This window comes from Acuticoccus sp. I52.16.1, assembly GCF_022865125.1.
Lineage (GTDB): Bacteria > Pseudomonadota > Alphaproteobacteria > Rhizobiales > Amorphaceae > Acuticoccus.
In genome coordinates this window covers 3,701,492-3,759,162 of the sequence record NZ_CP094828.1, presented here as the reverse complement: position 1 = coordinate 3,759,162, position 57,671 = coordinate 3,701,492, and the positions used below count along the sequence as shown (strand labels likewise).

Annotated in this window: 49 protein-coding genes (1 of these 49 cut by a window edge); 22 read left to right on the top strand and 27 right to left on the bottom strand. The window is 69.8% G+C overall.

What is annotated here, in order from left to right; genetic code table 11:
• Both MRB58_RS16955 and MRB58_RS16950 read right to left on the bottom strand, forming a co-directional pair.
• Nucleotides 1-222 carry the 5' portion of a LamG-like jellyroll fold domain-containing protein gene (locus tag MRB58_RS16955; protein WP_244778287.1) on the bottom strand. 6,837 nt of this gene lie to the left of the window's left edge, so the window shows 222 of its 7,059 coding nt (coding positions 1-222); its start codon is at nt 220-222; its stop codon lies off the left edge, out of view.
• A 165-nt stretch (nt 223-387) separates the two neighbouring features.
• Nucleotides 388-1,329, bottom strand: coding sequence for a LysR substrate-binding domain-containing protein (locus MRB58_RS16950; protein ID WP_244778286.1), 942 nt, complete (start codon nt 1,327-1,329; stop codon nt 388-390).
• Between the two features lie 116 nt (nt 1,330-1,445).
• Between MRB58_RS16950 and MRB58_RS16945 the strand changes: the two genes are divergently transcribed.
• The 3 genes from MRB58_RS16945 (at nt 1,446) to MRB58_RS16935 (ending at nt 4,906) form a co-directional block, all read left to right on the top strand.
• Complete coding sequence (locus tag MRB58_RS16945) at nt 1,446-2,315, top strand: pirin family protein (protein WP_244778285.1); 870 nt, start codon at nt 1,446-1,448, stop codon at nt 2,313-2,315.
• Between the two features lie 259 nt (nt 2,316-2,574).
• Nucleotides 2,575-3,510 (top strand): pirin family protein, encoded by a 936-nt coding sequence (locus MRB58_RS16940; protein ID WP_244778284.1) that lies wholly within the window; start codon nt 2,575-2,577, stop codon nt 3,508-3,510.
• A 139-nt stretch (nt 3,511-3,649) separates the two neighbouring features.
• Nucleotides 3,650-4,906, top strand: a complete 1,257-nt coding sequence (locus MRB58_RS16935; protein WP_244778283.1) for a DUF5996 family protein — start codon at nt 3,650-3,652, stop codon at nt 4,904-4,906.
• A gap of 70 nt (nt 4,907-4,976) precedes the next feature.
• Here the strand turns inward: MRB58_RS16935 and MRB58_RS16930 are convergent, their stop codons facing one another.
• On the bottom strand, nt 4,977-5,981 hold the full coding sequence (locus MRB58_RS16930; RefSeq protein WP_244778282.1) for a helix-turn-helix transcriptional regulator: 1,005 nt from the start codon (nt 5,979-5,981) through the stop codon (nt 4,977-4,979).
• Nucleotides 5,982-6,283: 302 nt separating this feature from the next.
• On the opposite strand from MRB58_RS16930, the gene MRB58_RS16925 reads away from it, so the two are divergent.
• Entirely contained in the window at nt 6,284-7,891 is a 1,608-nt protein-coding gene (locus MRB58_RS16925) for a DUF1254 domain-containing protein (protein WP_244778281.1), read from the top strand.
• A 135-nt stretch (nt 7,892-8,026) separates the two neighbouring features.
• Here the strand turns inward: MRB58_RS16925 and MRB58_RS16920 are convergent, their stop codons facing one another.
• The gene (locus MRB58_RS16920) at nt 8,027-8,236 is read right to left on the bottom strand and encodes a cold-shock protein (RefSeq protein WP_244778280.1); all 210 of its coding nucleotides are present in this window, start codon (nt 8,234-8,236) and stop codon (nt 8,027-8,029) included.
• Between the two features lie 496 nt (nt 8,237-8,732).
• Here MRB58_RS16920 and MRB58_RS16915 point away from each other — a divergent pair, with 496 nt between their 5' ends.
• From MRB58_RS16915 to MRB58_RS16905, 3 genes are all read left to right on the top strand, one after another.
• Complete coding sequence (locus MRB58_RS16915) at nt 8,733-8,891, top strand: hypothetical protein (protein WP_244778279.1); 159 nt, start codon at nt 8,733-8,735, stop codon at nt 8,889-8,891.
• Nucleotides 8,888-9,184 carry a hypothetical protein gene (locus tag MRB58_RS16910; RefSeq protein WP_244778278.1) on the top strand — a complete coding sequence of 99 codons (297 nt, stop codon included), beginning with the start codon at nt 8,888-8,890 and terminating at the stop codon, nt 9,182-9,184. Before MRB58_RS16915 ends, MRB58_RS16910 begins: the two co-directional genes overlap by 4 nt.
• A 104-nt stretch (nt 9,185-9,288) precedes the next feature.
• Nucleotides 9,289-10,350, top strand: a complete 1,062-nt coding sequence (locus MRB58_RS16905; RefSeq protein WP_244778277.1) for a fatty acid desaturase — start codon at nt 9,289-9,291, stop codon at nt 10,348-10,350.
• Between the two features lie 9 nt (nt 10,351-10,359).
• On the opposite strand, the gene MRB58_RS16900 is transcribed toward MRB58_RS16905, so the two are convergent.
• The 7 genes from MRB58_RS16900 to MRB58_RS16870 form a co-directional block, all read right to left on the bottom strand.
• A complete protein-coding gene (locus MRB58_RS16900; protein WP_244778276.1) occupies nt 10,360-11,535 on the bottom strand; it encodes a GAF domain-containing sensor histidine kinase in 1,176 nt (391 codons plus the stop codon).
• Nucleotides 11,536-11,654: 119 nt separating this feature from the next.
• Nucleotides 11,655-12,557, bottom strand: coding sequence for a 5-dehydro-4-deoxyglucarate dehydratase (kdgD, locus tag MRB58_RS16895; protein ID WP_244778275.1), 903 nt, complete (start codon nt 12,555-12,557; stop codon nt 11,655-11,657).
• Nucleotides 12,558-12,567: 10 nt separating this feature from the next.
• Complete coding sequence (locus MRB58_RS16890) at nt 12,568-14,112, bottom strand: tripartite tricarboxylate transporter permease (protein ID WP_244778274.1); 1,545 nt, start codon at nt 14,110-14,112, stop codon at nt 12,568-12,570.
• Entirely contained in the window at nt 14,112-14,588 is a 477-nt protein-coding gene (locus tag MRB58_RS16885; RefSeq protein ID WP_244778273.1) for a tripartite tricarboxylate transporter TctB family protein, read from the bottom strand. Before MRB58_RS16885 ends, MRB58_RS16890 begins: the two co-directional genes overlap by 1 nt.
• Nucleotides 14,589-14,679: 91 nt before the next feature.
• Nucleotides 14,680-15,651, bottom strand: coding sequence for a tripartite tricarboxylate transporter substrate binding protein (locus MRB58_RS16880; RefSeq protein ID WP_244778272.1), 972 nt, complete (start codon nt 15,649-15,651; stop codon nt 14,680-14,682).
• Nucleotides 15,652-15,854: 203 nt separating this feature from the next.
• On the bottom strand, nt 15,855-16,580 hold the full coding sequence (locus MRB58_RS16875; RefSeq protein ID WP_244778271.1) for a FadR/GntR family transcriptional regulator: 726 nt from the start codon (nt 16,578-16,580) through the stop codon (nt 15,855-15,857).
• Between the two features lie 138 nt (nt 16,581-16,718).
• The gene (locus MRB58_RS16870; RefSeq protein WP_244778270.1) at nt 16,719-17,618 is read right to left on the bottom strand and encodes a LysR family transcriptional regulator; all 900 of its coding nucleotides are present in this window, start codon (nt 17,616-17,618) and stop codon (nt 16,719-16,721) included.
• Nucleotides 17,619-17,721: 103 nt separating this feature from the next.
• On the opposite strand from MRB58_RS16870, the gene MRB58_RS16865 reads away from it, so the two are divergent.
• From MRB58_RS16865 to MRB58_RS16830, 8 genes are all read left to right on the top strand, one after another.
• Nucleotides 17,722-18,408, top strand: a complete 687-nt coding sequence (locus MRB58_RS16865; protein WP_244778269.1) for an RraA family protein — start codon at nt 17,722-17,724, stop codon at nt 18,406-18,408.
• 119 nt (nt 18,409-18,527) lie between these two features.
• Entirely contained in the window at nt 18,528-19,520 is a 993-nt protein-coding gene (locus tag MRB58_RS16860; protein WP_244778268.1) for a tripartite tricarboxylate transporter substrate binding protein, read from the top strand.
• Entirely contained in the window at nt 19,517-19,972 is a 456-nt protein-coding gene (locus tag MRB58_RS16855; protein ID WP_244778267.1) for a tripartite tricarboxylate transporter TctB family protein, read from the top strand. Before MRB58_RS16860 ends, MRB58_RS16855 begins: the two co-directional genes overlap by 4 nt.
• 31 nt (nt 19,973-20,003) lie before the next feature.
• Nucleotides 20,004-21,533 carry a tripartite tricarboxylate transporter permease gene (locus MRB58_RS16850; protein WP_244778266.1) on the top strand — a complete coding sequence of 510 codons (1,530 nt, stop codon included), beginning with the start codon at nt 20,004-20,006 and terminating at the stop codon, nt 21,531-21,533.
• Entirely contained in the window at nt 21,526-22,419 is an 894-nt protein-coding gene (locus tag MRB58_RS16845; protein WP_244778265.1) for an NAD(P)-dependent oxidoreductase, read from the top strand. The genes MRB58_RS16850 and MRB58_RS16845 overlap by 8 nt, the downstream gene beginning before the upstream one ends.
• A complete protein-coding gene (locus MRB58_RS16840; protein WP_244778264.1) occupies nt 22,416-23,477 on the top strand; it encodes an Ldh family oxidoreductase in 1,062 nt (353 codons plus the stop codon). The genes MRB58_RS16845 and MRB58_RS16840 overlap by 4 nt, the downstream gene beginning before the upstream one ends.
• The gene (locus tag MRB58_RS16835) at nt 23,474-24,439 is read left to right on the top strand and encodes a D-2-hydroxyacid dehydrogenase (protein ID WP_244778263.1); all 966 of its coding nucleotides are present in this window, start codon (nt 23,474-23,476) and stop codon (nt 24,437-24,439) included. Before MRB58_RS16840 ends, MRB58_RS16835 begins: the two co-directional genes overlap by 4 nt.
• A gap of 90 nt (nt 24,440-24,529) precedes the next feature.
• The gene (locus MRB58_RS16830; RefSeq protein WP_244778262.1) at nt 24,530-26,443 is read left to right on the top strand and encodes an alpha/beta hydrolase domain-containing protein; all 1,914 of its coding nucleotides are present in this window, start codon (nt 24,530-24,532) and stop codon (nt 26,441-26,443) included.
• A gap of 90 nt (nt 26,444-26,533) precedes the next feature.
• On the opposite strand, the gene MRB58_RS16825 is transcribed toward MRB58_RS16830, so the two are convergent.
• Nucleotides 26,534-29,194 (bottom strand): calcium-binding protein, encoded by a 2,661-nt coding sequence (locus MRB58_RS16825; protein WP_244778261.1) that lies wholly within the window; start codon nt 29,192-29,194, stop codon nt 26,534-26,536.
• A 274-nt stretch (nt 29,195-29,468) separates the two neighbouring features.
• Here MRB58_RS16825 and MRB58_RS16820 point away from each other — a divergent pair, with 274 nt between their 5' ends.
• Nucleotides 29,469-30,554, top strand: a complete 1,086-nt coding sequence (locus MRB58_RS16820) for a PLP-dependent cysteine synthase family protein (RefSeq protein ID WP_244778260.1) — start codon at nt 29,469-29,471, stop codon at nt 30,552-30,554.
• 21 nt (nt 30,555-30,575) lie between these two features.
• On the opposite strand, the gene MRB58_RS16815 is transcribed toward MRB58_RS16820, so the two are convergent.
• Entirely contained in the window at nt 30,576-30,938 is a 363-nt protein-coding gene (locus tag MRB58_RS16815) for a cupin domain-containing protein (RefSeq protein WP_244778259.1), read from the bottom strand.
• A 398-nt stretch (nt 30,939-31,336) separates the two neighbouring features.
• Here MRB58_RS16815 and MRB58_RS16810 point away from each other — a divergent pair, with 398 nt between their 5' ends.
• A complete protein-coding gene (locus MRB58_RS16810) occupies nt 31,337-31,828 on the top strand; it encodes a hypothetical protein (protein ID WP_244778258.1) in 492 nt (163 codons plus the stop codon).
• Between the two features lie 36 nt (nt 31,829-31,864).
• Here the strand turns inward: MRB58_RS16810 and MRB58_RS16805 are convergent, their stop codons facing one another.
• Together MRB58_RS16805 and MRB58_RS16800 are read right to left on the bottom strand one after the other, a co-directional pair.
• Nucleotides 31,865-32,164, bottom strand: coding sequence for a DUF2218 domain-containing protein (locus MRB58_RS16805; protein WP_244778257.1), 300 nt, complete (start codon nt 32,162-32,164; stop codon nt 31,865-31,867).
• A complete protein-coding gene (locus MRB58_RS16800) occupies nt 32,164-34,221 on the bottom strand; it encodes a TonB-dependent receptor domain-containing protein (protein WP_244778256.1) in 2,058 nt (685 codons plus the stop codon). The genes MRB58_RS16805 and MRB58_RS16800 overlap by 1 nt, the downstream gene beginning before the upstream one ends.
• Before the next feature lie 332 nt (nt 34,222-34,553).
• Between MRB58_RS16800 and MRB58_RS16795 the strand changes: the two genes are divergently transcribed.
• The 4 genes from MRB58_RS16795 (at nt 34,554) to MRB58_RS16780 (ending at nt 42,537) form a co-directional block, all read left to right on the top strand.
• The gene (locus MRB58_RS16795; RefSeq protein ID WP_244778255.1) at nt 34,554-36,314 is read left to right on the top strand and encodes an IucA/IucC family siderophore biosynthesis protein; all 1,761 of its coding nucleotides are present in this window, start codon (nt 34,554-34,556) and stop codon (nt 36,312-36,314) included.
• Nucleotides 36,315-36,346: 32 nt separating this feature from the next.
• A complete protein-coding gene (locus tag MRB58_RS16790) occupies nt 36,347-39,343 on the top strand; it encodes an IucA/IucC family protein (RefSeq protein ID WP_244778254.1) in 2,997 nt (998 codons plus the stop codon).
• Nucleotides 39,344-39,345: 2 nt separating this feature from the next.
• Entirely contained in the window at nt 39,346-40,683 is a 1,338-nt protein-coding gene (locus tag MRB58_RS16785) for a DUF6005 family protein (protein ID WP_244782024.1), read from the top strand.
• 198 nt (nt 40,684-40,881) lie between these two features.
• The gene (locus MRB58_RS16780) at nt 40,882-42,537 is read left to right on the top strand and encodes a BCCT family transporter (RefSeq protein WP_244778253.1); all 1,656 of its coding nucleotides are present in this window, start codon (nt 40,882-40,884) and stop codon (nt 42,535-42,537) included.
• A gap of 47 nt (nt 42,538-42,584) precedes the next feature.
• Here the strand turns inward: MRB58_RS16780 and MRB58_RS16775 are convergent, their stop codons facing one another.
• From MRB58_RS16775 to dctP, 12 genes are all read right to left on the bottom strand, one after another.
• Complete coding sequence (locus MRB58_RS16775; protein ID WP_244778252.1) at nt 42,585-44,531, bottom strand: cytochrome c3 family protein; 1,947 nt, start codon at nt 44,529-44,531, stop codon at nt 42,585-42,587.
• Nucleotides 44,531-45,832, bottom strand: a complete 1,302-nt coding sequence (locus tag MRB58_RS16770) for a hypothetical protein (protein WP_244778251.1) — start codon at nt 45,830-45,832, stop codon at nt 44,531-44,533. Before MRB58_RS16770 ends, MRB58_RS16775 begins: the two co-directional genes overlap by 1 nt.
• Nucleotides 45,829-47,433, bottom strand: a complete 1,605-nt coding sequence (locus MRB58_RS16765; protein WP_244778250.1) for a VWA domain-containing protein — start codon at nt 47,431-47,433, stop codon at nt 45,829-45,831. Before MRB58_RS16765 ends, MRB58_RS16770 begins: the two co-directional genes overlap by 4 nt.
• Nucleotides 47,430-48,413, bottom strand: coding sequence for a VWA domain-containing protein (locus MRB58_RS16760; RefSeq protein WP_244778249.1), 984 nt, complete (start codon nt 48,411-48,413; stop codon nt 47,430-47,432). The genes MRB58_RS16765 and MRB58_RS16760 overlap by 4 nt, the downstream gene beginning before the upstream one ends.
• Nucleotides 48,410-48,895 (bottom strand): DUF4381 domain-containing protein, encoded by a 486-nt coding sequence (locus tag MRB58_RS16755; protein WP_244778248.1) that lies wholly within the window; start codon nt 48,893-48,895, stop codon nt 48,410-48,412. Before MRB58_RS16755 ends, MRB58_RS16760 begins: the two co-directional genes overlap by 4 nt.
• Entirely contained in the window at nt 48,892-49,869 is a 978-nt protein-coding gene (locus MRB58_RS16750) for a DUF58 domain-containing protein (protein ID WP_244778247.1), read from the bottom strand. Before MRB58_RS16750 ends, MRB58_RS16755 begins: the two co-directional genes overlap by 4 nt.
• A 10-nt stretch (nt 49,870-49,879) precedes the next feature.
• Nucleotides 49,880-50,914: an AAA family ATPase gene (locus MRB58_RS16745; protein ID WP_371747195.1), complete on the bottom strand. Its 1,035-nt coding sequence runs from the start codon at nt 50,912-50,914 to the stop codon at nt 49,880-49,882.
• Complete coding sequence (locus tag MRB58_RS16740) at nt 50,911-51,813, bottom strand: polyphosphate kinase 2 family protein (RefSeq protein ID WP_244778246.1); 903 nt, start codon at nt 51,811-51,813, stop codon at nt 50,911-50,913. The genes MRB58_RS16745 and MRB58_RS16740 overlap by 4 nt, the downstream gene beginning before the upstream one ends.
• A 112-nt stretch (nt 51,814-51,925) precedes the next feature.
• Entirely contained in the window at nt 51,926-53,521 is a 1,596-nt protein-coding gene (locus MRB58_RS16735; protein ID WP_371747194.1) for an arylsulfatase, read from the bottom strand.
• Between the two features lie 361 nt (nt 53,522-53,882).
• On the bottom strand, nt 53,883-55,178 hold the full coding sequence (locus MRB58_RS16730) for a TRAP transporter large permease (RefSeq protein WP_244778245.1): 1,296 nt from the start codon (nt 55,176-55,178) through the stop codon (nt 53,883-53,885).
• Nucleotides 55,178-55,723, bottom strand: coding sequence for a TRAP transporter small permease (locus MRB58_RS16725; protein ID WP_244778244.1), 546 nt, complete (start codon nt 55,721-55,723; stop codon nt 55,178-55,180). The genes MRB58_RS16730 and MRB58_RS16725 overlap by 1 nt, the downstream gene beginning before the upstream one ends.
• Before the next feature lie 28 nt (nt 55,724-55,751).
• Complete coding sequence (gene dctP, locus MRB58_RS16720; protein ID WP_244778243.1) at nt 55,752-56,759, bottom strand: TRAP transporter substrate-binding protein DctP; 1,008 nt, start codon at nt 56,757-56,759, stop codon at nt 55,752-55,754.
• A gap of 189 nt (nt 56,760-56,948) precedes the next feature.
• Between dctP and MRB58_RS16715 the strand changes: the two genes are divergently transcribed.
• Entirely contained in the window at nt 56,949-57,647 is a 699-nt protein-coding gene (locus tag MRB58_RS16715; protein WP_244778242.1) for a GntR family transcriptional regulator, read from the top strand.
• The last annotated feature ends 24 nt before the right edge of the window (nt 57,648-57,671 follow it).

Below are 57,671 nucleotides of genomic sequence, written 5' to 3'. Positions count from 1 at the left end.
CTGGGCGAGGCCGATCCAGCTCTGCGTGGTCGAAGGGACGTAGAGGTCGAAGCCGATCACCCACTCGCGGATCGGATCGCCGCCGAGCGCGGGACGGATCCGCAACGACTGATCATGGTCGAGCGCGTCGACCTTCAGGATATCGGCCTCGGCCCCGCCGATGCCGGGGATGTTGAGCTCGGTCGTCGTGCCCAGTTCGACTGCGTCGTACACGCGCGCCATGGATCGCCTCCAGTTGCTCTCTCGAGCGGGTCCTTAACGGAGGCGAGAATTACGATTTGGGCTGTTAGGACAAATCGATTATCTTTTGTCATTATATAGGTCAGGGCTATGAAACGCCCCTAATCGCGGCGCTGGCGGCCGTCGCGGCTCGCCCGGCGGCGCCGGTCAATCGGCCGGCGTCTCGTGCTGAGAACGCACGTACACGTTGGCACGGGAGCGCTGAACGGCACACTCCCGGGCGAGAAAGTCGACCAGTGCGCGCACCGATGGCAGGAGCCCGCGGCGCGACGGGAAGACGGCGTGGACGATGCCGGCCCGCGGTCGCCATTCCGGCAGAACGTGGACGAGGCGGCCGGCGGCCACATCCTCCCAGATGAAGATGGTCGGCAGTTGCACGGCCCCCACGCCCGCGATCGCCGCATGACGCAGAGCCGACATGTCGTCCGTGATCAGTCGCGGCGTGTGCGGAACGCTCGCCACCTGGCCGTCGCCATGGTGCAGCTCCCAGGCGTGGTCGCGGTGGCGGGGTCCGAGGTCCAGGCTGGGCAGACGGCAAAGGTCGACCGGTGTCTTCGCCGTCCCGTCGACTAGCGCGGGCGCGGCGACGAGGCACTGGCTGCTCTCGTCGAGCCGCCGCATGACGAGGTCGCTCGGCTCCAATGGCGGCAGACGCACGCGGATCGCCAGGTCGAATCCCTCCGCGATGACGTCGACGCGGCGGTTGGTGCTCTCCAGATGCACCTCGATCAGCGGGTTCTGCATCATGAAGCGGGCGACGAGCGCGGCGAACTGAAAGGACAATAGCGCCGAGGGACAACTCATCCGCACCACGCCGCGGGGCTCGGCCTGCACCTCGGCGACCACCTGCTCCGCCGCCTCCGCCTCGACCAGCATCGCCACGCAGCGCTCGTGAAACTCGCGGCCGACCTCGGTCACCGAAAAGCGGCGCGAGGAACGATTGAGCAGGCGCACGCCGAGCCGCTCCTCCAGCGACAGGACACGGCGGCTGAGCTTCGACTTCTGCACGCCGAGCGCGCGTGCCGCCGCCGAGAAGCCGCCATGATCGACGACCGCCGCGAAATAATAGAGGTCGTTCAGGTCCTGCATCGTCCCTCTGATAGGACGCTGCGTTGCCATCGGCAATCTTTTTAGCCTATCGTTGCAGTATTAGCTCTCGGTCTCGCAAGCGTCGGCATCAAGACGCGCGGGCTCCGAGGACACACATGGCCAAGAAGATCCTGGGTCGCTACAGCAACGAGCGGCAGCATTGGGTGGGTGACGGCTTCCCCGTCCGCTCGCTCTTCTCGTACAATACGCTCGGCGCGCACATCAGCCCGTTCCTGCTGCTCGACTATGCCGGGCCCCATACCTTCGCGCCGACGGATGAGCAGCGCGGCGTCGGCCGGCATCCGCATCGCGGGTTCGAAACCGTCACGATCGTCTACGACGGCGAGGTCGAGCATCGCGATTCGGCCGGCAACGGCGGCGTGATCGGCCCGGGCGACGTCCAGTGGATGACCGCCGCGGGCGGCATCGTCCACGAAGAGCGCCACTCGCCGGGCTTCGCCAGGACGGGCGGGCCCTTCCGCATGGTGCAGCTGTGGGTGAACCTCCCGGCCAGGCACAAGATGGCCCCCGGCGGCTACCAGGCGCTCCCCAAGGCGGACATCCCGGTCGTCTCTCTCCCCCATGGCGCGGGCGAGGCCCGCATCATCGCCGGCGCCTTTCGCGGCGCGGTGGGCCCGGCGCGGACCTTCACCCCGATCAACGTGTGGGACCTCGACCTGACGGCCGGCGCCGATCTGGCGCTCGAGCTGCCGAAGGGTCACACCGCGATGCTCGTCGTCCTGAGCGGGCACGTGACGGTCGAAGACGGGCACGAGGCGGGCGCCGCCGAGGTGATCCTGCTCGGCCGCGACGGACACGATGTCGACATCCACGCCGACGGCGCTGCGACGCTCCTCGTCCTGACGGGCGAACCGATCGACGAGCCGATCGTCGGCTACGGCCCGTTCGTGATGAACACCGACGCCGAGATCCGCCAGGCCGCCGAAGACTTCGACGCCGGCCGCTTCGTCACGCCCACGGCCTGACGCGGCGCGCCCCCCCCCCCCCATCACATCGAGAAACGGAGCCGTCCATGGCCAGCGAAGACATCCGCAACCCAGCCGCGTGCAGATGTACTGCGAGCTGCAACGCGACTGGGGCCGCGAGGCGACCGTCCCCGGCTTCATGGACGTGTTCGAAAGCTTCGACGGCTTCAATCCCGAGACGGCCGCCGCCGCCTGACCGCCGCCGGCGCCACCCGCGCGCCAGCCCGTCACCAAGGACTATTCGAGAGGATCAAAGCGCATGAGCTGGAACCCAGCGATCGAACCGGGCTGTCCCGACGAGGTGGGCCTCGACGCGATCGAGACCCTCATCGTGCCGCGGGCGCGTGACCTCGGCGGATTCGAGGTGCGGCGCGCCCTGCCGGCCCCGAAGCGCCAGATGGTCGGCCCGTTCATCTTCTTCGACCAGGCCGGGCCGGCCGAACTCCTGACCGGCCAGGGTGTCGACGTGCGGCCGCACCCGCATATCGGCATCGGCACCGTCACCTACCTGTATCGCGGCGACTTCCATCACCGCGACAGCACGGGGGCGGACCAGATCATTCGGCCGGGGGCGCTGAACTGGATGGTGGCCGGGCGCGGCGTCACCCATTCGGAGCGCACCAGCGCAGCCGCCCGGACCGGCCCCAACAGCCTGTTCGGGATCCAGACCTGGCTCGCCCTTCCCGACGCGCAGGAGGACATCGCCCCCTCCTTCGAGCACCACGGCAAGGAAACGCTGCCCGTCATCGAGGACAGCGGCGTCTCGGTCCGGCTGATCCTCGGCACCGCCTACGGCGAAGCGGCGCCGGCGACGATGCACTCGCCGACCTTCTACGCCGACGTGCGGCTCGAGCCCGGTGCCCGCCTGCCGCTGCCCGACGATCACGAGGACCGCGGGCTCTACATCGTCGACGGCTCGATCTCGGTCGCGGGGCAGGACTATGCCCCCTCGCAGATGATGGTCTTTCGCCCCGGCGACCGGATCACCGTCGCCGCCGGCGAACGCGGCGCGCGGCTGATGATCCTCGGCGGCGCAACGCTCGGCGGACCGCGTTATATCTGGTGGAACTTCGTCGCCTCCTCGCAGGAGCGGATCGAAGCGGCCAAGGCCGAATGGCGGGCGCAGAACTGGGGCAAGGGCCGCTTCGACCTGCCGGCCGACGACCGGGACGAGCACATCCCCCTGCCGGACTGACCCGCCCCCAAGATTCGGCGGCCGACGAACGCGGCCCGGACGCGGCCCGGACGCGGACTGGACGCGGCATGGCGCCCGGCCCCGGTGAGGACAGCACGCACGGCGGCGACGTCCCGCCCGGCGACATGGAGGACGCAAAATGCGCGACACGTGGCCCCAACTCGACTACCTCGGCTGGCGCGAGACGTGCGCCGCCCTGCATCTCTACCTGCAGATCGCCGGCAAATACCGGATCGCGCACGCGCCCTGGCTGAACCATTCCTGGTCCGCGACCTTCCATGTGACGCCGCGTGGCCTCACCTCGTCGCTGATCCCGGACGGTCCCGGCATCGAGATCCGGTTCGACCTGCGGGAGCACACGGTCAGCGGCACCAGCGGTGACGGTCGCCGGGCGCAGTTCGCGCTGGGCGCCACCACCGTCGCCGCCTTCCACGCCGATTTCGTGCGGCTGGTGACGGACCTCGGCGGGACGCCCACCTTCGACGGGCGGCCGAACGAGCTGCCGAACCCGGTGCCCTTCCGCGAGGATCACCGCGACCGCCCCTACGACCGCGACGCCGTGCACCGGTTTCATCGGGCGCTGCTGGCGATCGATGGGGTCTTCCAGACCTTTCGGACGTCGTTTCTCGGCAAGTCGAGCCCCGTCCACCTCTTTTGGGGCAGCTTCGACCTGGCGGTCACCCGTTTCTCGGGCCGGCGCGCGCCACTCCACCCCGCCGGCATCCCGGCCCTTCCGGACGACGTCGCCCAGGAAGCCTACGACCGCGAGGTCGCGTCGGCCGGCTTCTGGCCCGGCGGCGGCGGGATCGACTACCCCGCCTTCTACGCCTACGCCTACCCCACGCCGGGGGGCTTCCGCGCCGCTCCCGTGCAGCCCGATGCCGCATTTTGGCACGACGGCATGGGCGAGTTCATCCTCCCCTACGAGGCAGTGGCGAGCGCCGCCGATCCCGGCGCGGCCCTCCTGTCCTTCCTCGTGTCGACCTACGAGGCCGCGGCCGACCTGGGGGGCTGGGACCGGGACCTGCTCGACGGACCCCAGGGGCGCCCCGGACGGGTGCGGACGCCGGACGCCGTCGCGGCCACGGCCGCACCACCCGCCACCGAGGCGCCCGTGGAACGGGTCGATGGTGCCGCCAAGGGGCGCTACCGGCTGATCGTCGACGGTTCCGAGGCCGAGATGACCTACAGCCGGGCGGGCGAGCGGCTCGTCATCATCGACCACACGCACGTGCCCGCCGCGCTGCGGGGCCGCAAGGTCGGGGAGCGGATGGTCCGGCAGGCGGTGGAGGACGCCCGCCGCGACGGGATCGCCATCATTCCGCTCTGCCCCTTCGCGAAGGCCCAGTTCGACCGCCATCCCGAGTGGCAGGACGTTCTGCGCCGCCCCTCGTAACGACGTCCCCGCCCACGGCCGCCCGCTTCGCCGGCGCCAGGGGCGTCCGGGGCCGCCTCGCCGCACGGCGCTACCGCGCGGCCGTCAGGAGGCGGTAGTCGCTGGGCGTGACGCCGGCGAGCTTGCGGAAGGCGCGCGAGAAGTGCTGCGGGTTTTCGTAGCCCGCCATCGCGGCGATCTCGCCCACTTTGAGGGAGGCGTCGCCGAGCCACTGGCGCGCGAGGTCGAAGCGGGCTTGCTGCACGATCTGCGCATAGGTCGTGCCCGAGACCTTCAGCCGCCGTTGCAGCGTTCGCGGGCTCGTGCCCACCAGCTCCGCCACCTGGGGCAGCGAGACCGGCACCTCGCCGGCGACGACATAGGGCTGGATCGCGGACCGGAGCGCGGCGGCGAACGTCCAGGGGGCGGCCTCGTCCGTCAGCGGCGCGGCGGGGCGATGGGGGAGCGTCCCGGCCGGGAGCAACGCCTCGCGCTCGACGAGGATCGAGGTGAGCGGATGGCCCGAGCGCACGCGCGTCATCCCGAACGCCTCCAGCGCGACGCCCGGCACCTCGGCGCGTGAGACCAGCGTCATTTCCTGCGGCGCCCAGGCCGGTCCGGCGACGCTGCGTACCACCGCGATCATCGCTTGCAGGTTCACCCACTCGACGAGGCAGGCATGAGGGTGGCGGGCGAGGCGCGGCATCGCGATCGACACCCGCAGGTGCTCCCCCTCCCAACGCATCGCGCCGACGAGGGCGCTGTCTTCGATGGTCGCCAGGCGCAGCGCGTGCTCCAGCCGCTGCAATCCGCTGACCGCGCTCAGGATCGACGATTGCAGCCTGACGTCGAGCGCCCCCAGCGACACGTCCCGCGACCCGAGATAGCCGAGCTCCATCGTCGTCAGATCGCGCCCGGTGTGCGCCATCCACGGCAGCGCCAGCGGCAGGCTGACGTAGGCATCGGGCTGCGTTTCGATCGACCGGGGCAGCGGCGAGCGGGCCAATGCCTGCTCCACGGGGACGCCGTTCTCGCGAAACACGCCGATGAAGAGACGGAGGTGCGCCGCCCGGAAGATGAGCGGTGGCGTCGTCACACCGAGCCCGCCGCGCGCCGGGACGGGGCGCGCGAGGGTCTGCTCCTGGCCTCCCGAACCGGCACGATCGTTCCGCCTCCGCCGCCCCATGGACCGGCGGCGCGACGCCGCCGGCCAACCTCGACGTTTCGACATATTCCAAATCGGTCGACACGTGAAAAGGAATGTTGCCGTCCATCGATCGAATGGGAGCGGAGCCGGCGAACCGGCGGCATCGCGAAGATTGGCGTGAAATGGGCAAGACACAACCGGGGGTTCCCCCTAGCGTCATACCAAACACGATTGTTTAGGAGGAACGCTCAATGCTTGTTCGATCGGTCAAGCTCGGCGCCGCGTGCGCGCTCTTCGTCGCGACCGCGGCAGCGGCCCAAGGGCCTGACGCCGGTCTCGCATCGGTCTCGACGCCTGGCAGCGTCGAGTCGCGTCTCGGCACCCTCACCTTCCAGGACGGCGCGCCGAGCGAGGCCACCGCCACCGCCGTCTACGACCATCTCGACTTCACCTACGCCTTCCGCGCCTTCACCGACGCCTTCCAGGGCGTGAGCATGCAGGCGTTGCACGAGGGCTTTGTCGCCGCCGGCATCAAGGACGGCGAGATGCTGGTGTTTTCCGAGTTGATGGACTCGGCATCTCTGTTCCTGACCGCAAACGCCGACACCATCTACTATCTCAGCTTCTTCGACCTTTCGGACGGGCCGATGGTGCTGGAGACGCCGCCGGGCGCGCTGGGCACGATCGACGACATGTGGTTCCGCTGGGTGATCGACTTCGGCCGCTCCGGGCCCGACCGCGGCGAGGGCGGCAAGTATCTCATCGTCGGTCCGGGCTACGACGGCGTCCTGCCCGAAGGCGGCTTCTACGTCGCCCACGCGCGGACGAACCGCGTCATCATGCTCGGCCGCTCGTTCCTGACGGACGGCGACCCAGCGCCCACCGTCGAAGCGATCAAGGCACACACCCGGCTCTACCCTTACGCGCCGGGGGGCGTGGGACTGTCGATCGCGCGCTACCTGGAGGGCGGGGTCGAGCTGGGGCGCGCCGCCGAGCCCGAGACGCCCGTCTGGCACGAGGGCACCGGCCGGGTGATGAACACCATCCCGCCGAGCGACGCCTCGTACTACGAGATGCTCGACGCGCTGGTGCAGAGCGAGCCGGCCACGGCGCTCGATCCGGAGCTGATGGGGCCGATCGCGGCGGTCGGCATCAAGAAGGGGCACGACTTCGCGCCGGATGCGCGGATGAAGGCGATCCTGGCGGAAGCGGTCGCGGTCGCGAATGCCACCGGCCGGACGCTGGGCTTCTCCCCGCGCGATCCGGAGTGGACCTACTACGAGAATTCGCAGTGGTGGAACCCGCTCTTCGCCGGGGGCTACAACTTCGAGACGCCGCTGCCCGAGATCACCGCCGAGGGCGCCAAGCCCTACCCCCCGACGGGGTACAAGCAGAACGACGCGCGGACCTCGTTCTTCTACATGGCGACCGGCATCACCCCGGCGATGGCGATGCGGCTGGCCGGTGTCGGCTCGCAATATCTCTTCGCCGCGAAGGACGCGGAGGGCCGCTTTTTCGACGGTGCCGAGACCTACAAGGTGACGTTGCCGAAGGGCATCCCCGCGGCCGCCTTCTGGTCGTTCACGCTGTACGACAACCAGACCCGCTCGATGCTGCAGACACCGCAGAAATATCCGCGTGCCGGCAGCCAGAACTACCCCTCGCCCGCGGCGCAGGCCGATGCGGACGGCACGACCACGGTCTATTTCTCGCCGGAGCAGCCGGCGGACGTCGGCCGGGGCAACTGGATCCAGACCGATCCGGCCAAAGGCTGGGTGCTCATCCTGCGTCTCTACAGCCCGTTGGCGGCCTTCTTCGACAAGACCTGGCAGCCGTCCGAGATCGAGGTGGTCCGTTAGGCCGGGCCCGGCGACGGGCGGACGGAACGCCACAAAAAAAGCACCAGCCGCGCGGGCGCGGCTGGTGCTCCATACCGGCCGATGGCCGGGAACGGTTGCTTCGGCGGCGCGGACGCGCCGCCGAAGCGGGATCGATTAGTTCTCGAGCTGCAGGTTCGCTGCGGACTCACGGCCGTCGCGGCCCTTCTCGATGTCGAAGCTCACCTTCTGACCTTCGTCGACCTGGCTGAGGCCAGCCCGCTCGACGGCAGAGATGTGCAGGAACACGTCCCGCGAGCCGGAATCCGGCTGGATGAAACCAAAACCCTTGGTGGCGTTGAACCATTTCACGGTGCCAGTGGCCATCGTGTCACTCCTTCATATTCGCTGCCCGCAACGTGCGGCAGTCGTGGCGCCGTCAGAGCAAAATCGCAGACTGCAGCCAGAAAGGAGACAGTGGTCGATAGTGATAACTTAGCATCCCGCAGATAGCCGCTTTGTCACCCCGTTTCAAGGTCTTTTTGCACGAGGCACCATCATACCGCATTTGGAACAAATATTTTTCATTGGCCGGGCATGTAAAGCGGCCGACCGGCGGCCCAAAACGGCGGCCAGCCTGGGGATTTTCATGGCCCGGGCGCGAGAGTTCGCCGCCCCCTCCGCCCGGGCACGGATTGTTTATTCCTCTCGCGAGCGCCATATCTACTGAAGATCGCGCGCTCCGGGGCCGTCTCCCGCACCTGTTTCGACCGAGCGGCCGCACCGTCGCGGCGCGCGGGGACCTCATCCATGTCGATCTCGGGGCCGGCGACCGGCCGCCCCGCCATGCGGATGATCGTGCCGCCAGCAAGGACATATCGAAATGGCCAAGGGCCAAATGCGAACCGGCAAAGAGGCGAAAAAGGCCAGCAGCGCCGACGTCAAGGCCGCGAAGAAGCGCGCCGGACCGAAATACCTGCAAGACCCCCTCTTCCAGACGCCCGGCGTTCCGAAGGTCGTCAGCACAGGAAAGAAGCCATGATGACTGCACGAAACGTCGACCCTGCCGCCATGATGACGGATGACGATTACTCCCAGCCGGCGGAGATCTTTCTCCTCCGGCGCAGCGGCGCGAAACGCAGCGGCCTCACCTATCGTCGCTTCGCGACGGCGGCCGAGGCGATCGACTATGCCGTCACCGAGTGCGCCAGCCTGCGGCCGGACGACCTGGTGATGGCCGTCGAGGACAAGCGCTTCAACCTCGGTACGCTGCGCGCCCTCCATCGCGAGGCCCGCCATTCGACCCCCTCGACCGTCGGCGAAGCCACGGCATAGGCCCGTGCTCGGGGGCGCCCGGCGCCCTCGCCACCCACGACTTTCCCCAACCGAAAGGTCCGAATGACTTGCCTCGCGCTGCCGCCGATCGCCTCAAGGCCGATGTGACGACCGCTCAATCCGTACCGGGCGCCTCCGCCCCGACGCCGCCGCCCTCGACGATCGACGCCCGGTCCATCCGGCGCGAGTTGGCGCGATACACCGATCCGGACGTGCGGCGCAGCCTCACCGAGATCGCGCTGTCGGCGCTGCCGTTCGTGGCGCTGTGGGCCGCGATGTGGCTCGCCCTCACTAGCGTCGGCTATGGGCTGACCCTCCTCCTCGCGCTGCCGGCGGCCGGCTTCCTCGTCCGCCTCTTCCTCATCCAGCACGACTGCGGCCACGGCTCGGTCTTCCGCCGGCAGTCGCTGAACGACTGGCTCGGCCGCGTCCTCGGCGTGTTCACGCTGACGCCCTATGACCATTGGCGCCGCACCCACGCGCTGCACCACGCCGGCGCCGGCAACCTCGACCGTCGCGGCATCGGCGACGTCGCCACGTTGACGGTGCGCGAGTACCGCAACCTCAGTCTGCGCGGGCGGATCCAGTACCGCATCTACCGCCACCCGCTGATCCTCTTCGGGCTGGGGCCGTTCTTCGTCTTCCTGCTGCACCACCGCCTGCCGATCGGCTTCATGCGCGGCGGACTGATGCATTGGCTGAGCACCATGGGCACGAACCTCGCCATCCTCGCCGCCGTCGCCGGCGTGACGTGGGCGATCGGGATCGGGCCGTTTTTGATGATCCACCTGCCGATCGTGCTGTTGGCGTCGGCGGCCGGGGTCTGGCTCTTCTATGTGCAGCACCAGTTCGAGCACACCCACTGGGACGGCGACGCCGACTGGACCCACCCCGAGGCCGCCCTGCACGGCAGCTCGCACTACGCGCTGCCGGCGGTGTTGCGGTGGTTCGCCGCAAACGTCGGCATCCACCACGTGCACCACCTGTCGAGCCGCATCCCGCACTACCGCCTGCCCGAGGTGCTGCGCGACCTTCCCGAGCTTCGCCACACCAACCGGCTGACCCTGCGCGAGAGCCTCGCCTGCGTGCGGCTCACCTTGTGGGACGAAGAACTGCGCCGCCTGGTGCCCTTCCGTGCCGCCCATGCCGACGGCGCGCGTGCGTGACCGCCCGGCCTAGGCGCGGCCCAGCGGCATCTCGAAGGTGAACCGGGTCTGCTCCGGGCTCGACGACACGGCGATTTCGCCGCCGTGTGCCCGCGCGATCTCCGAAGCGATGTGAAGGCCGAGGCCGAGCCCCTGCTGGTTCGGCCGGATCTCGCCGCGGAAAAATGGCTGGAACAGGCGCGCCATCGCCTCCGGCGGGATCGGCGCCCCCTCGTTGGCGACGTCGATCTTCAAGGTCGCGCCGTCGGCCTTGGCGACGATACGCACCGGGGTCGCCGGATCGCCGTGGACGAGCGCGTTGCCGAGAAGGTTGGAGACGAGCTGCCCCATCCGCGCCCGGTCGCATTCGATCGGCTGCGGCAGCGAAAAGTCGGCGACGATGCGTCGCTCGGGCATCACCACCATCAGCTCGTCGACCACCTGCTGCAACACCGGCTCCAGCAGTTCGACCTTGCGGTCCAGCGTGATGCCGCTCCCCAACCGTCCGCGCGCGAAGTCGAGCACGTTGTCGATCAGCCCGGCCATCCGGCGCACGCTGCCCTCGATCATCGTCAGGACTTCGGCCGACTTCTTGGTGTGCTCCTCACGCCGGATGATCCGCACACCGCCGCCGATGGAGGCGAGCGGATTGCGCAGGTCATGGCCCAGCACGGCGATGAACTGCTCGCGCAGGGCGGACACGGCGCGCTCGTCCAACAGGTTCGCCTCGGCCTGGTCGACCCGGTGCAGTGCGCTGAGCTGGAAGCCGATGATGTCGGAGAACATCTCGAACATCGCCAGCGTCTCGGGCGTGTTGAGCGTGCGCGGCTCGGGGTCGATGGCGCACAAGGTGCCGAAGAACGTCCCGTCGGAAAGGACGATCGGCATCGAGATGTAGCTCTGGAGACCATAGAGCTCGGGCGTATGATGCCGGCAGTAGACCTCGTCCTGGGCCACATGATCGATGACGATCGCCGTCCCGCTCTGACGGATCTCGTTGCACAAGGTGGTCTCGACCTCGAGCTCGCCACCGGGCTTGAGCCCGAAGTCGATCTCGTCATGGACCTCGCATGCGATCCAGCGGTCTTCGGTGACCCGGGCCACGGCTGCGAAACGCATTCCCGTCATGCGGCAGATGATATCCAGGATCGTGGGGATGGCCTTGATCCTGGCAATATCGCTGACGTCTCTTTCCAGTTCGCTCATTCAGTAAGTCGAGGCTCGGCAGGTGGCATGTGTCTTTCACCATGGCATCCAAACAGCGCCATGTCGAAGGTCACACTCCGGCCGGGAGCGAAATGAAGCGGCCGGAGCCGCCCCGTCGCTCAGCTGTGCCGGGCGACGATCTCGGCCAGCATCGCCTCTTCTTCGCCGGTGAGATCGGTCAGCGGTGCGCGCACCGGGCCGACATCGTACCCGGCGAGACGCACGCCCGCCTTGATCGCGGAGACCGCGTACCCCTTCGATCGGTCGCGCAGCGTCATGAAGGGGTAGAAGAACGACTCCAGGATCGCCGTGGTCTTGTCCCGCTCGCCAGCCCGCAACGCTGCATAAAACTCCATCGCCAGCCCCGGCACGAAGTTGAAGACGGCCGAGGAATAGGTGGTGAAGCCCGCGCCGAGGTAGGCCTCGGCGAACAGCTCCGCCGTCGGCATGCCGCCGAGGTAGGTCAGCCGGTCGCCCATCTTCGCGGTGATCTGCCGCACCGTGCCGATGTCGCCCGAACCGTCCTTGAAGCCGACGAGGTTGGGGCATGCGTCGCACAGCCGCGCGACGGTGTCGGGCGCATAGCGGGCATTGTCCCGGTTGTAGATCATCACCCCGATGCCGACCGCGTCGCACACGGCCTTGGCGTGGGCGAGGAGCCCCTCCTGCGGCGCGTCGATCAGATAATGCGGCAGGAGGAGGATGCCGTCCGCACCCGCCTTCTCCACCGCCTTCGCCAGCGAGACCGCGGTCGCGGTGCCGTAGCCGCAGCCGGAGACGATCGGGGTCGACCCGGCCGCCGCCTTGGCGCGGGTGATGATCTGCGGCACCTCGGAGGGGTCGAGAGAGAAGAACTCGCCGGTGCCGCCGGCGGCGAACAGCGCCGACGCGCCGAAGCCGGACAGCCAGCTGATGTGCGCCTCGTAGGGCGCGGGATTGAACGCTCCGTCCGGGCCGAAGGGCGTCACGGGGAACGAGAGAAGGCCCGCGCCGAGCGCGGCCTTCACTTCATTGGGATGCATGGGGGTCGTCCTACTGACTGGGCGAGGAAGGATTGGTCTTGTGCCGGCGGGCCTTCAGCCGCGGGCCGATCTCCATCAGATAGATGAAGACGAGGGACAGCCCGATGAAGGCCAGGCTGTCCGGACTGGTCAGGAACACCGTCGGGTCCCCGTCGTTGAGCGAGAGCGAGCGGCGCAGGTAGAGTTCGAGGTCCGGCCCCAGGATGAAGCCGAGCAGCAGCGAGACCACCGGATAGCCGCCGCGCCGCAGGAAATAGGCGAGCAGCCCGAACAGCGCCGCCAGCACCATCTGGAAGATCGAGAAGGTGGCGACGTAGCTGCCGACGAGCGCCACCACCGCGATGCCGGTGTAGAGGAGCCCGCGCGGGATCGCCACGATGCGGATGAAGAGCGGCCCCAGCAGGAACAATGTCAGCGGGATCAGCACCAGCGCCGAAACCAGCAGCGAGGTGAACATCGGCGCGATCAGGTCGGCCTGATTCTCCAGGAGCTTCGCCCCCGGCTGCAAGCCGTTGACGACGAGAACGCCCAGGACGATCGCGGTGGTGGGATCGCCGGGGATGCCGAACATCAGCATCGGCACGAAGGCGCCGCCGCACATGGCGTTGTTGGCCGATTCGGCGACCGCGATGCCCTTGCGGCTCCCCTTGCCGAAGCGCTCCTCCGGCTTGGCGCCGCGCTTGGCGTCCGCATAGGCGACGAACGCGGCCATCGACCCGCCGACGCCCGGCAGAATGCCGACGCCGTAGCCGATCAGCGCCGCCTTAAGGTAGCCCACGACGCCGATCTGCCGGACCTCGGACAGCGGCGGGATGAAGTCCATGCGCCGCAGGCTGCTCGCCGCCTCCCGGATGCGCGCGGCCGACAGCTCCGCCGCCCCGGCCCGCGCCTGGATCATCAGCTCCGAGATCGCGAAGGCGCCGATGATCAGCGGCATCAGGTCGATGCCCTGCACAAGCTGCGACGTGCCGTAGGAGAAGCGCGGCACCGGCTGCATCACGTCGATGCCGATGGTGGCGATCATCATGCCGGCCACCGTGGTGAGCACCGTCTTGGCGATGTCGTCGCGCTGCACCAGGATGATCACGACCAGCGCGAAGAGCACCAGCGAGAACTTCCCCGGCGTGCGGATGAGGAGCGTCAGCTCCGCTGCCAGCGGCATCAGCAGGATGAGGAGGAGCGCGCCGATCGACCCGCCGATCATCGAGCCCAGCGCCGCGTGGCCGAGCGCGTTGGCCCCCTTCCCCTCCTTCATGAGGATGTTGCCGTCGATCGCCGTCATCATCGAGGACGGCGCGCCGGGGATGTTGATGGTGATCGCCGTGATCGACCCCGAATACATCCCCGCCATGAAGATCGACGCACACATGATGAGCGCGGGCGTGACGTCGATCGAGTAGGTGATCGGCAACAGCAGCGCGATCGCCAGCACCGAGGTCAGCCCCGGCACCGCACCGAAGAAGGTGCCGATGAGGAAGCCGCCCACCAGGAAGGCGAAGTTCATCGGTTCGAACAGCGCGCCGAAGCCGCCGACGATGTGGCCGAGGAACTCCATCAGTAGCCCCCCGGCAGCAGGGCGAGCCGCGTTCCGAAGGCGACCGCGAAGAGGAGATAGGCCACCGCCGTCACCGCCGCGGCCGCCGCCACGCGCACCACCGGCCGGCCGACGCCGAACTCGAACAGCCAGAGGATCAGCAGTCCGAGCGCCATGTTCGAGATCAGGAAGCCCACCGGCTTGAACGCCGCGATATAGGCCAGGATCGCCGCGAACAGCACGAACGGCTTGACCGCTTCGAACCCGCCGGGCTCGGCCGGTGCGTCATCGGCGGGGACCGCCCGCTCGGCGAGCCAGGTGCGCACCTCGCGGACGATGATCGCCAGCAGCGCGCCCGCGGCGATCGCGACCAGGATCTTGGGCAGGAAGCGCGTGTCGACGAACCCCTTGCCGAACAGCGTGCGCACGCTCGGGATGCCGGCCGCGTAGACGCCCGCCATCACCGCCAGCGCGGCCGGCAGGGCCAGGCGGCTCACAAGGGCCTTTTGTCTTGGCATACGTTACCCCCACGCACCGGGCGGCCGCGCCCCGAAGGCCGCGGCCGCCCGCTCGCGCGGCTTGAGCGATCTACTTGGAGATGACGCCGTCTTCGACGAGCTTGTCGAGCTGGGCCGACACGCTGGCGGTCGTCTCCTCGGCCCAAGCCGGTACCTCGGCCATCGGCAGCCACGCCGGCGTCACGCCGACCTTGGCGAGCCAGGACTGGAACTCCTCGCTCTCGTAGGCGGTCTGGAAGGCGGCCTCGATCTTCTCCAGCGCCTCGGGCGGGGTCCCGTCGGGGGCGGCCAGGACGATGAAGCTCCCCATGCGCAGCGCGAGACCGAGGTCGGCCGCGGTCGGGACTTCGTAGGTCGGGTTGGCGGTGTCGGTAAACTCGACCACGCCCTTGCCGGCGCCGTCCTCGATCACGGACGCGAAGTCGCCCAGGCTGGTGGCGACGATGTCGACCTCGCCGTTGAGCATCGCCTCCTTCTGCGCCGCCGCGCCGCCCGGATAGGCGATCAGCTTGAACTCGGCGCCCGTCTCGTTCTGCAGCTGCAGCGCGGCGAGATGGACGCGCGAGCCGACGTTCTGCATGCCGATGCGCACCTTGCCGGGCGCGTCCTTGGCCGCCGCCAGCACGTCCTCCAACGTGTCGTAGCCCGACGAGGTGGAGACGATCAGCGCGTCCGGCTCGGCGGTGATGCGGGCGATGTAGTCCAGCTTGCCGAGGTCGTAGTCCGGCAGGAAGCCCTGCCAGGGGACGGTGACGATGCTGTCGTAGGTCAGCGCGCCGATGGTGTACCCGTCCGGCCGCGCGTTCATCAGCTGCGACACGCCCGTCGCGCTGACGCCGCCTTCGATGTTCTCCACGTAGATGGACTGGCCGTAGGCGTCCTCGGCGATCGAGGCGATCTTGCGCACGATCCCGTCCGTGCCGCCGCCGGCACCCCACGGCACGATGATGCGCAGGTCCTTCTCCGGATAGTCGGCCAGCGCGGCGGTGCTGACGGTGGCGAACGCGGCACAGAGCAGAAGTCGCTTCCAATGGGCGGGCATAGGGTTCCTCCAGGTTCGACGGTCGGAGCCCCGGCCCGCACCGCCGGCGCCCCCTCGGGGCGCTCTCGTTGTCACAGGATGCCGCGGCGACCGGGACCGGATCTGAGCCTGTCCGCGACGCGACATCGAGCCGGGCGTTGCGCCCTGCCGTGGCGCGTACGCTTATACATTTGTATGACTAGGTCAACGAGTTATACGATTAATTACGCCCGCTCACCCGCCAGCCGCGACAGATCGCGGTATCGCTTCAACGAGCCGAGGAGGTGGGCCGCCATCGCCGCCGCCGCCGCCTGCGCGTCGCGCCCCTCGATCGCGGCGACGATGGCGCGGTGTTCGGCCTCCAGGCGCGCCATGTAGGCGGCATATTCCTTGGTGCCGTGGGCGATGCCCAACTCCCGGCGCGGGATCGTTCGCGGCCCCAGCTCGGCGAGGAAGCGGTCGAACGCGGCGTTGTTGGTCGCCCGCGCGATCGCCCGGTGAAACGCGAAGTCGTCGGCCGCAGCGTCCGCGCCGTCGGCGATCTTGCGCGCGAAGATGCGCTCGGCGGCGTAGATCTCCTCGATCTGCCCGATCGACGCGCGGCTGGCGGCAAGGCGCGCCGCCTCCACCTCCACCGCCGCACGCAGCTCCAGCGCGTCGATCACGTCCGGCACCTTGCGCGGCCAGTCCTCCGCCGGGGGCGGCAGCACCGGCAGGCGCTCCTCGGCGACGAACACCCCGCTCCCACGGCGCGAGACCACGGTGCCGGCCGCCCGCAGGCCTGCGATCGCCTCGCGCACCACCGTGCGGCTGACACCGTATTTCTGCCCCAGCGCGTTCTCGGTGGGCAGCTTGTCGCCCGTGCGGTACTGACCGGACGTGATCGCGGCACGAAGGTCGTCCTCGATCTCGCGCGCCAGGTAGCGCGGCACCTTCGCATCCTCGCTCATTGCCAAAACGGGGTCCGGCTCCTCATCCTCATGCGCGCCGCGTTGTGCGACCGCCCGCAAAATTAATCATACAACATTGCCACGCCTTGGCCACTCCACCGATCGACCCCCGCGCCGGCCGCCGCCGCGCGCGCGCCGTCATGCCTCGTCGGTGGCGACGAGGGGCGCGTGCGTCACCCCAAGGAAGGCGGCGAGCGCCGGGTTGGCGTCGCCCGTGCGCCATCCGAGCGCGACCTCCACCGTCGGCGGGTTCTCCTCGATGGCGCAGAAGGATACGCCGGGCAGGTGCAGGTTGCGCGCGACCTCCGGCAGGATCGCGATGCCGATCCCGGCGGCGACGAGGCCGACCATGGTGTGGATCTGGGTCGCGTGCTGCTGGACGTGCGGGCTGAACCCGGCCGCATGGCACATCGCCTTGATCCGCTCGTAGAACAGCGGGCTGCGTTCCTGCGTGAAGAGAATGAACCGCTCCCCGGCCAGCGACCGCAGCGACACGGTCCCCTCGCCCGACAGGGCATGGCCGCGCGGCAGCGCGATGACGAACCGCTCGTGCGCCAGGATCCGCGTCGCCAGCCGCGCGTCCGAGAGGGGCGGACGCAGGATGCCGACGTCGATCGTCCCGTTGAGGAGGGCGGGGATCTGCGCGTCGATCGGCATCTCGTGCAGGTCCAGCGAGACCGACGGGTAACGCTCGCGAAAGTGGCGGATGATGCGCGGCGTGATGCCGTAGGTGGACGAGTGGATGAAGCCGACGCGAATCGCGCCCTCCTGCCCCTCGGCCACCCGGCGCGCCTCCGCGGCCGCCTCCTCCAGCTCATTGAGGACGCCGCGGGCACGGGTGAGAAAGGCCCGCCCGGCCGCCGTCAGGCTGACCCGCCGCGCGGTGCGCTCCAGCAGCGTCACGTCGAGCCGCGCCTCGAGCTGCTGGATCTGCCGCGTCAGCGCCGGCTGGGCGATGTGCAGGCGCCGCGCCGCCGCGCCGAAATGCAGCTCCTCGGCGAGGACGGTAAAGGAACGCAGGAGACGGGTGTCGATCATGGCGCCGATGCCTTGTCGTTATCGATTGGGCGCAAAACTCCTATTGGACAGCATCGTTGCCGTCGACCAACATGACGAGAAAAGAGACGAAGGGAGGCCCTCGGTGGCACTTGGTTTTCGCGTGGTGAGCGACTTCACCCGCAGCGACAAGGCGTTCGTGGACGGTCTGGGCGCGATCCCGACCGCGATCATCAGCGACAATCTCGGCCGCATGGTCGCCGCCGGACCCACGGTGCGCCCGATGCACACCTTCAAGGACGGCAAGGGTCGCCTCGCCGGCACCGCGCTGACCGTGAAGACCCGCCCCGGCGACAATCTGATGATCCACAAGGCCGCCGATATGGTGCAGCCCGGCGACGTCATCGTCGTGGAGGCCGGCGGCGACCTCACCAACGCGTTGATCGGAGAGCTGATCGTCTCTCACGCGCGGCGCCGCGGCGCGGTCGGCTTCGTGGTCGACGGTGCGGTGCGCGACATGGACGTCATCTGCGAGGACACCTTCCCCATCTTCGGCGCCGGCGTCAGCCACCGCGGTCCCTACAAGGACGGCCCCGGCGAGATCGGCGTGCCGATCGCGCTCGACGGCATGGTCATCGAGCCGGGCGATATCATCGTCGGCGACCAGGACGGGGTCGTCTCGATCCCGCGCGCGGCGGCCGAGGAGACGCTCGCCCTGTCTCGGGCGCAGGTGGAGAAGGAGGCGAAGATCCAGGCCGCGATCGCCGGCGAGGGCTGGGACCGGGCCTGGGTGGACGAGCTGCTGCGCAGCCGCGGCTGCGAAGGCGTCTGACGCACGGCCGGCCGCACGCCGGCGCACGACCGGGGGCACCAGAGGCCCCCCAACACTCCCGCCCACAAGACCCCCCGACGAGGGGGCGGCGGACATATCAATCACTGGGAGGATCAACCATGACATTCGTGATGACGAAGCGCGCCGTCGTCGGCGCTCTGGCGTTCGGCCTCGCCGCCGCCGCGGTTCCGGCCAACGCGCAGGACAGCGGCTGGGAGCCGTCCAAGCCGATCCAGATCGTCGTCGGCTTCGCGCCGGGCGGCGGCACGGACCAGACGGCCCGCCTCATCGCCTCCGCCGCGCAGGAGTTCTTCCCCGTGCCGCTGGTGGTGGTGAACCGTCCCGGCGCCTCGGGAACCCTGGCGGCCGAAATCGTCGCCAACGCCGAGCCCGACGGCCATACGCTGCTGGTCGCCGGCGGCTCGGAGTCGACGTCAGTGCCGAACCACCGCGAGACCAACTACTCGCTCGACCAGTTCAAGGGCGTGCTGCGCGTCAACCGCGAGCACATGGTGATCGTCACCAAGAAGGGCTCCGGGCTCGACTCGATCGAGGCGATCGTCGAGCGCGCCAAGGAGAACCCCGGCCAGCTCGCCTACGGCTCCTCCGGTCCCGGCGGCGTCCTGCACTCGGCCTTCCTGGTGTTCGCCGACAAGGCCGACATCGACCTGAAGCACATCCCCTATCAGGGCGGCTCGCCGGCACTCGCGGCGCTCCTGGGCGGTCACGTCGACATGACGATCATCACCCCCGGTGACGCCGCGGCCCAGGTGGCGGCCGGCACGATCAACGCGGTGGCCACCACCTCCGATCGCGCCGAGCAGATCCCGGACGTGCCGTCCCTCTCCGACCTCGGCTACGACGTGAACCTCGAGAACATGAAGGGCCTCGTCGCCCCCGCCGGCACCCCGGACGAGGCGACCGAGTATCTGCGCGAGCGGTTCGAGAAGGCGATGAACTCGGAGACCTTCGCCACGCTCGCCGACCGCGCCAAGATCACCCCCGGCTACCTCTCCGGCCCGGACTTCGAGGCCGCGATGACCGGCATGTCGGACTCCATCGCCGCCGCGCTCGGCAAGGGTGAGACCTCGGGCGAGACCACCACGCAATGACCGCCGAGCGCATCCTCGCCACCGCCCTCCTCCTCGGGGCCGCCGGGTACCTCGGCGTCCTCGTTCCGGAGGTCGGCCGGGCGCAGGCCGCGCTCGGAACCGGCGACTTCTACACGGTGGGGCCCACGGCCCTGCCGACCTTCGCCGGCACGATGATGGCGATCTTCGCCGTCGCCGTTCTCGTCCTGAGCCGGCGCACCGCACCGCAGACGGCGTTCGGCGAAGGGCTCCCCGGCGGCATCCTCTTCGCCGCGATCGTCGCGGTCACCGCCGCCCTGATGCCGCGCATCGGCTTCCTGCCGGCGGCGGTCCTCTTCCTTGCCGCGGTGTTCGCGGTGTTCCGTGCCACCTGGTGGGTGGCGCTGATCCTGACGCTGCTGCTGCCGGTCGTGATCGACCAGATCCTGCGCAAGGTCTTCCTAGTGCCGCTCCCCGGCGTCGCCCTCTTCTGACGTCGCCCCCGATCCGCTTCGAGAGACACTGATGGACCCCCTCCTCCAGGCGCTCATGGATATTGCCCAGCCGGCGACGATGCTGACGCTGGTGCTGTCGGTCGTGGTCGGCCTCGTCATCGGCGCCATCCCCGGACTGTCGGTCAACATCGCCGTCGCGCTCGCGGTACCGCTGACGATCTTCATGCCGACGACGCAGGCCCTCGTCCTGCTCATCGGCCTTTACGGCTCGGGGATCTTCGGCGGCTCGGTCTCGGCGATCCTGCTCAACGCGCCGGGCACCCCCGCCTCCGCGGCGACGATCTTCGACGGCTTCCCGATGGCCCAGCAAGGCCTCGCCACCAAGGCGCTGCGCATCTCGCTGATCGCCTCGCTGTTCGGGGCGGTGTTCTCGGTCGTGCTCCTCATCCTGGTGGCGCCGGAGCTGGCCGGCTTCGCGCTCGGCTTCGGCCCGGTCGAGATCGCCTCGCTGCTCCTCTTCACCTTCTTCGTCATCGGCATCCTGTCCGGCGCCTCGCTCGCCAAGGGGCTCCTCTCGGCCGCGGTGGGCATGGTTCTGGCGACCGTCGGCTCGGACCCGATGCTCGGCACGCCGCGCTTCACCTTCGGACAGACGGCTCTGATGGACGGACTGACCTACGTGCCGCTGCTCGTCGGCCTCTTCGCGCTCGCCGAGATCCTCGAGGAGGCGACGCGCGGCTTCTCGCAGCGGATCGGCAAGGTCAGCCTCTCGGGCGAGGACCGCGAGGCCAACCGCATCACCGGCAAGGACATGAAGCTCATCGCCTTCCCGATGCTGCGCGCTTCGGCCATCGGCTCGGCGATCGGCATCCTGCCGGGCATCGGCGCGACGATCGCCTCCTTCCTCGCCTACGGCGACGCCAAGCGCGCCGCCCGCGACGCCACGCGCTTCGGCAAGGGCGACGTGCGCGGCGTCGCGGCGTCGGAAAGCGCCAACAACGCCGTCGTCGGCGCCACGTTCATCCCCACCCTGGCGCTCGGCATCCCCGGCGACGCGGTGACGGCGATCCTCCTCGGAGCGCTGGTCCTGCAGGGGGTGACGCCGGGGCCGCTGATCTTCGTGATGAACCCCGGCATCGTCTACACGATCTATCTGGCGCTCCTCTTCTCGACCGTCCTGATGGCCGTCTTCGGCTTTATCGCGGTGCGGCCGCTGGCGATGACGCTGCGGATCCCGAAAATCTACCTGATGCCGTGCGTGGCGCTGATCTGCATCGCCGGCGCGTACGTCGCGCGCAACAACATCGTCGACGTGTGGGTGATGTTCGGCGCCGGCATCCTCGGCTTCGTCTTCAACCGGACGGGCGTGCCGGTGGCTCCGCTCCTCATCACGTTCATCATCACCCGCCCGTTCGAGGAGGCGCTGCGTCAGGCGCTGACCCGCTCGGAGGGGTCGTTCGCCCCGTTCCTCACCAATCCCGTGACGCTGTCGCTGGCGGCACTCGTCGCGGTCTTCTTCGCGCTGGCGCTGCGCCGCGACCTGAAAAAGCGTGCCGCGCCGGCGTCCACTCCCTCTTCTGAAGGCAGCAACCATGGCTGACACTATCGGCTTCATCGGCCTGGGCGTGATGGGCGCCGGCATGGCGCGCAACATCGCCGCCGCGGGCCTCCCCCTCGTCGTCACCACCTCCTCGCCCGAAAAAGCCGAGGCGTTCCGGGCCGCCGGCGCCACCGTGGTCGCGACCCCGCGCGAGGTGGCGGCGGCCGCCTCGGTCGTCGTCACCTGCGTCCCCGACGCGGCGGCGCTGACCGGCGTTGTCTCCGGTCCGGGCGGCCTCGCCGCCGCGCCCTGGTCCGGCCTCCTGGTGGACTGCTCGACCATCGCCCCGTTCGAGGCACGCGAGATCGCCGGCGTGATCGCGGCCGGCGGCGGCGCGATGATCGACGCGCCGGTCTCCGGCGGCGCCAAGGGGGCGAACGAGGGGACGCTCACCATCATGGTCGGCGGTGCGGAGGGCGACGTCGCCCGCGCCCGCTCCGCTCTCGACGCGATGGGCAAGGCCATCCACCACGTCGGCCCGCTGGGCGCCGGGCAGGCGTTGAAGGCCTGCAACCAGCTGATGGTCGCGGTGAACCTCATGGGCGCGTGCGAGGCGGTGGCGCTCGCCCGCAGCGCCGGGGTCGACCCGCACATGATGCGCGAGGTGCTCTCCACCGGCGCCGCCCGCTCCGGCGTCCTCGAGATGCACGCCAAGCGCTACATCGACCATGCGCTCGACGGCGGCTTCCGGGCCGAGCTGATGCGCAAGGACCTCGGCATCGCCGCCGCCGTCGGCGCGCACGAGCACCGCGCCCAGCCGGCGACCAACCTCGCCCACCAGCTGATGACCGCCGCCTGCAACGCCGGCTTCGCCAAGCTCGACAGCGCCGCGCTCGGCCTCTTCTACGACGTCATGAACGGTACCCGCGCGGAGGACGAGGCGTGAGCGAGACCTTCCCCGTCGCCACCCTGCGCGCGTTCTCCAACGGCGTCTTCACCGCGGCGGGCCTCGCGCCCGAGGACGCCGCCACGGTGACTGACTGCCTCATCCACGCCGACCTGCGCGGCCACGCCTCACACGGCCTCACCCGCATCCCGATCTACGCCGAGCGGCTGCACCGCGGCGTCGTCAACGCCAACCCGCGGGTGACAGTCACCCACACCGCGCCCTCGTTCCTGGTGGTCGACGGTGACAACGGCCCCGGCCCGGTCGTCTCCCTAAAGGCCATGGACGCGGCGATCGAGACCGCCAAGGCGCAGGGCGTCGCCGCCGCGTCGATCCGCGCCTCCAACCACAACGGGCCGGGCTCGTTCTACGTCGAGCGCGCGGTGGAAGCCGGCTGCATCGCCATCGCGATGACCAACGCGCCGCCGTCGATGGCGGTGTTCGGCGGGCGCGACCCGGTGATCGGCACCAACCCCATCACCTTCGGCACCCCCGTCACCGGCAACGCGCCGGTGCTCCTCGACATGGCGACCTCGGTGGTGGCGCGCGGCAAGATCGTCGAGGCCGCCAAGCGCGGCGAGGCGATCCCCGAAGGCTGGGCGCTCGACCGCGACGGCAATCCGACGACCGACGGTCAGGCGGCCGAAAAGGGCGTCGTCCTGCCGATGTCCGGCCCCAAGGGCTCGGCGCTCGCCATCATGGTGGAGGTGCTGGCGGGCGTCCTCGCCGGCGGTCGCTTCGCCGGGTCCATGGGCAACCTCTACAAGGACTTCGAGCTGACGCAGGACAACGGCCACTTCTTCCTCGTCATCGACGCCGCCCGCGGTGCCGCCCGCACCGCCCACGCCGAGCGGGTCGAGGCGCTGGTCGCCGAATTGAAGGGCAGCGCGCTCGCCTCCGGTCACGACGCGGTGCTGATGCCGGGCGAGATCGAAGCGATGCGCACCGTCCGCGGCACCGAGACCGGCATCACCCTCCCCGCCAACGTGATCGCCGACCTCGCGGCCATCGCCGCCACCGTCGGCGCCCCCGCCCTCGCCGGCGAGCAGGCCGCATGAGCGCCCCCCTCGCGATCGTCCTCCTCGACCGGGACACCATGTCGGCCGAGACCGAGTTCCGCCCGCCGGACGTCCCGCATACGCTGACGGTCCACGCCCGCACCGCGCCGCAGGACGTCGCGGCGCGCATCGCCGAGGCGAACGTCGTCATCCTCAACAAGGTGGCGATCGGGGCGGCCGAGCTCGCCGCCGCGCCCAAGTTGAAGCTGATCGCGGTCGCCGCCACCGGCTACGACAAGATCGACCTCGACGCCTGCCGCGCCGCGGGCGTGACGGTCGCCAACGTGCGCGAATATGCCGTCAACACGGTGCCCGAGCACACCTTCGCGTTGATCCTGGCGCTGCGCCGCAGCCTCGTCCCCTACCGCGCGTCGGTGAACGCCGGGCGCTGGGAGGAGGCCGACCAGTTCTGCTATTTCGACTACCCGATCGCCGACCTCTCCGGCGCCACGCTCGGCGTCGTCGGCGACGGCTCGCTCGGCCGCTCCGTCGCCAGGCTCGGCGAGGCGTTCGGGATGCGCGTTCTCTACAGCGCCTACAAGGGCGTCGACGGGATGGGGCCGCTCTACACCCCGTTCGAGGAGGTGATGCGCACCGCCGACGTCATTACGCTCCACTGTCCGCTGATCCCGGCGACGCGGCACATGATCTCCGACGCCGAGTTCGCGATGATGGAGCGCCGCCCGCTCCTCATCAACACGGCCCGCGGCGGCCTCGTCGACGAGGCGGCGCTGGAACGTGCCCTCGAGGCCGGGCGGATCTCCGGCGCGGGGTTCGACGTCGTCACCACCGAGCCGCCGGGCGCCGACCACGTGATGCGCCGCATCGCCAAGCGCGACGACGTCATCCTCACCCCGCACGTCGCGTGGGCGAGCCGCGAAGCGATCCAGGCGGTCGCCGACCAGGTCACCACGATCATCGAAAACTTCGCCCGCGGAGAGCCCATCAACGCGGTCACCTAAGAGCGCTCGCGTCATCAGTGTTTGACCCTCCCGGCCGATGGGATCAGCATCGGCGACAACCGGCACCAGACCGGCAAGGAGGAAACGAACATGACGCGATTGAAGCTGGCGCTTCTCGCCGCGACGGCGCTCGGGCTGTCGCTCTCGGGCGCGAACGCGCGGGTCACCCAGTTCGAGGTCACCAACCGGGCCGACGCCTACGACGGCCGCACCTTCGGCGATGCCGGCGCCTACGAGCGGATCGACGGGATCGCCCACTTCGCCATCGACCCGGCGTCGGAGCGCGGCCAGCGTATCGTCGGCCTCGACGAGGCACCGACCAACGCGGACGGCGAGGTCGAGTTTCAGACCGAGGTGACCATCGTCGCACCCAAGAGCGGCGGCTCCGGCACGCTCTTCTACGAGGTACCGAACCGCGGGCGCACCCTGGCGCTCGGCCTCCTCAACCTGTCCGCCTCCGCCGGCAACACCTTCAACCCGGACGATCCCGGCGACGGCTTCCTGATGGACGCCGGCCACACGCTGGTGTGGAGCGGCTGGCAGACCGGCCTCGGCGACGCATTGATCGATATGACGCTGCCGACGATCGAGGGCAGCACCGGAACGTCCCGCGAGGAATTCATCTTCGACGACGACGGCGCCACCAGCGAGGCCACCCTCACCTACCCCGCCGCCGACACCGACGCCGCCGCCGCCACGATCACCGTGCGCCAGAACTCCCTCGACGAGCGGCAGACGCCGGACGGCCTCGCCGTGCGCTTCCTCGATGAGAACCGGATCGAGATCACGCGGCCGGAGGGCTTCGACGCCGGCGCCATCTACGAGATCGTCTATCAGGCCAAGGGCGACATGCCGACCGGGCTCGCCTTCGTCGCGACGGCGGACGTCGTGTCGTTCCTGCGCGGCAATGCGGGGCATGACGCCGAGGCGCCCATCTCCGGCATCGACCATGTGGTCGGGATGGGGATCTCGCAGTCGGGCCGGTTCATCCGCGACCTCGTCTACCAGGGTTTCAACGCCGACGCCGAAGGCGCGCAGGTGTTCGACGGGGTGATGCCGCACATCGCCGGCTCGCGCAAAACCTACACCAACTACGCTTTCGCCCAGCCGGGCCGCTACTCGCGCCAGCACGAGGACCACGACGTTCCGGGCGATCAGTTCCCGTTCACCTACGCCGAGACGACCGACCCCGTGACCGGCGCGACGGACGGCATCCTCGACGCCTGCGGCGAGAGCGACACCTGCCCGAAGGTCGTCCATACCGACACGTCGACCGAGTTCTGGCAGGCGCGTGCCGCGCTGGTCTCGACGCTGCCGACCGGCGAGCCGATCACGCAGCCGGAGGACGTGCGGCTCTACTTCGTCGCCGGCGCCCCGCACTTCAACTTCTGGGGCGGGTCGCCAAGCGAGACGAAGACCTGCGTCTTCCCGTCCAACCCCATCAGCGCCGCGCCGACGATGCGAGCCTTGACCGAGGCCATGATCGCCTGGGTGGCGGACGGTACCGCGCCGCCGGACACCGTGTTTCCGAGCGGCGAGGCGCTGGTGGCGCCCGACAGCGTCTCGTTCCCGGTGCTGGACGGCGCCCGGCCGACGCCGGTGGTCAACCGCCTGATGGTGATGGACCACGGCACTCAGCCCCCGACGGTGGGCGATGAATACACGGTGCTCGTCCCCCGGATCGATGCAGACGGCATGCCCGAGGGCGGCGTTCGCGAACCCTACATCGCCGCGCCGACGGGGAGCTATTACGGCTGGAACCTGCGCAAGGAGGGCTTCGCGCCGGGCGAGTTGTGCAGCCTGACCGGCACCTATGTGGCCTTCCCCGCATCCGCCAGCAACGCCGACTCGCGCACGCCCCTGCCCGACCGCTACGCCGACGCCGCCGCCTACCGGAGCGCCGTGAAGGACGCCGCCGAGGCCCTCGTCGCCCAGGGCCTGATGCGCGCCGCGGACGTCGACTGGGTGGTCGATCAGGCGCCCGCGTTGACGGCCGCGGATTAGAACCACGCGCAAAGGGCGCCGCGGACGGGTGTCTGCGGCGCCCCTTCATGATGGATCGCGCCGGGGAGAGCCCCGGCGCATGCGGCCGCGTCAGACGAGGAAGTCGCCGGCGCCGATATCGTCGACGAGCTGGTCCTTCAGCGTCAGCGTGTTGCCGAGGCCGAAGTCGATGACAACGTCGTCGCCCACCTGGGCGATGAGCGCGTCCTCGAAGCCGGCGGCGTCGATCAGGTCGATCCCGTCCTGGAAGTCGGTGATCTCGTCCGCCCCCTCGGCGAAGACGAAGATGTCCGCGCCGTCGTTGCCGAAGAGCGTGTCGTTGCCGGCGCCACCGTCGATCGTGTCGTCGCCGTTGCCGCCGAAGATCTGATCGTCGCCCGCGCCGCCCGCGCCGCGGAAGGCCGGGTCGGTCGCGCCAAGGTCGCGCGCGTCGATGGTGTCGTCGCCGCCGAGGCCGTTCAGCTCGATCGTCTCGGTGTTGTCGATCTCGATCGAGAAGGGCACGAGGTTGGTGCGGTTGAACGTCACCTCGCCGCCGACCGAGACCACCTCGAACGCATCGCCCGCGCCGTCGGCGCCGTTGACCTGGGCGGTGTCGTCGCCGGCGCCGCCGTCCATCGTGTCGGAGCCGTCGCCGTTGTTCCACACCATCAGGTCGTCGCCGTCGCCGCCCTCCATCGTATCGCTGCCGCGGAAGCCGACGAGGGTGTCGTTGCCGGCATCGCCCTGGATGAGGTCGTCGCCCTGGCTGCCGATGAGCTGATCGTCACCCTCGCCGCCCGACTGGGTGAGTGCGACCCGCCCGGCCTCGAGGTCGCGCGCGTCCATCGTGTCGTCGCCGCCGCCGCCGTTCAGCTCCAGGATCTCGGTGTTGCGGATGTCGAGCGAGAAGTTGCCGAAGTTCACACGCTCGAAGAAGACGTTCTCGCCGTTGGTGCGCACGACGAACTCGTCCCCGGCATTGCCCGAGCCGTTCACCTGCGCGGTGTCGATGCCCTCGCCGCCGTCCATCACGTCGGAGCCGTCGCCGTTGTTCCACACCATCAGGTCGTCGCCCGCGCCGCCCTCCATGGTGTCGTCGCCGCGGAAGCCGACCAGCGTGTCGTCGCCGGCGTCGCCCGAGAGCGTGTCGTCGCCCGCGCTGCCCGTCAGCACGTCGTCGCCCTCGCCGCCCGACGCATCGACCACCGCGGCGCCGTTGTCGAGGCCGCTGGCGTCGATCGTGTCGTCGCCGCCGAGGCCGTTGAGGTCCAGCGTCTCGGTCTCGCGGATGTCGAGCGAGAAGGGGCCGAAGTTGGTCCGCTCGAAGAGGACGTTGTCGCCGTTGGAGCGCACCTCGAAGACGTCGCCCGCGTCGTTCGAGCCGTTGACCTCGGCGGTGTCGTCGCCGGCGCCGCCGTTCATGGTGTCGGAGCCGTCGCCGTTGTTCCACACCATCGTGTCGTCGCCGTCACCGCCGCGCATGGTGTCGTCGCCGCGGTCGCCGATCAGCGTGTCGTCCCCTTCGCTGCCGATCAGGAAGTCGTCGCCGTCGCCGCCGGACGCGCGCAACGCGATCAGCCCGGCGCCGAGGTCGCTGGCGTTGACGGTGTCGTCACCGCCGAGGCCGTTGACCTCGAGGATTTCCGTGTTGCGGATGTCGAGCGAGAAGCGGCCGAAGTTGGTGCGCTGGAAGTCGACGTTTTCGCCGGCACCGCGGATCACGAACACGTCGCCGTCGTTGTTGGCGCCGTTGGCGACGGCGGTGTCCTCACCGTAGCCGCCGTTCATCAGGTCCGACCCGTCGCCGTTGTTCCAGATCATCGTGTCGTCGCCGTCGCCGCCGCGCATGACGTCGTTGCCGCGGTCGCCGACGAGGGTGTCGTCGCCCTCGCTGCCGATCAGGAGGTCGTTGCCGTCGCCGCCGTTCGCCTCGACCTCGATCAGACTGGCCTGTAGGCCGCTGGCATCCAGCGTGTCCTTGCCGTCGAGGCCGTTGAGGATCAGCCTGTCGGTGTTGACGATGTTGATGGTGGCGTCTTCCTGCCCGAAGCGGCGCAGCGCGTTGCGCTCGACGAAGACGACGTCGCCGACGGAGCTGACCTCGAAGCTGTCGTTGCGGTCGGAGCCGTTGACGACCGCGATGTCGAACCCGCGCCCGCCGTTGAGACGGTCCGAATCGTCGCCGTCGTTCCAGATCATCAGATCGTTGCCGAGGCCGGCACGCACCACGTCGATGCCGTCGCCGCCGACGAAGCGGTCCGCACCGTCGCTGCCGATGAGGAGGTCGTTGCCGTCGCCGCCGAACGCCTGGAGGCGCAATTCACCCGGCTGCAGCGCGCTGGCGTCGATCGTGTCGTTGCCGCCGAGGCCGTTCACCTCCAGGAACTCGGTGTTCTCGATGACGATGTCGAACGGGCCGAGGTTGGTACGCTCGAAGAAGGCACCGCGCGGGATGGACCGCACCTCGAAGGCGTCGCCGGCATCTTCGGCGCCGTTGACCTCGGCGGTGTCGCGGCCGTCGCCGCCGTCCATCAGGTCGTTGCCGTCGCCGTTGTTCCACTCCATCTCGTCGTTGCCGTCGCCACCGCGCATGGTGTCGTCGCCGGTGTCGCCGATGAGGGAGTCGTTGCCTTCATCACCGATCAACTCGTCGTTGCCGCCACGCCCTTCCAGTGTGTCGTTGCCGGCGAAGCCTCGGATGAAGTCGTCGGTGTCCTCGCCGATGATCCGGTCGTTTCGGTCGGTGCCGCGGAAAAATTTATCGGCCATGCCATTGCCTCCGTTGCTCGGTCGAGCGCCGGTTCTGGCGCTTCAGGCTGGACTTAACGGCAAGGCGGGAGGGCGGCTGTGCTGGCCAGCATAGCGCCGCACCGTGACGGCGAGCACTCGACCGGGTTCTCGCGGCGCCCCATCTTCCCCGGCCGAACTCGGAGCGATCGCGTCGCGCACCTCGCCTTGTCCCGGCCGAAGGTCTATTGATCGTAGCGAAAAGGACAAGGAGCGGACGCTCACGCGCACCGTGACTTCGCAGGGAGACAGCGACATGACATCGGCGCAATCCAGGACCACCACCGGCCGCGGCCGACTGTTCGACGACGTGCTCGAGACCATCGGCAACACACCGGTAATCCGCATCAACAATCTCGGCGTCCCGCACGCCACGCTCTACGTGAAGGCGGAGTTCTTCAATCCGGCGGCCTCGGTGAAGGACCGCCTGGCCATCGCCATCATCGAGGAGGCCGAGCGCACCGGTGCGCTGAAGCCGGGCCAGACCGTGGTCGAGGCGACCAGCGGCAACACCGGCATCGGCCTCGCCATGGTGTGCGCGCAGAAGGGCTACCCGCTCGTCATCACCATGGCCGACAGCTTCTCGGTCGAGCGGCGCCGGCTGATGCGGATGCTGGGTGCCAAGGTCGTGCTGACGCCGCGCGCGCAGAAGGGCTTCGGCATGTACCAGAAGGCGGTCGAGCTGGCGCAGAAGAACGGCTGGTTCCTCGCCCACCAATTCGAGACCGAGGCCAACGCGGCCATCCACGAGGCGACCACCGGCCGGGAGATCATCGGCGACTTCGCCGGCGGCCGGCTCGACTACTTCGTCACCGGGTACGGCACCGGGGGCACGGTGGCGGGCGTGTCGCGCGTGCTGCGGCGTGAGCGGCCGGACACCAAGATCATCCTGTCGGAGCCGGCGAACGCGCAGCTCGTCGGCAGCGGCAAGCGGCAGGAGCGCAGCAGCGACAATTCCCCCGCCCACAGCCACCCCGCCTTCGAGGCGCATCCGATCCAGGGCTGGACGCCGGACTTCATCCCCTACGTCCTGCAAGAGGCGATCGACAACAAGTCGTACGACGAGCTGATCCCGGTCACCGGGCCCGAGGCGGTGGAGTGGGCGCAGAAGCTGGCGCGCCAGGAGGGGATCCTCACCGGCATCTCCGGCGGCGGCACCTTCGCGGTCGCGCGCAAGGTGGCGGAAGGGGCGCCGGAGGGTTCGGTGATCCTCGCCATGCTGCCGGACACCGGCGAGCGCTACCTGTCGACCCCGCTGTTCGAGCAGATCCCGGCCGACATGGACGAGGAGGAGCTCGCCCTCTCCCAGTCCACCCCCGGCTTCCAGCTCGCCGCCGAGTAATCGGTCGGCCGGGCGGTTCCGTCAGGGATCGCCCGGCTCGCCGAAGTGGACCGCCAGCCAGACCGTCGCCCGATCCGGCGCGGTCCGTACGACGCGGTGCCGTACATGGCGCGGCAGGAAGAGGTGGTCGCCGCGCCGCATGCTGCGCGGCGACGCTTCGCCCTCGACGAGGACGGCCGCCTCGCCCTCCAGCACCAGCACCCATTCGTCCCAGGCCTGATCGTACCAGGTGCCGGCCGGCGTCGTGTGGCCGTGCGAAACGATCCGCTCCACCCTGACGCCGGGCCGCGCCGCCAGCGTGGCGAAGTCTTCCGCCGCCGCCGCGCCCGGCAGGGCCGCGAAGATGTTGCCACCGGTGACGCCTGTCGGCCGCCCTTCGTCCATCGCCATCCCCCCGTGTCTCAACCGTTCGTCGGAACGCACCGCACGGTAGCGCATCCCCTTAATCCAGAAAAAAGATTGCGCGTCTCGCCGCAACCTTGGGAGGGCGGCGGGGCAGCTTCGCGGACCGCGTCCGCGCCTGCCGCCGGCGCACCGCCACACCGGTGCCGTGTTCGTCGCCGCGCCTCGCGGCCACGGCGCCGCGGACGGTGCCGGCATCGACCGCCGCCGGTACGCCGAGCGCCATCGCGGTGCCACGTTCGCCGCCCGGTTGAGCTGGTGGGCGGCGTCATGGTTACCGGCGCGGATGCATGGCGGCCCCGCACGGCGCCGGGCGGATCGGATCGCCAGGCCATGCGTTCGCCCACCAACCCACTGACGACGCAAAGTGATTGGATGCCATGCGCTTGTTGTTCCGCGCGATGCTCCTCCCCCTCGCGGTCCTTCCCGTCGCGGGCTGTGTCATCGCCGACGCCTACGACGCCGCGGAGGGCCGCAGCGACATCGTCGGCCTCACCAAGACGGAGCTGCGCATGTGCGCCGGCTTCCCCACCAAGACGATGACCGAGGGCGGCACCGAGATCTGGAGCTACGTGCGCAGCTCCGCCGCCGGCACCTCGGTCACGCTGCCGACGCTGCCGACGCTCATATCGATCCCCGGCCCCAGCTTCTCGCAGAGCAGCACCATGGACTGCCGTGCGCAGATGCGGTTCGCCGAGGGCAAGGTGGTGGAGGTCGCCTACGCCGGCGCGACCGACGTCATGGGCGCGGAGGACGCCGCCTGTGGGGAGATCGTACGCGGCTGCATCGGCTACGTGCCCGGCCGCGGCCAGCCCCCGGCGAGCCCGCCGCCCACCGCACCGACCGACGACCGCGCCCCGTCCGGCCGTTGAGCCGGCGCGGCGGGAACCTCGACGATCGCCGGCTTGCTATGCCGGGCGCCAGGCGAGCGGCTCCAGGGTTTCGCGGAAGGCGAACACCATCAGATGGCGCTCGACCACCGCCTCGGTCTCCGCCCGCTGGTCGAGGTCAGGGCTCTCGACCATGAGGTCGAGCCGCCCCTCCTCGGCGCGCATCCAGCAGGTGCCGCACTCGAAGCGCAGCACGGCGTGGTTCTCGCCCGTCTCCACCTCGATCTTGTGGGCGAAGTGCTTGGCGAGCTGGCCGACATAGCGCCGCGCCGACGCGGTCTCCACCGTCGCCACCGAGCGCGCGGGATCGCCGGCCATCAAAAGCGCGCCGCAGCCTTGAAGAGGAACGAGCGGCCCGGCTCGTAGAGCGGCACCACCGAGCCGAACTCGGTGCCGTAGGTGCCGCGCGCGGCGTACTCCTCGTCGAACAGGTTGTTCACCTCGGCACGCACGGTCAGATTGGGAAACTGCACCGGCGTCCACTCGGCGAAGGCGTTGACCACCTGGTAGCCCGGCAGCGGCTCGCCCGGCGCGTCGAGGTCGACGTCGTAGGTGTCGTCGTACTCGAACGCGACCTCGATGTTGGCGCCGACCCGCACGCCCCACGGCGCGTAGAGATAGGAGGCCGACCCCGTCAGCACGTGCCCCACCGGCACGGTGAGGTAGCGGCCGACATAGCTGTCGCCCGGATTGCCGTCGATCTCGCTGTCGATGAAGGCGTAGGCGACGTTGGTCGAGAGGCCGTAATTGTCGTACCCGGCCGACAGCTCGTAACCGCGGGTGCGGATATCCCGCTGGAAGGCGGGGCCGATGGAGTAGTCCGGCGTGCGCGCGTTGTAGATCTTCGTCTGGAACACCTTCGCCCCGGCGCGCAAGCCCTGGTAGTGCGCCCGCAGCCCCGCGACCACGTTGTCGGACGTCGTCGGCTCGATCTGCGTGTCGTAGATCCAGTTGGGGTTCATGATGAAGTTTTCGGCGAGGGGAATGCCGGCCCACACGTGGGAGACGCCGGCGTAGGCGGTGAGGAAGCTCGTCACGTCCACCTCGCCCGACAGGTTGAGCGACGGGCCGGCATTGGTGACCTCGGTGCCGTCGATCCCCTCGAAGTGCTGGACGTCGACGCGCGCGCCACCGGAGGCGCGCACACGGTCGGTGATGTCGAGCCGGGCCTGGGTGTAGAAGCCGACGTTCTGCGCCCGCTCGGCCCCCGATTCGTCGAAGTTGCGGTCGAGGAGGTAGCGATAGTCGAGCTCGGCTTCGTCGACGTAGAAGTCGGAGCCGAAGACGATCGAGCCGAACTCGCCGCGGATCGTGTTCTGCGCGCGGCCGTTGAGCGACTGCGTCGTGCCGGAGATGGTCTGCTCCGGCTCGGTCAGGTCGACGTCGGTGACGCTGAAGCCGAGCTGCACCTTCGGATCCCAGAAATCGCGCGGGGTCTCGTCGGTGTAGGTCAGGGTATAGTTCTGGCGGGTCAGGTCGTAGTCGCGCGTCAGGGGCACCGGGCGCCCGCCGATGATCTGGCCGATATCGGCGCGGTAAGGACGCGCGTCGTCGTCGTTGACGATCTCGAACGCGGCTTCGATGCGGTCACCCGACTCCGCCTCGTAGGCGACCTTGCCGAGGCCCGACAGAAGGCTGGTGCCCGAGCCGATGATATCGTCCCCGTTGCCGTCCTGCATGAGGTCGCCGGTGGCCCATTTGCCGAACAGCAGCGCCTCGAACCCGGCATAGCGGCCGGCGAGCTGGCCGCTGGTGGCGAAGATGTCGCCGTTGGTCTGGTACTCGCCGGTGACCTGCCCGCCGTACATCTTTCCCTCGGCGAGGATATCGTCGACGTCCTTGGTCTCGAACGCGATCGCACCGCCGAGCGCCCCCGGCCCCGCGTCCGCCGGCGCGACGCCCGGGTCGACCCGCACCGCCTTCAGAAGGTCGGTGTCGATCAGCGTCGTGGCGTTGTGGTGGAAGACCTTGTTGTTCTGCCGCGTGCCGTCGATCGTGACGGCGAGGTTCGGCTCCTCGACACCCTGGACGAAGATCTTCTGCGACATCGGGATCGACGATCCGACGGTGACGGTCGGCTCGTCGACGAACAGCTCCTGCAGGTTGGTCGGGTTGTTGCGGGCGATCTCGCCGGGACCGACTGTGAAGCTGCCCGGGGCACCCGGATCGCCGGCGAGCGCGTCGCCGTCTCCGTCCGGCCCGGCGGCCGCGTCGTTCGAGCCGGTGGTGCCGGTGCCCTCGGCGCTCTCGTCGCCCGGCTCGGTTTGCCCGATGGTCACCGGGTCGAGCTGAATCACACTGCCGCTCTGCGCATACGCCATGATTGGAAACATGCTCACAGACGCCGTCAGCAGGTAGAGCGAATGACGCATCATCGGAGGACCCTTCACCAAGACCATAATATTGACTTGGATAGTCCACTTACCGAGTTATGCGGGGAGAGATAGCAGAACCCTCCACTTTTGGCCCATTGGATCATGGGGTTGTGGCAGCACTGTGACCCACACACAACGATATCGTTATGGCGCCTTAAAGTAGAATAATTCTACCATTAGGCTGTGACGGCTACCATTTTGGTAGTTGACTCGTAGAGTTTAGTTTAATTGATATCGCCCCGGTCGGGGCCTCGGATCGAGTGTCCCGCCTCCCGATGGGGGTCAGTAGGGATGGATCGAATGTCCGATACTGGCCCAAGACTTTGGTGAAAATGGTGGCGATCACTCAGAAAGACGCCTTCGCGATCGCCGAGCGGGCGACCTTCGAGACATTTGCCAATTGCTATCTGCGCGAGATCGACCCGGGGCGCGACGCCGACGACCGCGGGGCGGACTGGGTCGAATGGTGCCTCGAGGGCGAGGGCGCGGTGCTGCGGGCCAAGGTCGAGGCGCGCTCGCTCTGCGGGCCGCACCGCTTCGGCGGCGTGTGGCGGCGCGGGCTCGACGCGCCTTGGGGCCGCTGGCTGCCGGTGGAGCCGCTCGACGCCGTGGCCGGGCTGCTGCGCGAGGCCTATCGCCGGGTCGGGGCGGGCACGCGCTGCACCGCCACTCGGGCACGCGAGGTGGAACTCTTCCTGCGCGTGCTGCTGAGCTGCCAGGCGGTCGCCGCCAACGTGGCGCGCCACGCCGCCCGCCCGCGCGCCACCGGTTTCATCGCCGCCGAGCAGTCGATCGTCTTCGGCCACAGCTTCCACCCGACACCGAAGAGCATGCAGGGCGTGACCGACTGGCAGCGCGAGGTCTACGGGCCGGAGGCCGGGGGCGCGTTCCAGCTGGTCGGGTTCGCCGCGCAGGGCTCCCTCGTCGAGGAGGGGTCGGCGGGTCGCTACAGCGCCACGCGGTGCATGGCGCACATGGCACGCCCCCAGCTGCGCGCCGGCGAGCGGCTCATTCTCATGCACCCCCTCCAGGCCGAGGCGCTACAGCTCGACCCCGCGGTCGACGCGCTGAAGACCTGCGGCGCGCTGCGACCGCTGGGGCCGCTGGGGCCGGCGTTCAGCGGCACGTCCTCCATGCGCACCGTCTACAGCGAGCGTGCGCCCTTCATGCTGAAGTTCAGCCTCCCGGTGCGCATCACCAATTCGGTGCGGCGCAACCGGCGGCACGAGCTTGCCGCGGGGGTCGCGATCGCCCGCTTCTTCCGCCGGACCAACGTGCTGGCCCGCCTCCCCCGGCTGCGCATCCTGCTCGACACCGCGTATGCCACCGTCACCATCCCCGGCCGGCCCGAGAGCGGGTTCGAGACCATCCTGCGGCAGAACCCGTTCCGCGGCCCGCGCGCGGGGTCGGCCGTGACTGTCGCCGCCCTGACCGGCAATCCGCTGCCGGGAGAACCTTCGCTGATGGAGACACTGGTCGGCGCGACGCCCGGACCCGACGCCGGCACGAGTTGGTTCGCCGACTATCTGGAGTGCGCCTTCGTCCCGCTGGTGCGGCTCTACGATATCGCCGGCATCGCCCTGGAGGCGCACCAGCAGAACTCCCTGCTCGACGTCGCCGGCGGCCGCCCGCGCGCGTCCTTCTACCGCGACAACCAGGGCTACTATCTCGCGCAGAGCTACCGGCCGCGGCTGGAGACGGCGATCCCGGAGGCGAGCCGGATCGACGAGCTTTACTTCGACGAGGCCGAGATCAACGACCGCTTCGCCTACTACCTCGTCGTCAACCAGGTGTTCGCGGTCATCGCGCGGCTGGGGCGCGACGGGCTGGCCGACGAGGCGAGGCTTCTGGCGATGCTGCACCGGCGTATCGAAACGCTGGCGGGCGAGTGCGACGGCGCCGGCCGGCGCTTCTGCCGCCGCCTGTTGGAGCGACCGACGATCACGATGAAAGGCAACCTCGGCGCGCGCCTCTTCGACGTCGACGAGCTGGGCGGTGCTCATGGATACCCGCTCTACGGCCAGGGTCCCAACGTCCTCTTCCAAGCCGGCTCAGCCGCAGCAGCGACACGCGCCCATGCCTATTCGCACTGACAGCCGCCCCCGCACGGACGAGGCCGGGCCCCATGCTGCCGTTTGAGAACCGCGCGCGACCGCAGGAGCGCGTTTTGCGCCAACTCGCCGCCGCGCTGATCTTCGAGCGCATGGTCGACGTGCAGCGCACCGAGGGCGCGTTCGAGACCGTCTTCGCCTGGGAGGCGACGGGGCGACGGTGGCGTGCGTTCGGCCGGGTGGGACCGTTCGGGCGTCCGCGGCTGCGGCCCGGCAGCGTGCAGATGAACGCCGGCGGGCGCTGGACGGTCGGCACCCTGGCGGCGTTGGTCCACGATGTCGGCGGCGGCTCGCCCAAGCTGCGCGGCTTCCTCGCCGAGCTGGACGCAACCGTCGCCGCCAGCGAGCAGATCGCCGTGCCGGACCTCGCCGGGGCGTCCGCCGTGCCACGCCGCGCCGCCGGCTTCGCCGCGCTGGAAGGCGCGCTCGACGACGGCCACCCCTACCACCCCTCGTTCCGCTCCCGCACCGGCTTCGGTGCCGAGGATCACGTCCGCCACGGCCAGGGCGCGCCGCCTTTTCGCCTCGTCTGGCTGGCCGTCCAGCGCGACCGGGTGACGCTCTCGGGCGATGCGGCGGCACCCGGCTTCGCCGCCCGCGCCATCGGCGAGGCCGGCCACGCGCGCGCCCTCGATGCCGCGCGCCGGGCCGGCTGGCGGGCGGACGAGCCAGCGCTGCTGCCGGTCCACCCGTTCCAGTGGACGCGCCTCGCCCCCCACCTGGCGGACGATATCGCCCGCGGCGACATCCTGCCGCTGGGCGAGATCGGCGAGCGCTACGTCGCCGGGCAGTCGCTGCGCACGGTCTTCAACGTCGACCGGCCGGCCGCGCCCAACGTCAAGCTGCCGCTCGACGTCACCAACACCACGATGCGCCGCATCCTGCCGCCGCACACCGTCGCCAGCGCGCCCGCCCTCTCCGCCTGGCTCGCCGCGATCGTCGCGCGCGACCCCGCCTTCGCCGAGCGGCTGCCGCTGACGATCCTCGAGGAGCACGCCGGCGCGATCCTCGACCGCGACGGTCCGCGCGCGGAGGTCGCCTCGGCGCTGTGGCGCACCAGCGTCGAGGCGACGTTGGGGCCGGACGAGCGGGCCGTCCCGCTCACCGCGCTGATGAGTGTGGAGAACGACGGCCGCCCGTTCGTCGACGACTTCGTGCGCCCCTACGGCGTCGACCGCTGGGTCGACCGGCTCATCGAGGTCGCGGTGCTGCCGGTCTGGCATCTCCTCGTGGCGCATGGGATCGCGACCGAGGCACACGGGCAGAACATGGTCCTGGTGCTGAACCGAGGCTGGCCCGTGCGCGCCGTCCTGCGCGACTTCCACGACAGCATCGAGTACGTCGAGGACTATCTGTCCGCCGGTCCGCCACCGCCCGATTTCGGCGCCCTCGACCCCCACTTCCGCGACCCCACGCCCGATCTCTTCTTCTGGCTGCGCGACGTCGAAGAGCTGCGCTGGTGCGTCATGGACACGCTCTTCGTCTTCAATCTCACCGAGGTTTCGCATCTCTTCGAGGCCGCCTACGGGCTGCCGGAGCGCGAGTTCTGGGAACGCGTACGCCGGCACGTCACAGCCCATGCCACCGCCGAGGGGCTGGAGGGGCGGCTGGCGCGGCTGGCGCACGCGGCGCCCGAGATCCGCGTCGAGTCGCTCGTGTCGCAGAAGCTGACGCCGGTGGACCCGATGCGGCCGGACGACCTCCCCGCCCACACTGTCCCCAACCCGTTTCACACCAAGCCGGAGAGCCATGGCATGATCGACATCGACGGTCGCCGCTACGACCGCGACAGCCTGCGCGCCCGCCTCGGCGATCTCGCCGGCGGGGCGGCGCTGCCGTTCGACCCGCAGATGAGCTACGCCGTGTGCCACGAGGACCCTGCGGTGTGGCTCGCCGCCTTCTTCGCCATCCGCGAGGCGGGGGCGAGTGTGGTGCCGATCCACCCGGCGAGCCCGCGCGAGGCGGCACGGCGCACGGCCGTGGCCGCCGGCTGCACGCACCTCCTCTTCGGCAACACCGCGCCCGAGCGGCTGCCGGCTCCGGCCGTGCCGCTGGCCCCCGGCCACCTCGTTCAGATGACGTCCGGGACGACCGCCGCACCCAAGCCCATCGCCCGCGACTTCGGCGAGGTCGAGGACGAGCTGGCCGCCTACGTCGCCGCGTTCACCGCACCGGAGGGGATGACCCCGGTCGTCGCCTCACCGACGACGCATTCCTACGGGCTCATCTGCGGCACCCTTGCCGGACTGAAGCGCGGGATGGTGCCGGTGGTGGTACGGCCGGACAACCCGCGCCAGCTGCTGCGCCGCCTCGCCGAGGTGGAGCGGCCGGTGCTCTATGCCTCACCGGCCGTGCTCCACACGCTGGCCCGCCTCCTGCCGGAGGGCGAGCGCATCCATGCCGCGATGACCTCCGGCACGCTGCTGCCGGCGCCCTGGTTCGATGCGATCCGCGCCCGCGTCACCCATCTCTTCCAGCAATACGGGACCTCCGAAACGGGGGTCATTTCGGTCAACCCGCAGACCGAGCGGCCGGCGGACATCGGCGCCGTGCTGCCCCACCACCGCCTGCTGGTGGACGGGAGCGAGGCGGCACCGGTGGAGATCGCCATCGAGACACCCTGGCGCACGGTGGAGACGCGCGATCTCGGCTACCGCACGGCCGAGGGCATGCTCGTCTACCTCTCGCGGCTCGACGACACGATCAACGTCGCCGGGCTCAACGTCTTCCCCAAGGAGGTGGAGGACGCGGTGATGGCGATGCCGGGCGTGAGCGACGCGGTCGCCTTCCGCCTCGCCGATCCGTTCGCGGGCGAGCGTGTCGGTCTCCTCTACGCGGCCGCCGAGGTCGACGAGGCGGCGTTGCGGGCATGGTGCGCGGAACGCCTCGCCGGCCACCAGATGCCCGCCGTCGCCGCGCGCGTGCCCACCGTGCCGCGCCAGGCGAACGGCAAGATCAACCGCCGCGAGGTCGCCGCCGCATTCGCCGCCGGCGAGCTGGAGCACGCGTGACCATGACCATGACCATGACCAAGACCGAGATCATCGCCGCCATCCGCACCGTCCTGACCGAGCGGTTGAACAACCGTCACGTGGGTGCGTTCGCGCCGCAGGCCCGGCTCGGCCCGGACCTGGCGCTCGACTCGCTGATGACGATGAACCTCCTCCTCTTCCTGGAGACCGACCACGGCCTCGTCGCGCCGGAGGCCGCGATCGCCACCCGCGCCGCCGAGACGGTGGAGGAATTCGCCGACCTCTTCCTCGCCGTGCCGGAGGAGGCCGCCGCCCCGCCCGCCGAGATCGTCGCCCACAACGCCGCCGACGAGGCCGCCCGGCGCGAGGGCGTCCACGGCGAGGACTATGTCGACATCAAGGTCCACTGCTTCGTGAGCTGCGTGGCGGATGCGATGAAGCGAGCGCCGGGGATCGACCAGCGCCCGCTTTATTTCGGCGTCTGGGATGCGCCTTTCATCACCGGCGACGGCTCGTTCGTAAAGTACCACGAGCCAGGGATGCGGCAGGAATTCTTCCGCACATGGGCCGAGCGGCTCTACGGCTGCACCGTGCGCGCCTGGTACGACGAAGCGCGCACCAAGGCCGAGAACACCGCCATCATGAAGCGCCTTCTCGCCGCCCGCACCGCGCACGAGGACGTGATGGTGATGCTGGACATGTTCCACCTGCCGGGGCGGGAGAACATCTTCAACAAGAACCCCTTCCCCCACTACCTGCTGCTGGAACGCACCGAGGATCCGGCCACCTGGCTGGTCCGTGACGTCGACTACCGCTGGGAGGGGCGCATGCCCGCCGCGGACGTCGTCGACGCGATCGAGCAGCCGAGCGTCGAAGGCGGCTACCTGATCGACCGCAGCACGGCCCACCCGCCGCGGCGCGACGATCTCGCCGCCTATTTCGAGGCGTGCATCGAGCGGGACCGCAACCCGCTGATCGAAGCCCTGCGGCGCATCCTCGACGTTCACTCGGGGATCGGCGGCAGCCTCGCGGCGCTGGAGGCGGCGGTCGCGGAGTTTCCCATCCTGCTGGTGCGCAAGTACGCCTACGAGCACGGCTTCGCGGTGTTCTGGCGCGCTCTCGAACGGGACTCCGCAAGCTTCGAGGCGTGGTGCGACGAGATCGAGGCGCTCATCCAGGGCCTGCGCGCGCTGAACTACGATCTCCTCAAGCTGTCGCGCACCGAGGACCGCACCTTGCTGCCGGCCGTCCGCGCCGCACTCGACGCGCTGGACCGGCGCGAGTTCGCCATCAAGGCCGGCCTGATCGAGGCCTACGCGGCCTGGTGGGCGGCGACGGCCGAGACCGCGCAGCCGGTGCGCGAGACGGTGGCCGGCTGAGCCCGGCCCCTCAGCGGCGGGCGGTTCGAGTGCGTCGCCCATACACAAGAATACATCCGTGTAGTGCGCGCATCCGCAATGAACATGAACCTTTTCTATGCGGCGACGTTGACTGAACGACCGAACAGGGCGCGACGTCCTGCCGCGTAGTTCCAAGATGTGCGGCCGGGCGTCTCGTCGCCAGCACAGGACGATCGCATGGCCGACCAGGTCCGTATTGCGCGGATGGGCATCTTTCCCAAGGTGAGCCCTCCGGTATTTGGCATATCTGCCGCATTGATTCTCGGGTTCATCCTCTTCGGCTCGCTCTTCACCGAGACGGCGAAGACGCTGTTTACAGGCGCACAAGACGTCATCACCGTTCATTTCGGATGGTTCTTCATCATCCTCGTCAACGCGATCCTGGTGCTGTGCCTGTACCTCGCATTCGGCCGCTACGGGGACATCCGCCTGGGCAAGCAGACGGAGGAGCCGGAATACAAGCTCGTCTCCTGGAGCGCGATGCTGTTCAGCGCCGGCATCGGCATCGGCCTCCTCTATTGGGGCACCGCCGAGCCGCTCTTCCACTTCTTCAGCCCGCCCCTGACCGCGGCGGAAAGCCAAAGGGCGGCGTCGGAGGCGATGGTCTTCGCCTTCCTCCACTGGGGGTTCCACGGCTGGGCGGTCTATATCCTGGTGGCGCTCTCGCTGGCCTATTTCCACTTCCGGCGCGGCCTGCCGCTGGCGCCGCGCTCCGGGCTCTTCCCGCTGATCGGCAACCGGATCTACGGGCCGATCGGCCATACGGTGGATATTCTCGCCGTGTTCGGCACGATGTTCGGCATCGTCACCAGCCTGGGCCTCGGCGTGATGCAGATCAGCGGCGGCCTCAACCACGTCTTCGGCACGCCCGATACGACGTGGATGCAGGTCACCATCATCGCCTTCATCACCGCACTGGCGACGGTTTCGGTCTTCCTCGGCCTCGACAAGGGCATCAAGCGCATCTCCAACTTCAACATCATCCTGTCGATGGTGATGCTGGCGTTCGTGATCGCCGTCGGCCCGACGCTCTTCATCTTCGACAGCTACGTCGAGAACATCGGCAACTACCTGCATGCGCTGGTGGAGCGCTCGTTCTGGAACGAGGCCTATTCCGGCGGCGACTGGCAGGGGACGTGGACGATCTTCTACTGGGCGTGGTGGGTGTCGTGGAGCCCGTTCGTGGGCATCTTCATCGCCCGCATTTCGCGCGGGCGCACGATCCGCGAGTTCGTGCTCGGCGTGCTCCTCATCCCCTGCGCGATCCTCTTCCTGTGGTTCACCGCCTTCGGCGGCACCGCGATCCACATGGAACTGAACGGCAATCCGGGGCTGATCGAGGCCACGCAGGAGGACTACGGCAACGCCGTCTTCAAGCTGATCGAGTTCTTCCCGATGAGCAACGTCCTCGCCGTCGTCATCATGGTGATGATCGTCGTGTGGTTCGTCACCTCGTCCGACAGCGGCAGCTTCGTGATCGACATGCTGACCGCCGGCGGCGACCGCGATCCGCCGAAGATCCAACGCATCTTCTGGGCGACGACCGAGGGCGCGGTGGCGGCGGTGCTCCTGGTGGCGGGCGGTCTCAACGCCCTGCAGGCGGCCGCGGTGGTGGCGGGCTTCCCCTTCGCCTTCGTGCTGATCGCTCTCGCCTGGGGGCTGATGCGGGCGCTCGGCCGCGACAAGCTGATCCTCTACCGGCAGGAGCAGCTCTATCGCTCGGCCGAGGAGGTCGAGGTGAACACCCCGTCCGCCATCAAGCACTGGGAGGACACGGCGCCGGAGCCCCGCACGGCGCCCCGTGGCGACGCCGTCCCCGCGCCGGCCGAGTGACCGCGTAAGAGGGCCGGCGCCGCGGCGGCGCTCCCGCAGGCCGTCCCTCACTGCACTCCGATCTGCTCCTGCAGCGCCGCGATCGACGGGTCTTCCGGATTGCGCGCCGCCGCCTCGGCCAGCACGGCGCGCACCGCGTCGGGGCCCTCGGTCGCGGCGGCGATGCGCGCCAGCATCACCCACGCCTCGACCCGCTGCGGGTCCATCCGCACCACCTCGCGAAAGGCCGCGTTGGCCGCGGGCACGTTGCGCAGGACGAGCGCCATGCCGCCCAGTTGCAGATGTGTCTCGGGAAAGTCGAAGTTGGCGCGCAGCTTGGCCCGCCATTCGCCCATCGCCACGCCGAGGTCTGCCGCGATCGCCTTCGGCAACCGCGCGATCGGCGCGTCGAGCAGCGCCCGCGCCGCCTCCATGCGCACCGCGCGCGACGGATCCGACAGGCTCTCCACCAGCGCCAACACCCGCTGCTGCGGCTCGGCGAGGCGCTGCACGCCGACCGCCGCCGTGCGCACCAGCGGATCCGGGTCGGCGAGATAGTCGCGCAGCCGCTCCGCCATCTCCGCCGCGCCGGACTGGCCGAGAAGCTCCAGCGCCGAGGCGCGCGCGATGGCCGGCACGTCCTCGTCCTCCACCAGCTCCGCCAGCGCGTCCGCCGCGCCGGCGGGATCTGCCCGCCCCGCCGCAAGGACGGTGCCGAAGTGCGGCCCGCGATGGTTCGAATCGGGGAAACGCGCGGCGATCTCGGCCGCGGCCCAGGTGGCGTCACGGTCGGTGTGGCAGCCGGTGCAGGCCTCCGGCGCGCCGGTGGCGGCGGCAAGGTCCGGCCGCGGCACGCGCAGCGAGTGGTCGGCCCGCCAGTCGTTCCCCATGTAGACGCGCTCGGGCATGTGGCACGACTTGCACGCCGCGCCCGCCGTCCCCGTCTCGTGGAAGGTGTGCGCGGGCGTGTCGTAGGCGGCCGGCCGCAGGGTCGGAAAGTCCGGATTGCCGGCGGGGCTGTGGCACTGGGTGCACACGGCGTTGCCCTCCGCCCGCAGCTCCGCGCGGTGCGGGTCGTGGCAGTCGAGGCACGTCACCCCCCGCGCATACATCTTCGACTGGAGGAACGAGCCGAGAACGTAGACCTCGTCCAGGATCTGCCCGTCGGCGTGATATCGGCCGGGCCGCAGGACCGAGAGACCGTACGCGTCGTGATAGGGCGTCCCCGCGGGCACGCTGTCCGGCAGGAAGGCCTCGCGGCGCGAATGGCAGCCGCCGCACTGGAAGACCGTCGCATCCGCGGTGGCGTAGGGCTGCATCAGCGCGTAGGCGCCGTCCGCGTCGCCCGGCACCCGTTCCGCCGCGCCGGCCCAGGCGACGTGCGCGGCGCCGGGCCCGTGGCACGCCTCGCAGCCGACGCCGATCTCCACCTGCCGGGAGGCGAAGGTGTGCGCCGCGGGGTCGTAGTTCTTCTCGAACCCGGTGGCGTGGCACACGGCGCAGCGGCCGTTCCAGTTCTTGTACGGGCCGGTCCAGTGCAGCCCGTCGTCCGGCGGCAGGTCCTGGTCGGGGTAGAGGTGGAACCACCCCGTCCCACCCTCGCTGTCCCACACGACGTCGAAGCTCTGGAGCCGCCCCGGCTCGGTCTCCAGGACGTACTGCTGCAACGGCTCCACGCCGATCACGGAGTGCACGCGGTAGTCCGTCGTCACGCCGTCCGTCTCGGTGACGTCGACGTGGTAGCTGCCGTCCGGGTCGACACGAAAGCGCGCGGTCATGCCGTCATGCTCGAACTGCGTGCCGTCGAAGTCGGCGACGATGGTGTCGGGACCGGGCTCGGTCCAGGCGAGGGCGTGGTGCGAGCCGGACCACGCGGCCGCCGCGTCCTGGTGGCAGGCGGTGCAGGCGGGGCTGCCGACGTAGGCCGGCGTGCCGTCGTCGGCCGCCGCCCCTCCCGATTGCGCGAGCGCGGGCGCGGCCAGGAGGAGCCACGTGAGAGCGATCCATTTGAGCATCAGGTCCGTGCCGGGGCGCCGGGGTTGAGAGGCGGCAGCGCGGCCGGACGACGGTGCGCCAGCGTGCGGTGACGCACCGCCCGCAGCGCCGCGGCGAGACGCTGCCAGACGGCGCCGTCCGCCGTCGCGCCACCAGGATGGTCACGATAGTGCATTTCGCCGAGCGCGGTGAGCGCAGCGACGAGATCGGCGTCGCGGCGGGGGTCGGTGGGTGAGCGCGCGGCCCAGGTGTCGAGCGCGGGGCGCAGGCCGGCATCGTCCTGCGCGCGCACCGTCCGCACCAGCGCATGAAAGGCGTAGGCCTCGGACGCGCGCCGCGCCGCCCGCCGTGCCGCGATCGCGCGGACCAGCGGCGGGCCGGCCCGCCGCAGCACCAGCAAGAGCAGCGAAAGTCCCAGCACACCCGCCGCGGCGACGAGGCCGATGAGGCGCCAGTCCCGCGGCTCCCGGCGCGTCGCCGGCGGCCCGTCGACCTGGACCGCGAACCCGTCCACCGTCGCGGTCTCCACCGCCTTCCTGGCGAGGTTGTACCAGTCGAGCGAGATCGCGGGCGCCGCGCCGGCGCCGCCGCCTTCGGCCACCAGCGTCACCCGCTCGGTGCGCGTGCCGGAGATGGTGCCGCGGTCGGTCGCCTCCTCCAGGACAGGCTCGTCGGGATAGGCGCGCACGCCGGCGATCTCGGTCGCCGGCAGGAGGCGCGGCAGGAACATCGGCGAGGTGCCGGAGATCTTCGCCTTCACCGTGCGCGCCACGCTGTCGCCCGGCTTCATCGCATCCGCACTGCCGGAGACGTCCTGCGTCAAAGTCAGCGCCTGGGCGGCGATGAACGGGTCGAGGCCCTCCGCCCCCTCCGGCACGGTCCCGGTCAGCGTGATCGCGTCCAGCGCCAGCGGCACGGTGCGGGGGGTGTTGTCGTCCGGGTCGGCGTAGGTGACGCCCACCTCCCCCGGCGGCAGCCGGATCGGGCCGGGCACCATCGGCGACAGCAGATAGCGGCGCGACACGCCCGACCACGTCTCCCCGCCGATGCTCTTGCTGGTGGGGCCGGTGGAAGCGACGCGCACCCAAAGGTTAGGCGCCTCGAGACTGGGCCAGACCGGCGGCTTCGGCATGAACGTCGGCACCAGCACGGTGACGCGCAGGGAGACGGCCTGGCCGGGGATCGCCTCGTCCGCGCTCAGCTCCGCCTCGATCCGCGGCGCCGCCGCGTCCGCGGCGCCCGTATCCTGCCCTGCGTCATTCTGGGCGAGGGCCGGGGCGACCAGCAGCAGAAGTGCCGCCAGCGCGGCGCGCCACCTCACCGCGCCGCACCGGGATCGCGCTGCGCGGCTTCGAGCTGGAAGCGCTGGCGCAGGAAGTCGCCGGTGCGGGTGTCGACCGTGTTCATCCACTGCTCGGTGGTCATCAGGCCGGCCCCTTCCTCCTGCGGCGCCTTCATCTCGGTCTCGACGCCGCGGTCGGCCTCGTTGTCGTACACCACCTCGTCGGCGCCGATGCCACGGTCCTCGCCGGTGTCCGATGCCTCGCGCGCCGCCTCGACGTAGGCGACGATCGCCTCGGCGGTAGAAAGGTTCTGCGCCGCGCCCGGATAGTCCGGGTCGCGCTCCAGCGCCGTCTGGAAAGCGCGCACGCCGTCGCGATATTTCTGCCCCTTCAGCGCCGCCATGCCGCTGATGAAGGCCGCCTGCGCCGTCTCCACCCGCGCCAGAACCGTCATCGCCTCGGCATATTGCCCGTCGCGATAGAGGGCGTAGCCGCGCCACAGCGGATCGACGAAGAGTTCGGCCGCGCGGCGGTACCGGCGCGCCTCGAAGGCGTGGCGGCCCTGCTGGTCCGGAGTGAGGAACCAGTCGACCACGCCGGCCGAGGCCGGCGGCGGCGCGGCGAGGACCAGCCCCGCGGCGAGCGCCAGGGCCCACCGCGTGGTCCACCCGCGCCGGAACCAGAAGAGCAAGATCAGCGCCGCCGGGATCGCCAGCCAATGGCCCTGGTCCTGCCAGGGCTGGTCACCATCGGCGAGCATCGCCTGGCGGTAGGCCGCGTTGAGGGTACGGTCGATCTGGCGCACGTCGCCGTCGTCGGGCGTCTGGCGCACCACCGGGACGGATAGGGCGTCGAGGCCCCGGTCGTCGGTCCCCGGCGGCAGCATGGCGAGCACCGCCACCGCGGCGGGACGGGCGGGCGCCGCCGGCGGAGCGTCCGCCTCACCCCCCGCCGGCTGCGGCGCGGCGGGCGGCGGCGCAGGCGCGTTCCCGGCGAGGGTCGCGGCATCTGCCGGGTCGATCGTGTCGGCGACGACGAGCACGCCGCCGGGGCCGGTTTCGCCGCCCAACAGCCGCTCGGCCAGCGCCAGCCCGTCGCCCGCGCGCTCCCCCTCCACCGGCATCACCTCCGGCGTCAGGCCTTCCAGGTACGGGACCATCACGCCGGGATCCTCGGTCATCGGCACCACCACGTGCGCGGTACCGGCGTAGGCGACCAGTGCCGTCCGCGCGCCGGCCCGCAGGTCCAACAGGTCGCGGATCTTCTGCTTGGCGCGCTCCAGCCGCGAGGGCGCCACGTCCGCCTCCTCCATCGAGGGCGCCACCTTGAGGACCACCACCATCGGTGCCGACTGCGCCACGAACGGGTCCGGCATGCGCGACCACGTCGGCCCCGCCGCCCCGACCACGACCAGCAGCAGCATGGCCGCCACCGTGTCGATCGCGGTGACGCGGCCGCCGCCGTGGGCACCGACCGTCAGCGCGGCGCGCAAGTGCGGGGCGATCCCCTCGCCCGGCACGTCGCGGCGCGTGCGCGTGGCACGCACCCACCACCACAGCGCGACCACCAGCGGCACCAGCAGCAGCACCACCGGGCGGATGAAGTGAAACGCCTCGAGGATCAGCCGCAGCTCGCTCATGCCGCCACCCGGCGACGCGCGGTGAGCTGCAGGCCCGCCACCGCGGCGATCCCGATCAGCGCCGCCAGCAGCATCGGCACGAAGGCGAGCGACTGGCGCGGGCGATAGGAGAGCGTCTCCACCTCCCGCGGCGCCGCGGCGTCGATCCGCTCGTAGACCGCGCTCAGCGCATCCTCGTCGGCGGCGAAATCGTAGGACCCGTCGGTGCGCCCGGCGATCTCCTGCAACGTCGCGATGTCGACCCGGTCCTCACCGGTGGCGTTCGGATCGCCCACGCCGATGGTGAAGATGGCGACGTCCTTGCCGCGTGCGATCTCGGCGGCGTTGACGGGGCTCATGCGGCTCGCGGTATCGCTGCCGTCCGACAGGAGGATGAGGAGGCGCTGCTCGATGTCGCTCGCCTCGAAGGTGCGGATCGCGAGGCCGATGGCGTCGCCCAGCGCCGTGTGCGGCCCCGCCATGCCGACCTCGGTGCGATCCAGCAGATCCAGCACGGTGGAGAGATCCTCCGTGAGCGGCGCCTGCACGTAGGCCTTGGAGCCGAAGACGATCAGCGCCATCCGGTCACCCTCGCGCCCCGCGACGAAGGTTCGCACGACGTCCTTCACGGCCGCGAGGCGCTGCTGCGGCTGCCCGTCGGGGCCGGCGAAGTCGCGTGTGTCCATGGAACCGGAGATGTCGATCGCCAGCACCACGTCGCGGGCGGCCTTCGTGATCTCGACCGGCTCACCGACGCGCTCGGGTCGGGCGAGCGCCAGGACGACGAGCGCCCAGACCAAGGTCGCCGCCAGCATCTGCCAGCGCGAGCGCGACAGGATCACCGCGCCGGGACGCGGGTCGGAGCCGGCGGTGGCGACGATCTGGCGGAAGAACGGAAAGCGCAGCGCCGGCACCCGCTCGCGATGCGGCGGCAACAGGCGCCACGCCAGCAGCGGCAGCGGCAGCAACAGCAGCGCCCAGGGCCAACCGAGGACGATCACGCCGCCGCCTCCCGCACGCGGTGGCGCCGCACCCAGCGTGCCGCCAGTGCCGCGACCTCGGGCGAGGCACCGCCGTCACCGCGGTAGGGTGCGGCGATCAGCGCGCGGCCGGGACCGCCGCCGAAGCCGCCGTCGCCACCGGTCTCGTCCAGGAAGGCGAGCCACGCCTCGCCCGACAGTGCCGCCACGCGCTCGCGCGGCCACGCCGCCAGCGCCGTGCGCCGCAGCACCGTGGCGATGCGGGCGGCATCGTCGCCCGCGGCGGCGAGCTCGGCCAACGCCGCGCGGCGGTAGGCGTCGGCCCGCCAATGCCGCCACCAGCGCCAGGCCCCGAAGGCCGCCGCCACCAGGACGAGCGCCGCCAGCACCGCCCAGCCGGCTGTCTCCGGCATCATCGAGACGGGCGCAGGCGGCTGCGGCTCGACGAGCTGGTCCAGCAGGTCGACGAGGCTTGGCGGGGCGGTCGCGGTCTCCTCGTTCATCGCGGACCGAGCCCCATCAGCCGGCGCATCTGCGGCAGCGTCTCCTCGGCGGCCGAGAGCGGCAGCACGGCGACGCCCAGCGTGCGCTGCCAATCGAGGATCGCGGCGAGCCGGCCGGTCGCCATGTCTTTCAGGCTCTCGTGGGTGGCGTGGTCGCCCATGTCGATCTCGGCCTGCAGCTCACCGTCGGAGACGACGAGGCGCAGGCCCTTCGGCAGGTCGCCCGCGAACGGATCGCTGACGAGGCCGAGCACCAGGTCGTTGCGGCGCGCGAGGCCGGAGACCAGCCGGCGCGTCTCGTCGTCGACGACGTCGAAGTCGCTCAGGACGATGACGAGGTGGTCGCGCGGGGCGAGCGCGGCGACGCTGCGCAGCACGCGCGTCAGCGGCATCGGTTCGGCTGGCGGCGCGTCCGCGGCCAGCAGCCCGTTGGCGTCGGCGAGCGCCGTCAGCAGCCGGTCGAGCGCGCGGCGGGTGCGCTGCGGCCGGATCTCGGCGATCGCCGTGTCGCCGAAGACGATCCCGCCGACACGGTCGCCCTGGTCGAGGATGCGGAAGGCGGCGAGCGCGGCCGCCTCCGCCGCCGTCACCGCCTTCATGTTGAGCACGGAGCCGAAGAACATCGACATGCGCTGGTCGACGACGAGGAGCGCCGGTCGGTCGCGCTCCTCGGTCATCACGCGCACGTGCGGGATGCCGGTGCGGGCGGTGACCTTCCAGTCGATCGAGCGCACGTCGTCGCCGGGGAGGTAGTCGCGCAGCTCCTCGAAGTCGAGGCCGCGGCCGCGCAGGCGGGAGGCGTGGCGCCCGTTGAGCACCGAGCGGGCCGGCTGGCGCGGCAGGAAGGTGAGCGCGCGTGCCCGCCCTTCCAGCGCGCGCAGGTGAGCGAGAGTCACATGCACGCGCGGGTCGGCCTCACCCCGCGGTATCGGCGCCAGGGTGCCGGTTCGGATCCGTGCGGCCCGGTCGCGCATCGGCCCTCCTTTACGGCAACGCCACCTGGCGCACGATCTCGGCGACCACCGCGTCGGGGGTGACGCCCTCGCCCTGCGCCTCGTAGCTGAGACCGAGACGGTGGCGCAGCACGTCCGGCGCGATCGCCCGCACGTCCTCCGGGTCCACGTAGTCGCGCCCGGCGAGCCAGGCATGGGTGCGCCCGCAGCGGTCGAGCGCGAGCGAGGCACGCGGGCTGGCCCCCACCTCGATCCACCGCCCGAGGTCGTCGCCGAGGGCGTCCGGCGCACGCGTCGCGTTGACGAGGTCGGCCATGTACCGCTCCATCGCCTCGGCCACGTGGATCGCGCCGATCTCGCGCCGCGCGGCGAACACGGCGGACTGCGCGATGGGCGCCGCAGCCGGCGCGCCGACGGCGGCCGCGCCGGCCCCGTCGGCCTGCGCACCGGCGGCGATCTCCTCGCGGCGGACCATGCGGATCACTTCCACCTCGTCTTCGACGGGCGGGTAGGTGATCATCACGTGCATCAGGAAGCGGTCCATCTGCGCCTCGGGCAGCGGGTAGGTGCCCTCCTGCTCGATGGGGTTCTGCGTCGCCATCACCATGAAGAGCGGCGGCATCGTGTGCGTCTTGCCGGCGACCGTGACCTGCCGCTCTTCCATCGCCTCCAGGAGGGCCGCCTGCACCTTCGCAGGCGCGCGGTTGATCTCGTCGGCGAGCACGATGTTGGCGAAGATCGGCCCCGCCTCGAAGCGGAACGAGCCGCCGCCGTCGGCCTGATAGTAGACCTCGGTGCCGGTCACGTCGGACGGCAGGAGGTCGGGCGTGAACTGGATGCGGCTGAAGTCGCACTCGAGGTTCTTCGCCAGCGCCTTGATGGCACGGGTCTTGGCCAGGCCCGGCAGCCCCTCCACCAGGAGGTTGCCGTTGGCCAGCAACCCGATCAGCAGCCGCTCGATCACCTCGCGCTGGCCGACGATCGCTTCGCCCATCCGCCCTCGCAGCGCCTCGATCGCGGCGCGGGTGTCGCTCTGGGGCGTGGCGGGCTGGGCCTCGGTGCTCATGGCGTGATCACTTGCGGTTGCGCCTCGTCGAGTTCGCGCATCAGCGTCTCGCGCGCATGGTGCATGCGCTCCAGCTCGTCGAGGTCGGAATCGGGGAAATGCGGATCGATCCGCCGCAGCGCCTCCAGGATGGCGCACGAGATCACCAACCGCGAGTACCACTTGTTGTTGGAAGGCACGACGTGCCACGGCGCATAGTCGCGTGCGGTGTTGCGGATCATGTCGTCGTAGGCGGCCATATAGTCGCCCCACAGCGCCCGCTCCTCGAGATCGGAGAAGGCGAACTTCCAGTTCTTCGCCGGCGTCTCGATCCGGTCCAGCAGCCGGCGCGCCTGCTCGTCCGGGGTGATGTGCAGGAAGAACTTCAGCACCACCGTCCCGTTGCGCGACAGGTGCCGCTCGAAGTTGCGGATACTCTTGAAGCGCTTCTTCCAGATCGACGGCTCGAACGCGATGCGCTGGTTCGCCAGGTACTCGGGGTGGACGCGCACCGCCAGCACCTCCTCGTAGTGCGAGCGATTGAAGATGCCGATATGGCCGCGCGCCGGCAGGGCCACCGCGTGGCGCCACAGGAAATCGTGGTCGAGCTCGCGCGCGCTGGGCGACTTGAACGAGCGGACCTGGAAGCCTTGCGGGTTCATGCCGGACATGACGTGCTCGATCGCACTGTCCTTGCCGGCGGTGTCCATCGCCTGGAGGATGACGAGGAGCGAGGTCTTGCGCTCGGCGTAGAGCCGCTCCTGCAGGTCGCTCAGGTCGGAGACGTTGGCCGCCAGGAGGTCCTTGGCCTCGTCCTTCTCGATGTCGATGCCGTCGTGGTCGTAAGGGTCGACGGTGTCGAGGCGGAAGCTCTTGCCGTCCTCGACCCTGTGGCGTGCTGCAAGCTTGGCGACGTCCATTCCCACTCCGCTTCCCGCGGCCCGTGACCGCCGCTGGGACGAGAGCCGGCACCGCACGGGCGGGACCGGCAGGCGTGCGCGCCGTGCCGCGAGGACACGGCGCGCGACGCCGTTACTGTGCGCCGGCCGGCGTCTGCAGCCGCTCGAGCACCTGCTCGAGGCTGAAGCTCGCCGCCTTCTGGCGCGGCGGGTAGTCCCGGAACGTGTCCAGGAAGTTCCCCACGTAGGCCTGGGCCGGGACCAGGAAGAAGATGTGGTCCATCAGCCAGTCGTAGTAGGTGTTCGACGTGCGGTAGGACCGCTCGTAGGGATCGCTGCGCATGTTGAAGATCAGCGGAACGCGCAGCACGGTGAACGGCTCGGCCCAGGCGCGCAGGGTGCCCCACGCCTTCTGCTCCATGAAGACGAGCTTCCAGTCGCGCCAGCGCAGCGCCATCACGTCGCCTTCGTCGGAGAAGTAGATGATCTCCTCGCGCGGGCTGGCGTCGGTCTCGCCGGTCAGCATCGGCAGGATGTTGTAGCCGTCGAGATGGACCTTGTAGTCGCGGTTCAGCGTTTCGTTGTGCACGCCCTCGAGGAGGTCGTCCTTCACCGTCTCGTTGCCGGCCATGGCGAGCAAGGTCGGCAGCCAGTCCATGTGGTGGACGATCTCGTTGGTGATCGAGCCGGCCTCCACCTTGCCCGGCCAGCGGACCATCGCCGGGACGCGCCAGCCGCCTTCCCAGTTGGTGTTCTTTTCGCTCCAGAACGGTGTCATGCCCGCGTCCGGCCACGTGTTCATGTGCGGGCCGTTGTCGGTGGAGTAGAAGACGAACGTGTTGTCGGCGATGCCCAGCTCGTCGATCTTGTCCAGGAACTGGCCGATATGCAGGTCGTGCTGGACCATGCCGGCCTGGTATTCGTTGAGGTGCCGGCCGGCCAGCTCGTCCGCCCGATCACGCATCTCCTGCGCGACGTGGGTGCGGAAGTGCATGCGCGTGCCGTTCCACCACACGAACCAGGGCACGCCCTCGGCGGTCTTGCGGTCGATGAAGTCGAGTGCGGCGGCGACCGTCTCGTCGTCGACCGTCTCCATGCGCTTCTTGGTCAGCGGGCCGGTGTCTTCGATCTCGCCGTCGGCGGAGGACTTGATCACGCCGCGCGGACCGTAGGCTTCACGGAAGGTGCGCCCGTCCTTCAGGACCATATCGCCCGGATAGTCTTCCAGCTCCGGCTCTTCTTCGGCGTTGAGGTGGTAGAGGTTACCGAGGAACTCGTCGAACCCGTGGTTCGTCGGCAGCATCTCGTCCTTGTCGCCCAGGTGGTTCTTGCCGAACTGCCCGGTCGCGTAGCCCTCGTCTTTCAGGAGGCCGGCGATGGTCGGATCCTCGACGCGCATCCCGAGGTCGGCGCCCGGAAGGCCCACCTTGGACAGCCCCGTCCGGAACACCGACTGGCCCATGATGAACGACGACCGCCCCGCAGTGCACGACTGCTCACCATAATAGTCGGTGAACATCATGCCTTCTGCGGCGATCCGGTCGATGTTCGGCGTCTCGTAGCCCATCAGGCCGAAGGTGTAGGCCGAGATGTTCGATTGACCGATGTCGTCGCCCCAGATGACGAGGATGTTGGGCTTGTCGGCCCCGCCCTCGTTCTGCGCCATCGCCGTGCCCGCGGTCGCGGCGAGCAGCAGTGTCGGCATGACGCGGATGAATAACGAACGCATGACCCCTCCTAAGCCCTATTGAGTGGGAGCCCAGCGTCGGTTGGCTCCGACACTCAGAATAGCTCCCTGTTGCAAGCTTCGCAATTTTGCATAACACGGCAACAACACAGCGCATCACAAGAAATTGACCCGCGAATTCGCGAATATTGTAGAAGTGTTCTTCCGTATCTCCGCGCCGCGCACAGAAGTATGGCCCGGTTGCGACAATGTGGGCTGCATTTAGACATACGCCCAAACACTCAGCACACGCGCCGACTGCACGAAGTTCGTGCAAGCCGTGATGAATGCGGTATAGCGTCGCGATGTCCGAGGTTCGTGCGCCGCGCCCTCGTGGAGGGCGCGGTCACCGGCCGGTGACCGTTCAGCCCTGGTAGCCGAACATTCGCGGCAGCCAGAGAGTGATCCCCGGCAGGAAGATGAGCGCCAGCAACGCTGCGATCAGAACGGCCAGAAAGGCCCAGATCTCGCGGATGATTTCCGCCAGCGGGATCCGTGTCACCGCGTTGATGACGAAGAGCAGGATGCCGTAGGGCGGCGTGATCAGCCCGATCATGCAGTTGACCACCGCCACCACCCCGAAGTGGACGAGGTCGATCCCCAGTTCGCGGCAGGTCGGAATGAAGAGCGGGATGATGACGAGGATGATCGTCGTCGCGTCCAGCAGGCAGCCGAGCACCAGGAGCAAGAGGTTCACGCCGAGCAGGAAGGCAATCGGCGACACGTCGAGGCCGACCATCGCGGCGGCCATCTGGCTCGGGATGTTCTCCGAGGCGACCACGTAGTTGAGGATCAGCGCCCCGCCGATGACGATTCCGACCGCCGCCGAGGAGCGCGCGCTCTCCACCAGGATCGAGTAGAGCGCCCGAAGGCTGAGCGCGCGGTAGAACACCGCCGCCAGCACCAGCGCGTACGCCGCCGCGACCGCGGCCGCCTCCGTCGGCGTGGTGACGCCGCCGTAGATGCCGTAGAGCAGAATCACCGGCATCAGGAGCGCGGGGAAGGCGTTGAGCGTCTTCTTCGGAAGCTCGCGCAGGGGGACGACCTCGTCGGTCTCGAACCCGCGGCGGGCGGCGATCAGCGAGTTCATCGCCATCAGCACCAGCCCCATGAAGAGCCCCGGCACGATGCCGCCCAGGAAGAGGTAGCCGATGGAGGCGTTGGAGACGAGCGCGTAGAGCACCATCGGGATCGACGGCGGGATGATCGGCCCGATGGTCGCCGAGGCGGCGGTGATCGCCGCCGCATAGCCGCGCGTGTAGTGGCCCGAGCGGACCATCATGTCGATGATGACCTTGCCGATCCCCGACGCGTCCGCCACCGCCGAGCCCGACATGCCCGAGAAGATCAGCGAGGCGACCACGTTGACGTGCCCCAGCCCGCCCTTGAAGCGCCCGACGACGGCGACGCAGAACCCCAGCAGCCGGTCCGAGATGGTCCCGGCGTTCATGATGTTGGCGGCGACGATGAAGAGCGGCACCGCCAGCAGCAGGAACGACTGGTAGATCCCGTCCACCAGCGTCTTGCCGACGATGCCGATCGACTGCCCGGCCGCGGCCACGTAGGCCATCGAGGCGACCATGATCGCGTAGGCGATCGGCACGCCGATGCCCGCCAGCAGGAACAGCGTGCCGACGAGGATGAGTAGCTCGACGCTCATCAGTCCGTGGTCTCGAGATGGTGGTGCGGCTCGCGGCCGACGCCGTGGCGGATCACCTCGACGAGGCGCCAGCCGTAGCGCAGCCCGACGACGGCCAGGAACAGGAAGTAGATCGAGTAGATCGGCAGCATCTTCACCGGCAGCGTGGCCGAAGACTTGATCCGCAGGATCCGCATCTTGCCGTAGGTCGGCTCGATCGACAGCCACAGCGCGGCCATGATGGTGAGGGCGCCGACGATGACGAAGACGCGCCGCACCTGCGGGCCGACGGCAAAGTAGATGATTTCGAACGTGACGTGGTCACGCTCGCGCACGATGAAGCTGTTGCCGAAGAAGATCGTCCACAGCCACAGCACCATGATGAGTTCGAGCGTCCAGCCGAAGGACGCGGCGTCGACCACATGGCCGAAGGTCCCGGAGAACCACGCCGAGCCGACGATGTAGCGCACCGCGATCTGCAGGACGAACGTGACGAAGATGGCGGCCATCATCAAGGCCGCCACCCCCTCCGTCAGGTGGGAGAAGATCCGCGCGATCAGCCGCATGGGTACCCTCGCCCTCCCGGCGCCGGCATCAGTGGCCGAGCGCGTTGATCTTCTCGAGGAGACCCTCCGGCCAGCTCGAGGCGAAGTCGGAGCTGAGGTACTCCTCCTGGACGTGCTTGCGGAAGGCGGCGACGTCCGGCTCGTAGATCGTCAGGCCGTTCTCCTCCAGGAAGGAGACGAGTTCCTCCTCCTTCTGGAGCTGGTTCTCGCGGCCGAAGTCCGCCGCGGCCCAGGCCGCGTCCCGCACCGCCTGCTGCTGCTCCTCGGTCAGGCTCTCGAACACCGCCTTGGAGAAGGCGATGAAGTTCCAGTCCACCAGGTGCGAGGTGAGCGCCACCTGGCAGGTGACCTCGTAGAACTTGGCGTCGACGACCGTCGGCAGCGGGTTGTCCTGCCCGTCGACCGCGCCGGAGGACAGGGCGGTGTACACCTCGGTGAAGGACATCGGCGTCGGATTGGCGCCCAGCGCGCGGCCCAGGAACTGCCACGCGTCGGTGCCCGGCATGCGCAGGTTGACGCCCGCGAGGTCGGCCGGCGTCGTGACCTTCAGCTCGTCCGGGCACTGGCGCAGGTTCACCTGGCGGCGGCCGAGATACATCGGCGCCAGCAGGATCACGCCCAGCTCGTCCTCGGCCTTCTGCTTGAAATCGTCGAACAGCGCGTCGTTGAAGACGTCCACCTGGTGCTGCGCGTCCTGCAGGACGTAGCCGGCGGTGAAGATCGAGAATTCGGGGAAGAAGGTCGCCAGCTCCTGCGCGGAGGTGATCGACATCTCGAGGTCGCCGGTGGCGATCGCTTCCAGCTCGGCGCCCTGGGCGAAGAGGGTGGCGTTGTAGTGCGGCTCGTAGCTGGCGAAGTCCGACACGGCGGGGCCGAACTTCTCGGAGAGCGCGACGGCGCGCTGGTCGGTCTCCGAGCTGACCGCTGACAGGCGGATCTGCACCTTGTCCTGGGCGAGGGCGCCGGTGGCGAGCGTCGCGGACAGTAGGGCGGTGGCGGCGCCGGCAAGCAGCCCGCGCTTGAGCGAAATGGTCATTGGTCTCCTCCCAGATGCCTTCGCACATGACTTTGGCGTCGGCATATTCAGGCGATGCCGCGCACCACCGCTTCTGCCAACGATCATCCGCAATGTCCAGACCATATCGACAGTCGATTAAGAAAACGATTTTATTGCAGAAGATCGACAGTCGGTGTTAGACCCTCCCCCGACCTGGGGATGAGACCGATGCGCAGCGCGGCAGGCAGCGGAAAGAGCAAAGCGACCGTCGCCGGACGCGTCGCCGACGAGCTGCGCGAGGCGATCCTGCTCGGCCGCCTCGCCCCGTCCACCAAACTCAAGCTCGACCGCCTGCGCGACGAGTACGGCATCAGCGTCTCGTCCCTGCGCGAGGCCGTCACCCGCCTCGTCGCCGACGGCCTGCTGGTCGCCGAGGAGCAGAAGGGGTACACCGTCGCGCCGATCTCGCTCGCCAATCTCGACGAGGTGACGCGCCTGCGTATGGAGCTGGAGCCGCTGGCCCTGCGCGGCGCCATCGCCAACGGCGGGCTCGACTGGGAGACAGACGTGACCGCCGCGCTCTACCGCCTCAACCACACCATCCGCGTGCCGGGCGACGAGGCGAGCGTGGAGGCCTGGGAGGTGGCGCACAACGCCTTCCACAAGGCGCTGATCGACCGGTGCGACATGCCGCTCCTCCTCAGCTTCCACCGCACCTTGATGAATATGAACGACCGCTACCGCCGCCTCTTCCTGGCGAGCGCGCAGGATCAGCGCGACGTCTCGGCCGAACACGCCGCGATCGCCGCCGCCGCCACCTCGCGCGACGCCGAGGCCGCCAGCGCCCTCCTCGCCGCCCACATCGAGCGGACCGGGCAGGCCCTGCGCCAACGCCTCGCGGACACCCTGCCGGCGGCCCTGCGATGACCCGTCACCCGACCACGACCGACC

Bases quoted from the DNA above. Each gene is read 5' to 3' on its own strand.
- MRB58_RS16950 (WP_244778286.1), bottom strand. From the start codon at position 1,329: ATGCAGGACCTGAACGACCTCTATTATTTCGCGGCGGTCGTCGATCAT.
- MRB58_RS16830 (WP_244778262.1), top strand. From the start codon at position 24,530: ATGACGCGATTGAAGCTGGCGCTTCTCGCCGCGACGGCGCTCGGGCTG.
- MRB58_RS16925 (WP_244778281.1), top strand. From the start codon at position 6,284: ATGCTTGTTCGATCGGTCAAGCTCGGCGCCGCGTGCGCGCTCTTCGTC.
- MRB58_RS16815 (WP_244778259.1), bottom strand. From the start codon at position 30,938: ATGGACGAAGGGCGGCCGACAGGCGTCACCGGTGGCAACATCTTCGCG.
- MRB58_RS16735 (WP_371747194.1), bottom strand. From the start codon at position 53,521: ATGCGTTCGTTATTCATCCGCGTCATGCCGACACTGCTGCTCGCCGCG.
- MRB58_RS16915 (WP_244778279.1), top strand. From the start codon at position 8,733: ATGGCCAAGGGCCAAATGCGAACCGGCAAAGAGGCGAAAAAGGCCAGC.
- MRB58_RS16790 (WP_244778254.1), top strand. From the start codon at position 36,347: ATGCTGCCGTTTGAGAACCGCGCGCGACCGCAGGAGCGCGTTTTGCGC.
- MRB58_RS16920 (WP_244778280.1), bottom strand. From the start codon at position 8,236: ATGGCCACTGGCACCGTGAAATGGTTCAACGCCACCAAGGGTTTTGGT.
- MRB58_RS16745 (WP_371747195.1), bottom strand. From the start codon at position 50,914: ATGAGCACCGAGGCCCAGCCCGCCACGCCCCAGAGCGACACCCGCGCC.
- MRB58_RS16835 (WP_244778263.1), top strand. From the start codon at position 23,474: ATGAGCGCCCCCCTCGCGATCGTCCTCCTCGACCGGGACACCATGTCG.
- MRB58_RS16715 (WP_244778242.1), top strand. From the start codon at position 56,949: ATGCGCAGCGCGGCAGGCAGCGGAAAGAGCAAAGCGACCGTCGCCGGA.
- MRB58_RS16795 (WP_244778255.1), top strand. From the start codon at position 34,554: ATGGTGGCGATCACTCAGAAAGACGCCTTCGCGATCGCCGAGCGGGCG.
- MRB58_RS16765 (WP_244778250.1), bottom strand. From the start codon at position 47,433: ATGAGCGAGCTGCGGCTGATCCTCGAGGCGTTTCACTTCATCCGCCCG.
- MRB58_RS16900 (WP_244778276.1), bottom strand. From the start codon at position 11,535: ATGAGCGAACTGGAAAGAGACGTCAGCGATATTGCCAGGATCAAGGCC.
- MRB58_RS16870 (WP_244778270.1), bottom strand. From the start codon at position 17,618: ATGATCGACACCCGTCTCCTGCGTTCCTTTACCGTCCTCGCCGAGGAG.
- MRB58_RS16805 (WP_244778257.1), bottom strand. From the start codon at position 32,164: ATGGCCGGCGATCCCGCGCGCTCGGTGGCGACGGTGGAGACCGCGTCG.
- MRB58_RS16940 (WP_244778284.1), top strand. From the start codon at position 2,575: ATGAGCTGGAACCCAGCGATCGAACCGGGCTGTCCCGACGAGGTGGGC.
- dctP (WP_244778243.1), bottom strand. From the start codon at position 56,759: ATGACCATTTCGCTCAAGCGCGGGCTGCTTGCCGGCGCCGCCACCGCC.
- MRB58_RS16730 (WP_244778245.1), bottom strand. From the start codon at position 55,178: ATGAGCGTCGAGCTACTCATCCTCGTCGGCACGCTGTTCCTGCTGGCG.
- MRB58_RS16935 (WP_244778283.1), top strand. From the start codon at position 3,650: ATGCGCGACACGTGGCCCCAACTCGACTACCTCGGCTGGCGCGAGACG.
- MRB58_RS16825 (WP_244778261.1), bottom strand. From the start codon at position 29,194: ATGGCCGATAAATTTTTCCGCGGCACCGACCGAAACGACCGGATCATC.
- MRB58_RS16800 (WP_244778256.1), bottom strand. From the start codon at position 34,221: ATGATGCGTCATTCGCTCTACCTGCTGACGGCGTCTGTGAGCATGTTT.
- MRB58_RS16725 (WP_244778244.1), bottom strand. From the start codon at position 55,723: ATGCGGCTGATCGCGCGGATCTTCTCCCACCTGACGGAGGGGGTGGCG.
- MRB58_RS16845 (WP_244778265.1), top strand. From the start codon at position 21,526: ATGGCTGACACTATCGGCTTCATCGGCCTGGGCGTGATGGGCGCCGGC.
- MRB58_RS16860 (WP_244778268.1), top strand. From the start codon at position 18,528: ATGACATTCGTGATGACGAAGCGCGCCGTCGTCGGCGCTCTGGCGTTC.
- kdgD (WP_244778275.1), bottom strand. From the start codon at position 12,557: ATGCATCCCAATGAAGTGAAGGCCGCGCTCGGCGCGGGCCTTCTCTCG.
- MRB58_RS16780 (WP_244778253.1), top strand. From the start codon at position 40,882: ATGGCCGACCAGGTCCGTATTGCGCGGATGGGCATCTTTCCCAAGGTG.
- MRB58_RS16740 (WP_244778246.1), bottom strand. From the start codon at position 51,813: ATGGACGTCGCCAAGCTTGCAGCACGCCACAGGGTCGAGGACGGCAAG.
- MRB58_RS16890 (WP_244778274.1), bottom strand. From the start codon at position 14,112: ATGGAGTTCCTCGGCCACATCGTCGGCGGCTTCGGCGCGCTGTTCGAA.
- MRB58_RS16755 (WP_244778248.1), bottom strand. From the start codon at position 48,895: ATGAACGAGGAGACCGCGACCGCCCCGCCAAGCCTCGTCGACCTGCTG.
- MRB58_RS16775 (WP_244778252.1), bottom strand. From the start codon at position 44,531: ATGCTCAAATGGATCGCTCTCACGTGGCTCCTCCTGGCCGCGCCCGCG.
- MRB58_RS16810 (WP_244778258.1), top strand. From the start codon at position 31,337: ATGCGCTTGTTGTTCCGCGCGATGCTCCTCCCCCTCGCGGTCCTTCCC.
- MRB58_RS16855 (WP_244778267.1), top strand. From the start codon at position 19,517: ATGACCGCCGAGCGCATCCTCGCCACCGCCCTCCTCCTCGGGGCCGCC.
- MRB58_RS16880 (WP_244778272.1), bottom strand. From the start codon at position 15,651: ATGCCCGCCCATTGGAAGCGACTTCTGCTCTGTGCCGCGTTCGCCACC.
- MRB58_RS16820 (WP_244778260.1), top strand. From the start codon at position 29,469: ATGACATCGGCGCAATCCAGGACCACCACCGGCCGCGGCCGACTGTTC.
- MRB58_RS16910 (WP_244778278.1), top strand. From the start codon at position 8,888: ATGATGACTGCACGAAACGTCGACCCTGCCGCCATGATGACGGATGAC.
- MRB58_RS16785 (WP_244782024.1), top strand. From the start codon at position 39,346: ATGACCATGACCATGACCAAGACCGAGATCATCGCCGCCATCCGCACC.
- MRB58_RS16750 (WP_244778247.1), bottom strand. From the start codon at position 49,869: ATGCGCGACCGGGCCGCACGGATCCGAACCGGCACCCTGGCGCCGATA.
- MRB58_RS16850 (WP_244778266.1), top strand. From the start codon at position 20,004: ATGGACCCCCTCCTCCAGGCGCTCATGGATATTGCCCAGCCGGCGACG.
- MRB58_RS16945 (WP_244778285.1), top strand. From the start codon at position 1,446: ATGGCCAAGAAGATCCTGGGTCGCTACAGCAACGAGCGGCAGCATTGG.
- MRB58_RS16875 (WP_244778271.1), bottom strand. From the start codon at position 16,580: ATGAGCGAGGATGCGAAGGTGCCGCGCTACCTGGCGCGCGAGATCGAG.